We start from the raw sequence: 56396 nt of genomic DNA, 5'->3' as shown, positions 1-56396 counted from the left end.
AGTCTCACCGTTGCGCTGTGCGCCGACTGCCGCGAGGAACTGGAGACCGGCCACGACCCGCAGCGGCTGATGGTGCCCAAACGCCCCGGTTCCCGTCGCGCGATCCCGTACTTCCAACGTTCCGACGTCTACGCCCTCTCCGGTTTCGGCAGCTTTCAAGCTCTCGACGAGGCGGTGCTGGACGAGATGAGTCCGCAGCGCTCCGCCGTCGGAAGGAGCCGATGATGGCAGCCACGGGAACCCCGCGACCGATCGGGATCCTCAACTGGATCATCGCCGCCGTCGCCGTTGCCGCAGTGTCGGTCGGCGCCACCCTGCTCAGCGGGCATTTCTTCGACCAGACGAAGGCCGAACGCATCGAGATCGCCGACAGCGGCCGGATCGACGTCGACTCGATCTACACCGATCGCATCGAGGGCGCTCTCGATCCTGACTACGACCCATCCCGCTACCAAGCGATAGCGAAGTCCTTCGCCAAGGATCCCGTCTACTTCGACGGCTACCCCGGATTCGACATCAAGGACGACGAGATCGCAGCGATCAGGACTGCCATCGCAGACGCCGACACCCCGATCTACGTTGCGTTCCTCAACAATTCCGACCTCGACGACGCGGACGGCGAACTCGATCTGCTCGCGGCCCGAATCGTCACTGAGATGGACGACACCGAGGCGGCTGTGCTGGCCGTCGATGCCTCCGGACTCATGGGCGTCGCGGAGAAAGGGGTGTACCGACCCCAGATGGCCTACCTGAGCGGTGAGTTCAAAGAAACAGATTCCCGCAGTGCACTGAAGGGCGTGAAAGCGCTCAGCTCCGCGGAGACCGTCGACCTCGCTTCGAGGCACTCGTATAAGCACGACGACCACGGCAACCCCCTGGTCATCGGACGCGATACCGGCACCGATCCTCACGACCTCGAATACAGCACCGGCGGTGCCGTTGCCGGAGCCGTCTTCGGCATCCTCGTCGGAGGGGGAGCCGGAGTCGGAATCCACTTCATCCGCCGCGCCCTGAAGAAACGGACAGCGAAGCAGTGACTCAACAGGCCCAGACGATCGCCGAGGCGCTCAAGACCGACCCCGTCTACGTGACGAATGCCGCGAAGGGGGAGATCAACGACACGCTGCTGCAGAAGGCGGAGACGAAGATCGACAACCTCGACTTCGATGTCTTCGTCATCGTCACCGGAGACGAAGGTGCCGACCGGGACCTGCTCGAGCAGATCAAGGTCTTCAACGGCGGCGAAGGATCCTTCATCATGATCGACACCAGCACAGACCTCGCCGTCGACTACACCTTCGAAGACCAGCACGACCTGCAGATGCAGGTGATGGACCAGCTGGCCGTCGGCCACGACCAATGGAGCTACAGCACTCCTTCGGAGACGAAGCTGAACATGCTCCTCGACCTCTACGCGGATCCGCAGGAAGCCCCGAAGTTCGAAAGCGGGCAGGAAGCACCGGGCAGCGAAGTGCAGACGGTCGAGGGTCCGAGTTCGACCGCCACGCTGTTCCTCGGGGGAGCAGTTCTGGTTCTCGCACTCGTCGTCGCTCTCATCTGGTTCGCTCGATCTCGGCGGGAACGGGTGAAAGCTGCGCGCACCCGCCGCCGCTTCGAATTGCCGGCACGACTGCTCGATCGGGTCGATGACCTGCAGCGGAAGACCCTGCGGGAGGGACTGAGCGAGGACACGACGGAACTGGCCGCCGAGATCACGCAGCTGCAGACCCAGAACCTCAGCACCGCTGACGCCGAGGGAGCGGAACGGGCCCTCGACGCCTATCAGATGGCCAGGTCCATCGTCGACGACGCCGAAGCCGAACGCATCGACCTCGCTGGAGCCATGGTCCTGCTGCGACAAGCCGGACGTGAGATCGCCGAGGTGAAACTGCACAGAGCGACCAAGCGCGGGGCCCGGAAGTCCGGCGGTTCACGAGCCTCCGGCTCGGCGAAGTCAGCAAAGAACCGGGGCCTCCCGCAGAGCCTGTGCACGGTCAACCCTCTCCACGGAGAAGCACAGTCGAACCAGCTGGTGAGCACGGAGCGCAAGGGACACTTGGCGGGAAAGAGCGTCCGCGTCCCCGTCTGCGCCGGCTGCCTGTCCGATCTGCAATCCGGCCGAGAACTGCAGTGGATCTTCGACGGCGACCGCCCCTATGTCGAAGGCCGCAGCGTCTGGGCGCAGACCCTGTTCGGTGCCATCGGCGGCGATCTCGTCACCGCCCTGCACCGGCAGGGATCCTAGCCCCGGGCCGGTTTCTCGACTGAACCGCTCAGACCAGACGGTGCTCCCGCGGAATCGACCGATCATGGTCACCCGGCATTGAGCGGGCGGGCAGAGCCACCTCGGCGTCTCCCTGATCGACCATCAGCCCCTCGATATCGGCGAGCTGACGAGCGAGGAAACCACGATCCACCGGGACCCCGTGTCCGGGAACGAACGTCTTCGCCTCGGTGAACGACAGCAGGGTGTGCAGGCTCGAGGCCCATTGGCTCAGGGAGGCATCGGCACCGGCCTGAGGCGGAGCAGCCTCCTCGACCAGGTCACCGGCGAAGACGACGCCGAGCTCGGGCAGTCGGACGACGAGATCGGCCGTCGAATGACCACCGAGGACATGGAATTCGACAGGACAGCTGCCGAGGTCGAGGTGCCACACATTGCCGGGGGACGGATCGACGGGGGAGACATCGACGATGAGGTCGCCGGGGTTGTCGGGAAGGCTCGACCGAAAGTCATCCGGGAAGTCACCGCCGGCGACTCCGTCGAGAGCGATCCACGCCGTGGCCTCCTGATCGGCAGCGAACGACGATGATGCGTACACGGCGGTGACTCCGGCAGACACGGCAGCGGCGGCGCCGAAGAAGTGATCCCAGTGATCATGGGTGATCGCGAGTTCCATCGTGCGCGGACGCTCACCTCCGACCCCCTCGCCGAGGCGGCCCGCCCGCTCCACCAGATGTGCGGCGGCCGCGGGGCCGGGCCCCGCATCGACGAGCAGAGTGCGATCAGTGCCGACGATGACTCCGCAGTTGACGGCGGCAGGATCGAAGCTGAGAACATTCACTCGTGTCATGGTCGCAGTCTAGAATGTCTCCTACCGACTGTCAGCGCGACGATGCGCGAAACCCACACCGGGGCGCGAGACGGCGATCATCGACGATCGAGGACAGAGATGGAGATCACTCGGATCAGGGCCGGCCACGGCGATCCGGACGTCATCGAGGAACTGGTGCCGCAGGTGTTGGCCTTCGACACCGTCATCAACCGTGCCTCCGGCTTGGGGGAGGACTTCGACCCGCTGGTCGAAGAAGTCCGTCACCAGCTGATCTCGACGAGTCAGTACCGGACGACTCTGACGTGGATCGGTCGCGTGGCAGGAACGATTGTTGCCCGAGGCAGCGCCGAACTGCGACTGGCCAGCAACACCGATACCGCCGAACTCTGGTGCGGAGTGCATCCCGACCATCGGAGACGCGGGTACGGGACCGCTCTGCTCGAGGTGATGGAGGCCGATCTGGCAGCCGCAGGGAGGACAGCGCTGTCGAGCTACTGCGAGGTTCCCGAATCTGTCAGGACTGCTGATATCCGCGGTGCACACCTAGCCGCTGAAACCGGTGTCGGGACTCTGCCGGCGACACTGCCGGAGGTGGCGTTCCTTCGAAGCCGCGGATACGGACTCGCCCAGATCGAACGCTGCTCGGTCGCTCCGACCGCGACCGCAGCCGAACTCGACCTCGACGCAGACGGCGACTACGTCATCGAAACGTGGCGAGGGCCGGTCCCGGAGGAGCGGCTTGAGCACATAGCCCTGCTCAAACGCCGGATGAGCACGGACACGCCCGGAGCGGAGAAATTCGGGGGAGAGGAGAGCTGGGACGGCGAACGGGTGAGAGCCCTCGACGCAGAGAAGAAGGCGAGAGGCGAAGAGATGGCCACTGCTTTGGCCATCCTCGGCGGGGAACCGGCAGGCTTCACACAGGTCGGGCATTCGGCCGCCAGGCCGACCGTGGGCTGGCAGGGCGGAACCCTGGTGCTGATCGACCATCGCGGACACGGACTCGGAGTGCGGCTCAAGGTGGCCAACCACCGCAGTCTCGCCCAACATTCGTCGGTCGAACGCGTCTACACGTGGAACGCAGCGGAGAACTCGTGGATGCTTGAGATCAATGACCGGGCAGGATTTCAGACGTGGGCCTGGGTGGGTTTGTGGACGAAGAATCTGCGCTGAAAAAACGTCTTGCCAGACTTGACCAGATGCTATAAGCTTGATATTTGCATCGTTCTGCCTGTGATGTGCCTTCATATAGCGGTGGGCACGTCATTTCCACTCAAGTGAACCATGTCGACGCCGGGAGTCGAAATCCGACACACCCGTGAGTATCGCATGAGGGCCACTGCATCGAGTGGGCAGACGAAGTATCAGATGGTGAAGCACTCGGAAGGAACCAATTGGCCGCCGCCAACGACAACACCAGGACCGCTAATCCCCCCAAGAGAATTTCCTTCGCGAAGATTCGCGAGCCCCTCGAGGTTCCCGATCTGCTCGGTCTGCAGACGGACAGCTTCGACTGGCTGATCGGATCGGAAGCGTGGCAGGACCGCGTCGCCGAGGCCATCGAGATCGGGGACGACTCCGTCGCAACCACCTCGGGACTCGAAGACATCTTCGAAGAGATCTCGCCGATCGAAGACTTCGGCGGATCCATGTCGCTGTCGTTCCGTGAGCACCGGTTCGAAGCTCCCAAGTACTCGATCGACGAGTGCAAGGAACGCGATATGACCTACTCGGCGCCGCTGTACGTCACCGCCGAGTTCATGAACAACAACACTGGCGAGATCAAGAGCCAGACCGTGTTCATGGGTGACTTCCCCCTCATGACTGACAAGGGCACGTTCATCGTCAACGGCACCGAGCGCGTCGTCGTCTCCCAGCTCGTGCGTTCGCCCGGCGCCTACTTCGAATCCAGCGTCGACAAGACCACGGACAAGGACATCTTCACCGCGAAGATCATCCCCTCCCGTGGTGCCTGGCTGGAGTTCGAGGTCGACAAGCGCGACCAGGTCGGCGTTCGCCTCGACCGCAAGCGCAAGCAGTCCGTGACCGTTCTGCTCAAGGCCCTCGGCTGGTCCGAAGCGAAGATCCTCGAAGAGTTCGGCGAGTTCGAATCGATCCGCGAGACGATGGCCAAGGACACCGTCACCACGCAGGACGAAGCGCTGCTCGACATCTACAAGAAGCTGCGCCCGGCAGAGCCCGCGACCGCTGAGGCCGCCCGCAACCTGCTCAACAACCTGTACTTCAACCCGAAGCGCTACGACCTGGCCAAGGTCGGCCGCTACAAGGTCAACCGCAAGCTCGGCGTCGAAGCCCCGCTGTCGGACTCGGTGCTCTCCACCGAGGACGTCGTCGCCACCATCCGCTACCTCGTGTCGCTGCACGCCGGAGTGGACACGGCCAAGGGCACCCGCGACGGTGAAGAGACCGAGATCAGCGTCAAGCTCGACGATATCGATCACTTCGGCAACCGCCGCATCCGCGCCGTCGGCGAGCTCATCGAGAACCAGATCCGCACCGGTCTGTCCCGGATGGAGCGCGTCGTGCGTGAGCGCATGACCACCCAGGACGTCGAGGCGATCACCCCGCAGACCCTGATCAACATCCGCCCCGTGGTGGCTGCGATCAAGGAGTTCTTCGGCACCTCGCAGCTCTCGCAGTTCATGGATCAGAACAACCCGCTCGCGGGTCTGACTCACAAGCGCCGTCTCTCCGCACTGGGACCGGGCGGTCTCTCGCGTGACCGTGCCGCCATGGAAGTCCGTGACGTGCACCCCTCGCACTACGGCCGCATGTGCCCGATCGAGACCCCTGAAGGCCCGAACATCGGTCTGATCGGTTCGCTGGCGTCCTATGCCCGCATCAACCCCTTCGGCTTCATCGAGACGCCTTACCGCAAGGTCGTCGACGGTGTTGTCACCGATGAGACGCAGTACCTGACCGCCGATGACGAACTCGAGTTCAACATCGCCCAGGCCAACGCACCGCTGACCGAAGACCAGCGCTTCGCCGAGGTCGAGGTCCTGGCCCGTCCGAAGGGCGGCGGCGGTGAGGCCGAGCTGGTCCAGCATGACCAGATCGACTTCATGGACGTCTCCGCACGTCAGATGGTGTCTGTGGCTTCGGCTCTCATCCCGTTCCTCGAACACGACGACGCCAACCGCGCCCTCATGGGTGCGAACATGCAGCGTCAGGCCGTGCCACTGGTGATGGCCGAATCCCCGGTCGTGGGCACCGGCATGGAATACCGTGCCGCCGTCGACGCCGGCGATGTCATCACCGCTGAGAAGTCCGGTGTCATCACCGAGGTCTCGGCAGATTTCGTCACGGTGCTCGCCGACGACGGAACTCAGCTGACTTACAAGGCGTCGAAGTTCAAGCGTTCGAACCACGGCACCTCGTACAACCAGCGCATCCTCGTCGACGAAGGCGACCGCGTCGAGGCCGGAACCGTCCTCGCTGACGGACCGTCCACCGAGAACGGCGAGATGGCTCTGGGCAAGAACCTCCTCGTGGCGTTCATGTCGTGGGAAGGCTACAACTACGAGGATGCGATCATCCTCTCCCAGCGCCTCGTCCAGGACGATGTGCTCTCCTCGATCCACATCGAGGAGCACGAAGTCGATGCTCGTGACACCAAGCTCGGTGCCGAAGAGATCACTCGGGACATCCCGAACATCTCACCCGACGCTCTGGCCGACCTCGACGATCGCGGAATCATCCGCATCGGCGCAGAGGTCACCGACGGCGACATCCTCGTCGGCAAGGTCACCCCGAAGGGTGAGACCGAGCTGACTCCGGAAGAGCGCCTGCTGCGCGCGATCTTCGGTGAGAAGTCCCGTGAGGTCCGCGACACCTCGCTGCGCGTTCCCCACGGCGAGATCGGCACCGTCATCGGCGTGCGCGTCTTCGACCGTGAGGACGACGACGAGCTCTCGCCCGGTGTCAACCAGATGGTCCGCGTCTACGTGGCTCAGCGCCGCAAGATCACCATCGGTGACAAGATGGCCGGCCGTCACGGCAACAAGGGCGTCATCTCGACGATCCTGCCGGTCGAGGACATGCCGTTCCTCGCCGACGGCACTCCCGTCGACGTCATCCTCAACCCGCACGGTGTTCCCCGTCGTATGAACATCGGCCAGGTCTTCGAAGTCCACCTCGGATGGATCTCGAAGCAGGGCTGGAAGATCGAGGGCAACCCCGAGTGGGCCGCCGAGCTGCCCGAGGCCGCTCGCGAAGCGGAGGCCGGCACCAACCTGGCCACCCCGGTCTTCGACGGTGCGCACGAGCAGGAGCTGCGCGGACTGCTGGATTCGACGACCCCGAACCGCGATGGGGACCGCCTCATCGACTCCTCGGGCAAGGCTCAGCTGTTCGACGGCCGCTCCGGTGAGCCGTTCCCGTACCCGATCTCGGTCGGCTACATGTACATGCTCAAGCTCCACCACCTCGTCGACGACAAGATCCACGCGCGTTCGACCGGACCGTACTCGATGATCACCCAGCAGCCGCTCGGTGGTAAGGCACAGTTCGGTGGTCAGCGCTTCGGTGAGATGGAAGTCTGGGCCCTCGAGGCCTACGGCGCCGCCTACACCCTGCAGGAGCTTCTGACGATCAAGTCCGATGACATCCCAGGCCGTGTGAAGGTCTACGAAGCCATCGTCAAGGGTGAGAACCTGCCCGATCCCGGAATCCCGGAGTCGTTCAAGGTCCTCATCAAGGAGATGCAGTCCCTGTGCCTCAACGTCGAAGTTCTGTCTTCCGACGGAGGCCATGTCGAGATGGGCGAGTCGGAGGACGAGGTCTACCGCGCCGCCGAGGAACTCGGCATCGACCTCTCCCGCCGCGAAGCACAGACCGTAGAAGAAGTCTGAGGACTTCCACTTCAACCGACACAACTTTTTGATGAACGATTCGTTCATCGCCAGGAAAGAGGATTTACGTGCCTGACGTCAATTTCTTTGATGAACTGCGCATCGGTCTTGCCACCACGGACAACATCCGCGGCTGGTCACACGGTGAGGTGAAAAAGCCTGAGACCATCAACTACCGCACCCTGAAGCCGGAGAAGGACGGACTCTTCTGCGAGAAGATCTTCGGTCCCACCCGCGACTGGGAGTGCGCCTGCGGAAAGTACAAGCGAGTCCGCTTCAAGGGCATCATCTGCGAACGCTGCGGCGTCGAGGTGACCCGTGCCAAGGTGCGTCGCGAGCGGATGGGCCACCTCGAGCTCGCCGCTCCCGTGACCCACATCTGGTACTTCAAGGGTGTGCCCTCACGTTTGGGCTACCTGCTGGATCTGGCTCCGAAGGACCTCGAGAAGGTCATCTACTTCGCGGCCTACATGATCACCTCGGTCGACGAGGATTCCCGTCACCGTGATCTGCCCAGCCTGCAGAACAAGATCGACGTCGAGAAGCAGCAGATCGGCACCCGCCGTGACGCCGACATCGACCGTCGTGCCAAGAAGCTCGAAGAGGATCTCGCTGCACTCGAGGCCGAAGGCGGAACCGCCCAGGCCAAGAAGAAGCTGCGCGACACCGCCGAGAAGGAAATGGACAAGCTGCGCAAGAACGCCGACCGTGAGGTCGACCGTATCGAGCAGGTGTGGGACCGGTTCAAGAACCTCAAGGTCAACGACCTCGAAGGTGACGAGAGCCTGTACCGCGAGATGTTCCACCGCTTCGGCCTGTACTTCTCCGGTGCCATGGGCGCCGAGGCGATCCAGAAGCGCCTCATCGACTTCGACCTCGAAGGCGAAGCCGAGAAGCTGCGCGAACTCATCGCCACCGGCAAGGGACAGCGCAAGACCCGTGCGCTCAAGCGCCTCAAGGTCGTCAACGCGTTCCTGACCACCGACAACAACCCCGAGGGCATGGTCCTCGACGTCGTTCCGGTGATCCCGCCGGAGCTGCGCCCGATGGTGCAGCTCGATGGTGGACGCTTCGCGACCTCGGACCTCAACGACCTCTACCGTCGCGTCATCAACCGCAACAACCGCCTCAAGCGTCTGCTCGACCTCGGTGCTCCCGAGATCATCGTCAACAACGAGAAGCGGATGCTGCAGGAGGCCGTTGACTCGCTGTTCGACAACGGTCGTCGCGGACGTCCGGTGACCGGACCGGGCAACCGCCCGCTCAAGTCGCTGTCGGACATGCTCAAGGGCAAGCAGGGACGTTTCCGTCAGAACCTGCTCGGTAAGCGTGTGGACTACTCGGGCCGTTCGGTCATCGTCGTCGGTCCGCAGCTGCACCTGCACCAGTGCGGTCTGCCCAAGACCATGGCGCTGGAGCTGTTCAAGCCCTTCGTGATGAAGCGTCTGGTCGATCTCAACCACGCTCAGAACATCAAGTCGGCCAAGCGCATGGTCGAGCGTCAGCACCCGCAGGTGTGGGATGTCCTCGAAGAGGTCATCACCGAACACCCCGTGCTGCTCAACCGTGCACCGACCCTGCACCGTCTGGGCATCCAGGCGTTCGAGCCGCAGCTCATCGAGGGTAAGGCCATCCAGCTGCACCCGCTCGTCTGCTCGGCGTTCAACGCTGACTTCGACGGTGACCAGATGGCTGTGCACCTGCCGCTGAGCCCCGAGGCGCAGGCCGAGGCCCGCATCCTCATGCTCTCGGCCAACAACATCCTCAAGCCCTCGGACGGCAAGCCCGTGACCATGCCTTCGCAGGATATGATCATCGGTCTGTTCCACCTCACCTCCGAGCGCAAGGGACTGCCCGGCGAAGGACGCGCGTTCTCCGGAATGGGCGAAGCCATCATGGCCTTCGATCGCGGAGAGCTCGACCTCGGTTCGCCGATCACCATCCGCCTCGATGATGTTGTTCCCAGTGAGGGCATGGAGCTTCCCGAAGGCTGGGAGGCCGGCGATCCGCTGGACGTGCAGACCACTCTGGGTCGCGCGACGTTCAACGAGTACCTGCCTGCCGACTACGCGTTCGTGAACTCGACGATCGACAAGAAGGCCCTGAGCCGGATCGTCAACCACCTCGCCGAGGAGTACCCGAAGGTCGAGGTTGCCCACACGCTGGACAACTTCAAGGCCGGCGGCTTCTACTGGGCCACCCGTTCGGGCATCACCATCGCGATGTCGGACGTCGTCTCACCCGAGGCGAAGACCGAGATCATCGACAATGCCGAGGTCATCGACACGAAGGTTCAGCAGCAGTACGAACTGGGTGCGCTGACCGATGACGAGCGCCGCAACGAGCTCGTCAAGCTGTGGACCGAGACGACCGAGAAGGTCGACCAGATCATGCGGACGAACTTCCCCGAGGAGAACTCGGTGCTGCGTCTGGTCGAGTCCGGTGCATCCGGTAACTGGATGCAGGTGCGTCAGCTGGCCGGTATGCGCGGTCTGGTGACGAACCCGCAGGGTGAGATCATCCCGCGTCCGATCGTGTCGAACTACCGTGAGGGACTCGCAGTGCTCGAGTACTTCATCGCTTCGCACGGTGCTCGTAAGGGTCTGGCCGATACCGCTCTGCGTACCGCTGACTCCGGTTACCTGACCCGTCGTCTCGTCGACGTCTCGCAGGATGTCATCGTCCGTGCGGCAGAGGCCGAGTCGAACAAGGGCATCACCCTGCCGATCGCCGAACGCGATCACGAGGGCAACCTGGTTCCGCACGAGTACGCCGAGACCAGCGTCTACGGCCGTCTCAACGTCTCCGATGTCACCGACGCCGAGGGCAATGTGCTCCTTCCGGCCAAGTCCGATGTCACCGGTGCTGTGGTGGACATGCTCGTTGCCAACGGCATCGAAGAGCTCAAGGTCCACTCCGTGCTGACTGCCGATTCCGATGCGCAGATCTCCGCCGAGCACTACGGTCGCTCGATGGCGACCGGTCAGCTCGTCGACATCGGCGAGGCCATCGGCACCGTCGCTGCACAGTCGATCGGTGAGCCCGGTACCCAGCTGACGATGCGTACGTTCCACACCGGTGGTGCCGCCGCATCCACGGGTGATATCACGCAGGGTCTGCCGCGTGTGACCGAGCTCTTCGAAGCTCGCACACCGAAGGGCTTCGCCCCCATCGCCGAGGCGACCGGACGGGCGAAGATCGACGACAGCCGCAAGACCCGCTTCGTCATCATCACCCCCGATGACGGCAGCGACGAGATCGAGCACGCAGTGTCCAAGCGTGCCCGTCTCATGGTCGAGGACGGCCAGCACGTCAAGGCCGGTGAACAGCTCATCGTCGGTGCAGTCGATCCGAAGCAGGTGCTGCGCATCCGCGGTCGCCGTGAGGCCGAGCGCTTCCTCGTCGAGGAAGTCCAGAAGGTCTACCGTTCGCAGGGCGTGGGCATCCACGACAAGCACATCGAGGTCATCGTGCGGCAGATGCTGCGTCGCGTGACCGTGATCGAGTCGGGCGACACGAACCTGCTGCCCGGTGAGCTCGTCGACCGTGGCCGTTACCAGACGGAGAACCGTCGTGTGGTCGCCGAAGGCGGCCAGCCGGCATCGGCTCGTGACGAGCTGATGGGCATCACGAAGGCTTCGCTGGCCACCGATTCGTGGCTGTCGGCCGCATCCTTCCAGGAGACCACCCGCGTCCTCACCGAGGCGGCTATGGAAGGCAAGTCTGATACGCTCATGGGCCTCAAGGAGAACGTCATCCTCGGTAAGCTCATCCCTGCCGGCACCGGCCTGCAGACCCACCGCAATCTCGTGGTGGAGCCGACCGAAGAGGCCAAGGCCGAGATGTTCACGAACAGCTACGGCGACTTCTACGCGGGCATCGGAGCCGATTCCGGTTCTGCCATCCCGCTGGAAGACTACGACTACGGAGCGTTCAGCTGATCTGCTGATCCTTCAGCCGTAAGGCAGACAGGAGGGGCACCCACCAACTGGTGGGTGCCCCTCCTGTCATTCATCTGCGTTTCTGACATCGAGAAACGGGTGGAGTGCCGAAACACGCGGGTGCGCACACGTGTCTCGACACCCCACCCGTTTCTCGGTGAAGCCGGGCTCTCTCAGCCGAAGAGCACCTGTGCCTCTTCCCAGCGGTGCAGCGGCACCGATTTGAGACTGTGCACGGCCGAGGACATCTCCACGGAGACGATGTCCGTGCCCTTGAGGCTGGCCATCTTCCCCCAATGCCCGTGCTGAGCGAGGTCCGCGGCGGCCATGCCCAACCGGGTGGACAGCACACGGTCGTACGCGGTGGGGGAGCCGCCTCGTTGCAGGTGCCCGAGGATCGTGGCTCGGGATTCGATCCCGGTGATCTCTTCGATCTGCGGTGCGAGGTAGTTCGCGATGCCGCCGAGGCGGACCCGACCCCTGCTGTCGACTCCCTGATCGGCGACCTGGGAGTCGAAGCCTTCGGGAACGAAGCCTTCGGCGACGACGACGATCGGGGCACGCCCGCGATCCTTCGCCGAGGTCACCCATTCGGCGATCTGGTCGAAGGAGACAGGGAACTCGGGCATGAGGATCGCATGGGCGCCGGCGGCCATGCCCGCATGCAGAGCGATCCAGCCGACGTTGCGTCCCATGACCTCGATGACCATGCAGCGGTGGTGGGACTCCGCAGTGGTGCGCAGCCGGTCGATCGCTTCCGTGGCGATGGACTGCGCGGTGTCGAACCCGAAGGTGTAGTCCGTGTTGCCGAGGTCGTTGTCGATGGTCTTGGGGACGCCCACGATGTGCAGTCCCTCCTCCTGGACGAGCCTGGAGGCCCCGGCGAGGGTGCCTTCGCCGCCGATGGCGATGAGCGAATCGATGCCGTGGGCGGCCATGACTTCGCGCATGCGTTCGGGACCGCCGTCCTCATAGGGGTGAGTGCGGGAAGTGCCGAGGATGGTGCCGCCTCGTCCGGACAGACCGCGCACGTCGAGCATCGTCATATCGAACATGTCGTCTTCGAGCAGGCCCCGCCAGCCATCGCGGATGCCGACGAACGAGGCATCGTGAGTGCGGATGCCCTTGCGGACGATGCCGCGGATGACAGCATTGAGTCCCGGGCAGTCTCCGCCCGAAGTGAGTACACCGATCTTCATTCCAGTTGCCCCTGATCCTTTGCTCGGTAGCCTTTTGCCAGATGGACGTCGTGCCCGGCCATGAGTGAGAAGCCTTTGAGGACGACAGTTCCGTTCGATCCGTCACCCCGCGCGGACTGGCGGACCTCATTGCCCGCCATGATGTTGATCGTCTCGTCACGGACGCGGACGCCCGGAGGGACGTAGATGTCATTGCCGGCCCACATCGCGTAGGAGACCAATTCGACCGTCACACCGGGGCCCATGACGGCGCACAGGTCGATGTTGTCCCCGCCCATGAGCGCATAGGTGGTGACCTGCGCGGTGCCGGGCGCCACATCGATCTCACGACCGGACATGATGGCCACCGAATTCGTGGGCGGGGCAGAACCCGGTTCGACGGATGGGCTGAGCTCGGTGGCTCCTCGTCGCTGCAGGGCCGAACCCGGGCCGGTGTCCTGTCCGTGCCCGGTCTGCCGGGCGAGTCTCTGGTGCAGCTGGTGACCTTCGGGCAGGTCGTCGATGAGCGGTATGAGATCGTCGAGGAACTTCGCGGAGATGGCGTCATCCTGCCGCTGCGCGGTCTCCTCGGGGTCGAGCCGCCCGTTCGTCACCGCCTCCGTGATCACGGAGAGGACCTCGTCACGGTCCTTGTCGGAGGCACGGATCCTTCGCTGCGGGGGAGGGGAGTCATCATCGGCCATGGCCCCCAGTGTAGCGGGATTCACACGCACTGACCCGGCCCTTCGCCGAGGCGGTCGGACAGGGCAGTCTGTCATGTTCTCATGTCCACAGCCGGGCCACAGCTGAGACCGACGTGGGCCCTAAGCGGGGACGCGAATGTGAACTCCATGAGATACGAGAGCAGCGCCGGGAACCAGCCCGCAGCGCACCCAGGAGCCACGTCCCTCCGATCGACCACGACCGTCGACCTCGTCGTTCCGGTCTATAACGAGGAAGCGACTCTGGCCTCCTCCGTCGAGACGCTTGTCGCCGCCGACACCGGTCCCGGAACCGACGTCACGATCATCATCGCGGACAATGCGAGTACCGACTCGACCCCGAGGACCGCCGCAGCCCTCGCAGCCGCACACCCGAACGTCGAATATGTCCGGCTCGAGCAGAAGGGACGCGGTCGCGCACTGTCCCGGGTGTGGCAGGCCTCGACGGCGGATATCGTCGCCTACACGGATGTCGATCTCGCCACGGACATCAGAGCCCTCGAACCGATGGTCGAGGTGATCCGGTCGGGACTGGCCGATGTGGCCATCGCATCTCGACTGCAGCCGGGTCTCGAGGCCCAACGCGGAGTCAGACGCGAGATCATCTCACGCTGCTACAACCGACTGCTCAAGCTCAGCCTCGGCGTCGGATTCAGCGACGCCCAATGCGGGTTCAAGGCGATGTCGGCGCAGGCGGCACGGGAGCTGCTGCCGGTGGTGGAGGACACCGAATGGTTCTTCGACACTGAACTGCTCGCCCGGGCCGAATGGGCGGGGTACCGTATCCACGAATTCGGCACCGACTGGATCGACGATCCCGATTCCTCCGTCGACGTCCTTGCCACGGCGTGGAAGGACATCAGAGGAATCGTCCGCCTGCGCCGAGGCGGCCCGGTCCACGCCACGTCCGAACCGCCCGCACCGAACACGGGTGCACAGATCCTCCACTTCATCGACGTCGGCCTCATCAGCACCGTCCTCTACGCCACGATCTTCCTCTTCGGCTCCCAAGTCGTCTCTGCCGCAACGGCGAACATCATCGCCCTGCTTCTGTCGACTGTGGCCAACACGGCGCTCAACCGCAGCCACACCTTCGGAGTCCGGTCCCCGCATCGACGGCTGACCGCCCAGGTGAAGGGACTGGCGGCCTTCTGCCTGTGCCTGGCCTTCACCTCGGCAGGGCTGGCGGTCGCCGACGGCTTCACTGGTGCGTGGGCGAGTATCGGCACACTCGCGCTGCTCACTGCCGCGAATCTCGCCGCCACCGTGGTCCGATTCGTGCTCATGCGCACCTGGGTATTCGCTCGGGGAACGCGTCAGGAGGATGCGGCATGAAGCGAAACTGGTATCCGGCGGCGCTGACCGTCCTCACCCTCGGCACGATCGCGGCCTACCTGGTCAACCTCAGCGCCAACGGGTGGGCGAACTCCTTCTACGCGGCGGCCGTCCAAGCCGGCTCGGAGAACTGGGAGGCCTTCCTCTTCGGCTCGCTCGACTCGGCGAATGCGATCACCGTCGACAAACCCCCGGCCGCGCTGTGGCTCATGGCGCTCAGCGCCCGGGTCTTCGGGTTCTCCTCGTTCTCGATGCTCCTGCCGCAGGTTCTCCTGGCCGGAGTCAGCGTCCTGCTCATCGTCCACTCGACGAGGATGGGCTTGCGCTCCCACGTTGGAACCGGAATCGAAAAGGCGGCGGCGTTGGGCGCCGGAGCGCTGTTCGCAGTCTCACCCGTCGCAGCACTGATGTTCCGTTTCAACAATCCGGATGCGCTGCTCGTGACCCTGATGGTCGGTGCGGTCGTCGCGACCCAGCACGCACTCCGCGCGGTGAACAGTCGCCGCAGTGGGACGTCGTCCGGCACCGGCAGGTCAGGCACAGCGCCCACTACGCGCACCGTGGCATTGTGGCTGGTTCTCGCCGGAGTCTGCCTCGGTCTGGGATTTCTGACCAAGCAGTTCCAAGTGCTGCTCATCGTCCCCGGACTCGCCCTGGCGTGGGTGCTCTTCGCCCGCACCTCGTGGCCGAGACGCCTGCTGTGGCTTCTCGTTCCCATCGCATCGATGGTGCTCAGCGCCGGATGGTGGATCGCACTCGTCGAACTCACTCCCGCGGACTCCCGCCCCTACGTCGGAGGCTCGCAGACGAACTCGTTCCTCGAACTCACCTTCGGCTACAACGGGTTCGGTCGCCTCACCGGCAATGAGACCGGTTCCGTCGGCGGCGGTGGCGGAGGGGGCTGGGGTGAGACCGGGCTGACGCGCCTGTTCACCGGCAGCTTCGGCCAACAGGTGTCGTGGTTCCTGCCCACCGCGCTCTTCCTCCTCGTCGTCACCGCAGTTCTGCTCATCCTCGCCGAGGCGGCCCGACGCAGAGCCGTCCCCGCCGTCACCGACGGTGATGGTTCGGACACCATCGACAGGGGCAGCCTTGGTGCCGCTGTGCTCATCTGGGGCGGCTGGCTCATCGTCACGGGCCTCGTCCTGTCGATGATGAACGGAATCGTGCACGAGTACTACACTGTCGCCCTCATCCCCGCGATCGCCGTCGTCATCGCGCTGGGCATCGGCATCCTGCTCAGCCGGTCCGGCATCGTTTCGCGACTTCTGCTCGCGGTGGCGTGGGCGCTGACCGGAGCGTGGCAGTTCGTCGTCAGCTCGGAGATGACCGGGATCCCGGAGGCCCTGCGGTGGAGCGTGCTCGTTATTTCGGTGATCGGAGCGGTGATCCTCATTGCCACGGCCCATCGGCGATTCGGTACGGCGATCACCTCGGCGCTCGTCGCGGTCGCCATCATCGCCGGTGCGGCGATTCCGGCGCAGCTGAGCGTGCGCACGATCGCTGGAACGACTCAGGGCTCGATTGTGACGATCGCCGGCACAGGATCCGGTATGGGCGGAGGCCCCGGCGGTGGAGGCATGCCGCGCGGCGGTGGAGGCATGGGCGGTCTGCTGAGCGGCTCGGAACCCTCGGACGAACTGACCAGCCTCCTCGCAGAGGATACGTCGGCCTATACATGGGTCGCAGCTACAACGGGGGCGAACCAGGCCGCCGGATATCAGCTCGCGCTCGAAGAGCCGGTGATGGCGATCGGCGGCTTCAACGGCACCGATCCGTCACCGACCCTCGAAGAGTTCCAACAGCTCGTGGCCGAAGGCCGGATCCACTACTACATCGGATCGAGCTCGGGCGGCGGACAAGGCCCTGGCGGGACGGACTCCGGTTCCTCCTCGGCGCAGATCGCCGCCTGGGTGGAAGCGAACTTCGAATCGACGACGCTCGACTCCGTCACGCTCTACGATCTCAGCGCCGCTTGAGGGGGATAATCGTTCTATGATTCCGACCGAGAACCCGCCGGCACGCATCCTCATCGTCGATGACGAAGCAAATCTCGCCGAACTCCTCGTCATGGCTTGCCGAGTGCGCGGATGGGACGCCGAGGGAGTCGGCACCGGTCGAGAAGCGGTGGCTCTGGCCAGAAGCGAACACTTCGACGCGATCGTCCTCGATGTCATGCTGCCCGACCTCGACGGTTTCGCCGTCATCGAAAAGATCAGGGGCGAGGGCATCGACACCCCGGTCGTCTTCCTCTCCGCCCGCGACGAGGTCGATGATCGGCTCACGGGGCTGCGCCTCGGCGGGGATGACTATGTGACGAAGCCGTTCAACCTCGATGAGGTCATTGCCCGGATCGAGGCCCGACTGCGCCGCAGCGGACCGGTGGGGTCGACCGACGACGAGGATGTGCTGCGGGTCGGCGACCTCGAACTCGACGAACGCTCCCACGAAGTCACGCGTGCCGGTCAGCAGATCGAACTCACGGCTCGCGAATTCGAAGTGCTGCTGCTGTTCATGCGCAACCCGCGGGCAGTCCTGTCGAAGGCGCAGATCCTCGACCGGGTCTGGGACTACGATTTCGGCGGCAACGGAAACATCGTCGAACTCTACGTCTCCTACCTGCGGAAGAAGATCGACGCACCGTTCCCGGACCTGCCGAATCTCTTCCATACGAAGCGCGGGGCCGGCTACATCCTGCGGGCGGAGCAGTGAGACTGCGACGGTGGCGGCTGCAGACGAGGCTCATCGTCCTCGCCGGTCTCGTTCTGCTGCTCGTCGGCACGGGAATCGGAGCAGCCTCGTGGTTGAGCGTACGCACCTCTCTGATGTCCGACCTCGACGCGCAGCTGACGTCGATGACGTCGCATGCGCGGTCCGGCGGACCCGGCTCCGGCCCCGGTGCGGGACCGCGCACCGACTCGGCGTCGGCGGTCGATTCGGCTCTGCGGTTCCTCTTCCAGCCGGGAGTCGGTGACGGTGCGCTCGCCGTCGTCGACTCCGGCGGCGGGGGAGAAGGGCTCATCGCCGAGGCGGGGCTGAACCGTCCCCGGGCCCTGTCCTCGGACGCGATCGAGGCTCTGCTGGCGGTCGAACCCGGGGTCAGTGAGACCAGCCACGAATCCGTGCGCGTGCCCGGGTTCGGCGCCTACCGGGTCGTGGCCTTCGACGACGACGGAACGACGACCGTCTACGGGGTTCCGCAGGGCAGCGTCGACGCTGCCTTGGATCGCACAGCTTGGACGACCGCATTCGTCGTTCTCATCGGGGTACTCATCACCGCCGGCCTCATGGCTGTCATCATCCACCGCCAGCTGCGCGATCTCAGGGACGTCGCCCACACCGCGCGCGAGGTCGCTGACCTCGAGCTCAGCGCCGGAAAACCTGAGCTCGCGCTGCGTGTGCCGTCGGAACTTGCGGTGCCCGGGACCGAGGTCGGCGATGTCGGCTCCGCGGTCAATCGGATGCTCGACCACGTCGGGACCGCCCTCGACGAGCGCTACCGGGGCACCGAGCAGATGCGCCGGTTCGTCGCCGATGCCTCCCATGAGCTGCGCACGCCGATCGCGACGATCCGCGGCTGGGCCGACCTCACCCGGCCGTACCGCGATGATCTGCCCGCCGAGGTGACCACCTCCTTGGCGAAGATCGATTCTGGAGCGATGCGGATGTCCTCACTGGTCGATGACCTGCTGCTCCTGGCCCGTCTGGAGGCCGGTCGGCAGCCGACGAAGGAGGACACTGTCGATGTGTCATCGATGCTGGTCGAACTCGTCGAAGACGCCCACGTGGTCAACCCCGACCATTCGCTCATCCTCGATGTGCCCCCGGAACCTCTTGAGGTCCGCGGAGCCCTCGACCATGTGCGACGTGTCGTATCGATCGTGCTGACGAACGCCTGCGTGCACACTCCTCCTGGCACGCAGGTAAGCGTCTCGGCCGCGAGTGTGCGGAAGCCGGTGGCAGGGAAGACCCCCAGCGATGTCGTGGCCATCCGCATCGGCGACGACGGTCCCGGCATCCCGCCGGAGATTCGGGACACGGTGTTCGACCGCTTCGTTCGCGGAGACCCCTCACGGACACGCCGATCGGGAGTCGAAGGCGGGTCATCGGGTCTGGGCCTGGCAATCGCCTCAGGCCTCGTCGAACTCATGCACGGCAGCATCACGATGTCGAGCTCAGACGACGGCGCGACCTTCGAACTGCGGCTGCCGACCGCCTGAAGACGACAGCGGGCCCCGAGCGGGTTCTCGAAGGCACAGTTCGGACACAGCCTCGGCTGGGGCCGACGACAGCGCAGGTAGCGAGTATGGAATCACCGTCAACAAAAGGAGATTCCATGAACGAGAACCAACAGCCCGACTCGAATTCAAAACCGAAGCGACGAGTGCCTCTCGTCCCCGCGATCCTTGCCGGTTCGGCGCTGTTCGTCGTCGGGGGACTGGCCGGCGGAGCGGTCGGGGCATCGGCCGTCATGGTCGCAGGTGATTCCAGCACCAGCCAGGGACCGGGCGGACAGAACGGCCCCGGACGGATGGGAGGCGGGCAGAACGGCGGCCAGCCCGACGGCGGCGGAATGCCCGGCGGACAAACGAACGGCGAGCAAGCGAACGGTGCGCAAGCGGACGGTGCGCAAGCGGACGGTGGTCAAACGAACGGCGATGGGACGTCGGGAGGTCAGTCGAACGGTATGCCGGATACGCAGGACGGAAGCAACGGGGACGAGTGACCACGCTGTCCGCACGGAACGAGGCGGATCGGATATGACGATGCCCCCATCGAAATCGATGGGGGCATCGTCGGCAATCAGCGCTGTGCCGCGTCGGCGGGGGAGCACCGAAGTGTCACCTCGGTGAAGCGACCATTCGGATCAGCGCTTGAGATCGTACCGATCGGCCTCGACGAGCTTCGTCCAGACCTTGACGAAGTCGGCGACGAACTTCGCACCGGCGTCATCGGATCCGTAGACCTCGGCGAGGGCGCGCAGTTCGGAGTTCGCACCGAAGAGCAGGTCCACACGGCTGCCGGACCACAGCTTCTCACCGGAGGGCGAGAAGCATTCGTATTCTTCGGCGGTCTCGGAGTCGCCGACCGGCTTCCACGCGTTGCCGAGTTCGAGGAGGTTGACGAAGAAGTCATTCGTCAGCTCGCCCGGACGATCGGTGAGGACGCCGAGTTCGGAGTCTCCGTGGTTCACGCCGAGAACGCGCAGTCCGCCGATGAGGACGGTCAGCTCGGGCGGAGTCAGCCCGAGCAGGCTGGCCTTGTCGAGCAGCAGGTACTCGGCCTTGAGCGGAAGGCCTTCGCTGAGGTAGTTGCGGAAGCCGTCGTGCGTCGGCTCGAGGAAGCCGAAGGAATGCACATCGGTCTGCTCCTGGGTGGCATCTCCACGACCGGTGGACACCGGCACGGTGACATCGTGCCCGGCGGCCTTCGCAGCGGTCTCGACTCCGACGGCACCGGCGATGGCCAGCACGTCGGCGAACGATGCTCCGGTCGACTCGGCGATGCCTTCGAGGACGGGCAGAACCTGCTCCAGCTTCGCGGGCTCGTTGGCTTCCCAGCTGCGCTGCGGCTCGAGGCGGAGACGTCCGCCGTTGATGCCGCCGCGCATGTCCGAGACACGGTGCGACGAGGCTGCGGCCCAGGTCGTCGACACGAGCTGCGAGACGGTCAGCCCGGACTCACGGACAGCAGCCTTGACGGCTTCGAGACCGGACTCGTCGAGCGGGGTTCCAGCCGGGACCGGATCCTGCCAGATGAGCTCCTCGGTCGGAGCTTCGGGACCGAGGTAGCGAGTAGCCGGACCCATGTCACGGTGGGTGAGCTTGAACCAAGCGCGAGCGAAGGCGTCCTCGAAGGCCTTCTGGTCGTCCTTGAAACGACGCGAGATCTCACCGTAGATCGGGTCGAAGCGCAGCGCCAGGTCGGTGGTGAGCATGCGGGGCTCACGACGTTCCGTGCCCTGGGCCATCGGCACCATATCGTCACCGCCGCCGTCCTTGGGACGCCACTGCAGGTGACCGCCTTCGTTCTCGAAGACCTCCCACTCGTAGGCGAAGAGGATGTGGAAGAACTCGTTGTCCCAGCGGGTCGGGTGGTAGGTCCAGGTGACCTCGATGCCGCTGCCGACGGTGTCGTTGCCCTGTCCGGAACCGAAGTCGCTGCGCCAGCCCAGACCCTGCTCTTCGAGAGGAGCAGCCTCGGGATCGGCGCCCTTGTGGGATTCGGGAGCCGCACCGTGGGTCTTGCCGAAGGTGTGTCCGCCGGCGATGAGGGCGACGGTCTCCTCATCGTTCATCGCCATCCGGGCGAAGGTCTCACGGATCTCGAGTGCCGACTTCAGCGGATCGGGCTCGCCCTCGGGGCCTTCCGGGTTGACGTAGATGAGGCCCATGGTCGTCGCGGCCAGCGGCTTCTGCAGCTCGCCGTTGCCCACGTAGCGCTTGTCGGTGCCGAGCCATTCGTTCTCCGAACCCCAGTACACGTCGTTGTCCGGCTCCCACACATCGGCGCGGCCGCCGGCGAAGCCGAAGGGCTTGAAGCCCATCTGCTCGAGGGCGACGTTTCCGGCGAGGATGAACAAGTCGGCCCAGGAGATCTTCTTGCCGTACTTCTTCTTCACCGGCCACAGCAGACGGCGGGCTTTGTCGAGCAGGACGTTGTCGGGCCAGGAGTTCAGCGGAGCGAAGCGCTGCTGTCCCTCGCCTCCGCCGCCTCGGCCGTCCTGCACACGGTAGGTGCCGGCCGAGTGCCAGGCCATGCGGACCATGAATGGACCGTAGTTGCCGAAGTCAGCTGTCCACCATTCCTGGTTCTCCTTCTGCAGCGCTTCGATATCGGCCTTGAGCGCGAAGTAGTCGAGGCTGTTGAATTCGGCTTCGTAGTCGAAATCCGGATCCATGGGATCGCGCGCAGGCTGACCCTTGGCGAGGATCTTGAGGTTGAGGCGGTTGGGCCACCACTGTGCGTTGGCATCGCCCTGGACTGGGTTGACCAGCTGGCCGGAATCCGGCGCCGTCGCCGGCTCCGTGGTGGTGTGGCTGACGGGGCAGCCGCCGGTGGTCGGGTTGGTCATTGTGTTCCTTTCACAGTCGAGCCGCGGTCGACGACTCGGATGACGGGATGGGCCACCCTCTTGAAAAGGGCATAGTCGTGTCCTCGGAAGAAGACGGGTGGTGGTGAACGAAAGCCTGGAGTCACACGGCCGAGAGCTGACCGCCGTCGGTCGACTGAGCACCGGCAGCAGCGCAGTCGGGGCACAGGCCCCAGAACGTCACTTCGGCCTGTTCGATGATGAACCCTGCATCGTGAGACGGAGTCAGGCACGGAGCCTGACCGACCGTGCAGTCGACATCGACGATGAGATTGCACGAGCGGCACACCAGATGATGGTGGTTGTCCCCGATACGACGTTCATAACGAGCCACAGAGCCAGAAGGCTGGATGCAGCGGACGAGCCCCACCTCGGTGAGAGTGTGGAGCGAATCGTAGACGGCCTGGTGGGAGACCGACGGCAGCGATTCGCGGACGGAGCGGATGACGGTCTCGGTGTCCGCATGCGGATGGTCCCGCACGGCATCGAGAACTGCGACCCGCTGTTTCGTCACGCGCAGCGACGTCTGCCGCAGAGCCGCGGCAGCGTCTTCGTCGTGGTCATGCTTCGTCCCGTTCACAGCACCAGAATGCCTGCTTCTTTTGAATGAGTCAAGGAAAGCATCGATGGACGCTCGTCGAGGCGGCCGACCGTGGCCGTTGTCGGTGCGGCTGCGAGTCCGGTGTGGTTCTTCGACAGGTCAGGCATATGTCTCGGATCAGTGTCTTGCGAGGGGGAGGATCTGTGTCTTGAGAGGGGAGGGGCAGTGTCTTCCGAGGTGAGGAGCGTGATCTCAGTGGATATGGCGTTGCTGCGTGATTTCAGCAGTGCGGCGCGATAGAATGGATGATCGCCATTTTGACCAGATGTGCTCGAGAGAGATATTCTGGTAGGCGACTGATTGTGTTATCTGCGTCGTCGATTGATCCTGCCGGGTGTTCTGTGAGGCCCGGAATCCCTGAGAGAAGTCTTCGATGCAGGCCGCCGAGAAGTCGCTGCTGCGCTTCCGTGTCCTTGCGACACACCCGGGCGCAGGGGTCGACGACTCGCGTGGTTACTGGCATCGGGAGCCAAGCTTCACCCGGTGTTCAGTCGGATATGTCCCACGGTTCACAGAGACGACTGCGGTCGTGGCCGGAATTGGGAATTAGGTCTATCGAGAAGCAAATGGAGAACGCTTAGTGCCGACAATCCAACAGCTCGTCCGCAAGGGACGGCATGTCAATACAGCAGGATCAGACGCTCCTGCCCTCAAGGGCAGCCCGCAGCGTCGTGGAGTGTGCACCCGTGTGTACACCACTACCCCCAAGAAGCCGAACTCGGCTCTTCGCAAGGTCGCTCGTGTCAAGCTTTCGAGCCAGATCGAGGTGACCGCCTACATCCCGGGCGAGGGACACAACCTGCAGGAGCACTCGATCGTGCTCGTGCGCGGTGGCCGCGTCAAGGATCTGCCCGGTGTTCGCTACCGGATCGTCCGCGGTTCGCTCGACACCCAGGGCGTCAAGGGTCGCCAGCAGGCCCGCAGCAAGTACGGTGCGAAGAGGGAGAAGAAGTAATGCCACGTAAAGGTCCTGCACCCAAGCGACCGATCGTCGTTGACCCGGTCTTCAGTTCACCGCTCGTCACGCAGCTGATCAACAAGATCCTGCTCGACGGCAAGCGCTCGACCGCAGAGCGGATCGTCTACGGTGCCCTCGAAGGCACCCGCGAGAAGAACGGCAACGATCCCGTTGTCAACCTGAAGAAGGCTCTCGACAACATCCGTCCGTCCCTCGAGGTCCGCTCCCGCCGCGTCGGCGGCGCGACCTACCAGGTGCCGATTGATGTTCGTCCGGCTCGTTCGACCACCCTGGCTCTGCGGTGGCTCGTGGGATACTCCCGCCAGCGTCGTGAGAAGACCATGACCGAACGACTCATGAATGAGATCCTCGACGCCGGCAACGGCCTCGGCGCAGCAGTCAAGCGTCGCGAGGACACTCACAAGATGGCCGAGTCCAACAAGGCCTTCGCCCACTACCGCTGGTAATCGTCTGCTCTGTGCGCCGGTCGGCGGACCTCGTCCGCGAGAGCTGCCGGCCGGCTGTGCAGGGGAGTCGAGCAAATCATCGATTGAGAGAGAGACACCGTGGCACTTGACGTGCTCAGCGACCTGAACAAGGTCCGTAATATCGGCATCATGGCCCACATCGATGCCGGTAAGACAACTACGACCGAACGCATCCTCTTCTACACCGGCGTGAACTACAAGATGGGCGAGACCCACGACGGCGCCGGCACCATGGACTGGATGGACCAGGAGAAGGAACGCGGCATCACGATCACGTCGGCCGCGACGACCTGCTACTGGAACGACAACCAGATCAACATCATCGACACCCCCGGTCACGTTGACTTCACGGTCGAGGTCGAGCGTTCGCTGCGCGTCCTCGACGGTGCCGTCGCAGTGTTCGACGGCAAGGAGGGCGTTGAGCCCCAGTCGGAGACCGTGTGGCGTCAGGCCGACAAGTACGACGTCCCGCGCGTCTGCTTCGTCAACAAGATGGACAAGCTCGGTGCTGACTTCTACTTCACCGTCGACACCATCAAGGAGCGCCTCGGCGCGAAGCCGCTGGTCATCCAGCTGCCGATCGGTGCCGAAAGCGAATTCGCCGGTGTCGTCGACCTGCTTGAGATGACGGCCTATGTCTGGCCCGACGAGACCAAGATGGGTCAGGACATCACCGAGATCGAGATCCCCGAGGATCTCAAGGAAAAGGCTGTTCAGTACCGTGCGCAGCTCGTCGAGGACGTTGCCGAGAGCTCGGAAGAGCTCATGGACAAGTACCTCGAAGGCGAAGAGCTCACGACCGCTGACATCAAGGCCGGCATCCGTGAACTCGTCATCAAGTCCGAGGCCTTCCCGGTCATGTGCGGTTCCGCGTACAAGAACAAGGGCGTGCAGCCCATGCTCAACGCGGTCATCGACTACCTCCCCTCGCCGCTCGACGTGCCTCCGATGATCGGACACAACCCGAGCAACGAAGAAGAGGATCTGACCCGCAAGCCCTCGACGGACGAGCCGTTCTCGGCTCTGGCCTTCAAGGTCGCCTCTCACCCGTTCTTCGGATCGCTGACCTACGTGCGTGTGTACTCCGGTCACGTGAAGTCCGGCGACCAGGTGCTCAACACCACCTCGGGCAAGAAGGAACGCGTCGGCAAGCTCTTCCAGATGCACTCCAACAAGGAGAACCCTGTCGAAGAGGCATTCGCTGGTCACATCTACGCCTTCATCGGTCTCAAGGAGACCACGACGGGCGATACGCTGAGCGACCCGGCCAACCCGATCGCACTCGAATCGATGACCTTCCCGGAGCCTGTGATCTCCGTGGCCATCGAGCCCAAGACCAAGAGCGACCAGGAGAAGCTGTCCTCGGCCATCCAGAAGTTCGTCAAGGAAGACCCGACCTACCAGGTCGAGCTTGACGAGGAGACCGGCCAGACGGTCATCCGCGGAATGGGCGAGCTGCACCTCGACATCCTCGTCGACCGCATGCGTCGCGAGTTCAAGGTCGAGGCGAACGTCGGCAAGCCGCAGGTCGCCTACCGTGAGACCATCCGTCGCACTGTCGAGAAGTACGATTACACCCACAAGAAGCAGACGGGTGGATCGGGACAGTTCGCGAAGGTCCAGGTCACCTTCGAGCCCCTCGAGGTCGAAGGCGATACGATTTACGAGTTCGAGAATGCCATCACGGGCGGACGCGTTCCGCGCGAGTACATTCCGAGCGTCGACGCCGGCATCCAGGACGCCATGCAGTTCGGTGCCCTCGCCGGTTACCCCATGGTCGGTGTCAAGGCCACTCTGGTCGATGGCGCCTACCACGATGTCGACTCTTCGGAGATGGCATTCAAGATCGCCGGTTCGATGGTCTTCAAGGAGGCCGTCCAGCGGGCGAACCCGGTTCTTCTCGAACCGGTCATGGACGTCGAGGTGCGTACCCCTGAGGAATACATGGGTGACGTCATCGGCGACCTGAATTCCCGGCGTGGACAGATTCAGTCGATGGACGATGCTTCCGGTGTGAAGGTCGTCAAGGCTGTGGTCCCGCTCTCGGAGATGTTCGGTTACATCGGTGATCTGCGGTCGAAGACCCAGGGCCGTGCGGTGTACTCGATGACTTTCTCCAGCTATGCGGAGGTCCCGAAGGCTGTTGCCGAGGAGATCATCCAGAAGGTGCGCGGCGGAGAGTAATCTCCGAATTCCGGTCGCCCCGGTGATCAAGAACATGTTCGCCGGAATGAAAGATAACCAACAAAAGGTCTAAGATATGAACCGCATATCTTTTGACAACCACGAGGAGGAACCCAGTGGCAAAGGCTAGTTTCGAACGGACTAAGCCGCACGTCAACATCGGCACCATCGGCCACGTTGACCACGGAAAGACCACCCTGACCGCCGCGATCACCAAGGTCCTGGCGGATCAGTACCCGGATCTCAACGAGGCTCGCGCCTTCGACCAGGTCGACAACGCACCTGAGGAGAAGGAGCGCGGCATCACCATCAACGTCTCGCACGTTGAGTACCAGACGGAGAAGCGTCACTACGCTCACGTCGATGCCCCGGGCCACGCCGACTACGTGAAGAACATGATCACCGGTGCCGCTCAGATGGACGGTGCGATCCTCGTCGTCGCCGCCACCGACGGTCCGATGCCCCAGACCCGTGAGCACGTGCTGCTCGCGCGTCAGGTCGGCGTTCCCTACATCGTGTGCGCGCTGAACAAGTCCGACATGGTCGACGACGAAGAGCTCCTCGAGCTCGTCGAATTCGAGGTTCGCGACCTGCTCTCGAGCCAGGACTTCGACGGAGACAACGCTCCGGTCATCCCGGTGTCCGCTCTCAAGGCGCTGGAAGGCGACGAGAAGTGGGTCAAGAGCGTCCAGGATCTCATGGCTGCCGTCGACGAGAACGTTCCGGAGCCGGAGCGCGACGTTGACAAGCCGTTCCTCATGCCCGTCGAGGACGTCTTCACGATCACCGGTCGTGGAACCGTCGTCACCGGTCGTGTCGAGCGCGGCGTCCTCCTGCCGAACGACGAAATCGAAATCGTCGGCATCAAGGAGAAGTCGTCCAAGACGACCGTCACCGCAATCGAGATGTTCCGCAAGACCCTGCCGGATGCCCGTGCAGGTGAAAACGTCGGTCTGCTCCTCCGCGGCACCAAGCGCGAGGACGTGGAGCGCGGTCAGGTCATCGTGAAGCCGGGTTCGATCACCCCGCACACCAAGTTCGAAGCACAGGTCTACATCCTGAGCAAGGACGAGGGCGGACGTCACAACCCGTTCTACTCGAACTACCGTCCGCAGTTCTACTTCCGGACCACGGACGTCACCGGCGTCATCACGCTGCCCGAGGGCACCGAGATGGTCATGCCCGGCGACAACACCGACATGTCGGTCGAGCTCATCCAGCCGATCGCCATGGAAGACGGCCTCCGCTTCGCTATCCGCGAGGGTGGACGCACCGTCGGCGCCGGTCGAGTCACCAAGATCAACGCCTGATCTGACTCACTGAGTACCACAGGCAAGGGGCCGCAGCTCTTCGGAGCTGCGGCCCCTTCCGCATGCCCGGGCAGAATTCGTCAGTGCCAGGTCGGATGATGCAGGTGGGGGAGTTGCCGAGGGTCGCAGAGTGGAAATTGGCGCAATTGCGGCCGCTGTGATCCTTGAGAGTTCCCTCACAGGCACGGCTCCCGGAATTGCGCGGGTGAAGTGCTATGTGACAAGATAGTGAAGTTGCGTTTTGGGCGTTGACCCCTGCACTGCGGTAGTGATACCGCGAACAGCCCGAAACACTATCGGATCGATGAATCTGCATCATGCGGGTTCGGACCGAGCAGCCAATGAGTAGAAGCGCCGTCGGTGCTTGGGGGAGAAGTGAGAATTTCTCCGTCAGGATTAGCCGACACGCCCGACCTCGGGGGTCGGTCATGGTCAGCCGGCACAGACGGCAGAGTGACTCAAAGCCTCTGCGAGTTGATGGCCGGAAGCAACTAAAGAAAGAGACGACGCCATGGCGGGACAGAAGATCCGCATTCGGCTCAAGTCGTACGACCACGCTGTGATTGACAGTGCTGCGCGAAAGATCGTGGACACCGTCACTCGCGCAGGTGCGACTGTTGTGGGCCCCGTGCCGTTGCCAACGGAGAAGAACGTGTACTGCGTCATCCGTTCGCCGCACAAGTACAAGGACAGCCGTGAGCATTTCGAAATGCGCACGCACAAGCGTCTGATCGACATCGTCGACCCGACGCCGAAGGCAGTCGACTCGCTCATGCGTCTCGACCTCGCTGACGACGTCAACATCGAGATCAAGCTCTAAGGGAGGCAGCAATGGCGAACACTCGTTCATCCGCTCTCCCGACCACCAGCAAGGTCAAGGGCCTGCTGGGAACCAAGCTGGGCATGACCCAGGTCTGGGATGAGCAGAACAACCTCGTGCCGGTGACCGTTGTGGCCACCGGAAACAACGTCGTAACTCAGGTCCGCAACGAGGAAACCGATGGTTACCCCGCTGTGCAGATCGCGTTCGGCGAGATCGATCCTCGCAAGGTCAACAAGCCGACCGCAGGCCACTTCGAGAAGGCCGGTGTGACCCCACGCCGTCACCTCGTCGAACTGCGCACTGCAGATGCTGCTGACTACGAGCTCGGCCAGGAACTCGGCGTCGACACGTTCGAAGCCGGAATCAAGGTCGATGTGACCGCGAAGACCAAGGGCAAGGGCACCGCCGGTGTTATGAAGCGTCACGGCTTCGCCGGCGTCGGCGCCTCCCACGGTCAGCACCGCAACCACCGCAAGCCAGGTTCGATCGGCGGAGCCGCTACACCTGGTCGCGTGTTCAAGGGTATGCGCATGGCCGGCCGTATGGGCGCTGTCAAGCACACCACCCAGAACCTCACGATCCACGCCGTGGACAACGAGAACAACTTCCTGCTCATCAAGGGTGCCGTTCCCGGCCCCAAGGGTGGAGTCGTCCTCGTTCGCTCGGCCGTGAAGGAGGCCTGAACGTAATGACTGATGTCAAGACAGTCGACGTCATCGATGCCGCTGGTGCCAAGGCCGGCTCTGTTGATCTGCCCGCCGAGGTCTTCGGCGTGCCGACCAACGTGCCCCTGATCCACCAGGTCGTCGTGGCACAGCTGGCTGCTGCCCGTCAGGGTACGCACAAGACGAAGACCCGCTCCGAAGTTCGCGGTGGCGGTCGCAAGCCCTACCGCCAGAAGGGAACCGGCAACGCCCGTCAGGGTTCGATCCGCGCTCCTCAGTACAACGGCGGCGGAATCGTGCACGGACCGGTCCCGCGCGACTACTCGCAGCGGACCCCCAAGAAGATGAAGGCCGCCGCTCTGCGCGGAGCCCTGTCTGATCGTGCACGCCTCGATCAGGTCTTCGTGATGAAGAACCTGGTCACCGGCGACGCCCCGTCGACCAAGCAGGCGAAGGCCGCACTGGCCGGCCTGTCCGAGCGCAAGAACACCCTCGTGGTGCTCGACCGTGACGACGAGCTCACCTACCTGAGCGTGCGCAACCTGCCCCACGTCCACGTGCTCACCTCCGATCAGCTCAACACCTATGATGTGCTGCTCGCCGATGACATCGTGTTCACCGAGGCAGCTCTTGCCGCGTTCCTGAGCGGAAACCGCAAATCGGAGGACGCATCATGAGTCTGAACTTCAAGGACCCGCGCGACATCATCGTCGCTCCGGTCGTCTCGGAGAAGACCTACAGCCTGATGGACGAAGGCAAGTACACCTTCCTCGTCGACCAGGACTCGAACAAGACCGAGATCAAGCAAGCCATTGAAACGATCTTCGATGTGCAGGTCGCCAAGGTGAACACCCTGAATCGTCAGGGCAAGCGCCGCCGCACCCGCACCGGTTGGGGAAAGCGCAAGGACACCAAGCGTGCCATTGTCGCCCTCAAGGACGGATCGATCGACATCTTCGGTGGATCGCTCTAAGCGATCCTTCGTCAAAGAAGGACAAGACTCATGGGAATCCGTAAGCACAAGCCGACGACCCCGGGCCGCCGTGGCTCGTCGGTCGCCGACTTCGTCGAAGTGACCCGGTCTACACCGGAGAAGTCGCTTCTGCGCCCGCTGCCCAAGCGCGGCGGCCGCAACAGCCAGGGACGCGTGACCACCCGCCACCAGGGCGGCGGTCACAAGCGTCAGTACCGTGTCATCGACTTCCGCCGCCATGACAAAGATGGCGTTCCGGCGAAGGTCGCACACATCGAATATGACCCGAACCGTACGGCTCGCATCGCTCTGCTGCACTATGCAGACGGAGAGAAGCGCTACATCATCGCCCCGCAGAACCTCAAGCAGGGCGCTCAGGTGGAAGCCGGTCCGGGTGCAGACATCAAGCCGGGCAACAACCTTGCCCTGCGCAACATCCCAGTCGGCACCGTGGTGCACGCAGTTGAAATGCGTCCCGGCGGCGGTGCCAAGATCGCTCGTTCTGCAGGTTCGTCCGTGCAGCTCGTGGCGAAGTACGGACGTTTCGCACAGCTGCGGATGCCTTCGGGCGAAATCCGCAACGTCGATGCGCGCTGCCGTGCGACGGTCGGCGAGGTCGGCAATGCCGAGCAGTCGAACATCAGCTGGGGCAAAGCAGGCCGCATGCGTTGGAAGGGCAAGCGCCCGTCCGTGCGCGGTGTCGTGATGAACCCGATCGACCACCCGCATGGTGGTGGCGAGGGCCGTACTTCGGGTGGTCGTCACCCAGTCAGCCCGTGGGGTCAGTTGGAGGGCCGCACACGCCGGCCGAACAAAGAGAGCGACAAGTACATCGTGCGCCGTCGCCGGACCGGCAAGAAGCGCTGATTGGAGTACTGACTTATGCCTCGTAGCCTCAAAAAGGGTCCTTTCGTCGACGAACACCTCTTCCAGAAGGTGGCTCGTCAGAACGAGAAGAACACCAAAAATGTCATCAAAACATGGTCTCGTCGCTCGATGATCGTCCCGGACTTCCTGGGACACACCATCGCAGTACATGACGGACGCAAGCATGTCCCCGTCTTCATCACTGAGTCGATGGTCGGACACAAGCTCGGCGAGTTCGCACCGACACGGACGTTCCGTGGCCACGAAAAGGACGATCGCAAGGGGCGCCGCCGCTGAGGCGGGGCACTCTTTCGATCCTAGAGAAGAGAGAAGGAAGCGATGGAAGCCAAGGCTAAGGCGCGGTACCTGCGCGTTACGCCTCGCAAGGCTCGGCGCGTCATCGACCTCATTCGTGGTCAGCAGGCGACCGAAGCACTTGCAGTGTTGAAGTTTGCAGAACAGTCGGCATCAGATCCGATTTACAAGCTCGTGGCCTCCGGCATCGCCAATGCGCGTGTCCGGGCCGACGAGGAAGGCGTTGCGTTCGACGAGAACGAACTGGTCATCTCCGAAGCCTTCGTGGACGAGGGGCCGACCATGAAGCGGTTCCGTCCGCGTGCCCAGGGTCGCGCATTTCGCATCGAAAAGCGCACCAGCCACGTGACAGTGGTCCTGGCCAGCGGTGACGACCTGCCTCAGCGCAAGAGCCGGAAGGGGAACCGCTAATGGGCCAGAAGATCAATCCGAATGGATTCCGACTCGGAATCACCACGGATCACAAGTCGAAGTGGTTCGCTGACTCGACCAAGCCGGGGCAGCGCTACAAGGACTACGTGCTCGAAGATGTCAAGATCCGCCAGATGATGAACACCGGCCTCGAACGGGCCGGCATCTCGAAGGTCAACATCGAGCGCACGCGTGACCGTGTCCGCGTCGACATCCACACCGCACGTCCGGGCATCGTCATCGGCCGTCGCGGAGCCGAAGCGGACCGCATCCGCGGTCAGCTCGAGAAGCTCACCGGCAAGCAGATTCAGCTCAACATCCTTGAGGTGAAGAACCCCGAGGTCGACGCACAGCTCGTCGCCCAGGGTGTTGCCGAGCAGCTCGCCAGTCGTGTGGCGTTCCGCCGCGCGATGCGCAAGGCGATCCAGAGCGCCCAGCGCGCAGGTGCCAAGGGCATCCGCGTGCAGTGCTCCGGCCGCCTGGGCGGTGCTGAGATGAGCCGTTCCGAGTTCTACCGCGAAGGACGTGTGCCGCTGCACACCCTGCGCGCGAACATCGACTTCGGCGTTCACGAAGCCCACACCACTTTCGGACGCATCGGCGTCAAGGTGTGGATCTACAAGGGCGACATGACCGACAAGGAGCTTGCCGCTGAGCAGGCCAAGGCTCCTGCTGCTCGTGGCCCGCGTGGCCGTGGGCGCGGTCGTGGAGGCCGCGGACGTGGTCAGGAAGGCGCACCGCGCCGTGGCGACCAGGCCCGTAATACTGAGAACAGTGCCGAAGCCCCCGCGGCTGAGGCCGGATCGGAGGGCTGAGAAATGCTGATCCCTCGTCGAGTGAAATTCCGCAAGCAGCACCACCCCAACCGGGGCGGCGCCGCCAAGGGAGGCACGACGGTGTCCTTCGGTGACTACGGCATCCAGGCTCTCGAGCCGGCCTACATCACCAACCGTCAGATCGAGGCCGCACGTATTGCCATGACGCGCTACATCAAGCGTGGCGGCAAGGTGTGGATCAACATCTACCCTGATCACCCGCTGACGAAGAAGCCTGCCGAAACCCGCATGGGTTCCGGTAAGGGTTCGCCGGAGTGGTGGATCGCCAATGTCAAACCCGGTCGAGTCATGTTCGAACTCGGCGGTGTGTCCGAGGAAGTTGCTCGCGAGGCCCTGCGCCTGGCGATCCACAAGCTTCCGCTGAAGGCCCGTATCGTGGCCCGCGAAGGTGGTGAGTGAGAATGGCTATCGGTTCGAAGAACCTTTCCATCGACGCGCTTGACGGTTACGACAACGAGCGTCTGCAGGAAGAGCTCAAGAAGGCCAAGGCCGAGCTGTTCAACCTGCGTTTCCAGTCGGCCACCGGTCAGCTGGAGAGCCACGGTCGCCTCAAGGCCGTGCGTCGCGACATCGCTCGTATCTACACCGTGCTCAACGAACGGGAGCTGGACATCCGTCCGAACCCCGCTGATGCCAAGGAAGAGAGCAAGTGATGGCGGAGACCACGAATACTGAGGCCACTGCTGCGGAACGCAACTCCCGCAAGACCGCACGTGGTTACGTCGTATCCGACAAGATGGACAAGACTATCGTCGTCGAGGTTGAGGAGCGCATGAAGCACCGCCTCTACGGCAAGGTCCTGCGCAAGTCGGTCAAGTACAAGGTTCACGACGAAGAGAACACCGCCGGCATCGGCGACCTCGTCCTCGTGGCCGAGACGCGGCCGATTTCGGCCGCGAAGCGTTGGCGGCTCGTCGAGATCATCGAACGCGCCAAGTAGTCAACGCCACCCCACCCACCCGGTCCCGCCCGCGGTCTCAACCAGGCCGCGGGCGGCTACCGGGAACGGGGTGAAATGTCAATGAATCCGTTCCGCAAGGCTCGCGCTCAGGCGTGAGAACCAGCGCGACGACAGGAGAAAATAGTGATTCAGCAAGAGTCGCGACTCAAAGTCGCCGACAACACTGGCGCCAAGCAGATCCTGGCAATCAGGATCCTGGGTGGCTCCGGTCGGCGCTACGCCTCGATCGGTGACACCATCGTGGCAACCGTCAAGGATGCAATCCCGGGCGGAAACGTGAAGAAGGGTGACGTCGTCAAGGCTGTCATCGTTCGCACTGCCAAGGAACGTCGCCGTCCCGACGGTTCCTACATCAAGTTCGATGAGAATGCAGCTGTCATCCTCAAGAATGATGAGGAACCACGCGGAACCCGTATCTTCGGACCCGTGGGACGCGAACTCCGCGACAAGAAGTTCATGAAGATCGTCTCCCTGGCACCGGAGGTGTTGTGAGCATGGCGAACAAGCTCAAGATCAAGAAGGGCGACCTCGTCCAGGTCATCGCCGGCGCTCGGCAGTCCCGTGGTGGCGATCGTGGGAAGCAGGGCAAGGTCCTTGCCGTCTACCCCGAACGCAACCGCGTCCTCGTTGAGGGTGTCAACCGCGTGATCAAGCACAAGAAGGCTACGCAGACTCAGGCCGGCGGCACCGCTGGTGGCCGTGAGACCCACGAAGCCCCCATCCACGTGTCCAACGTGGCGCTTGTTGATCCCAAGGACAACAAGCCCACCCGCGTCGGATACCGCGAGGAGAGCGTCGAGCGCGACGGTCGCACCAAGACCATTCGGGTTCGCTTCTCGCGTCGCACCGGGGAGGAGATCTGATGACGGAAACAACCACCAGCCGTCCCGCACCGCGTCTCAAGCAGATTTACCGCGAAGAGATCGTTGCGAAGCTGCAGGAAGAGTTCAACTACGCCAACCCCATGCAGGTTCCCGGACTGACCAAGGTCGTCGTGAACATGGGTGTGGGTGACGCAGCACGCGATTCCAAGATGATCGAAGGCGCGATCAACGACCTGACTCTGATCACCGGTCAGAAGCCCGTCGTGACCCGTGCCCGCAAGTCCATCGCACAGTTCAAGCTGCGCGAGGGACAGCCCATCGGCGCCCACGTCACCATGCGTGGAGCTCGGATGTGGGAGTTCATCGACCGCGTCATCACTCTGGCACTGCCGCGTATCCGCGACTTCCGCGGACTCTCGGATCGTCAGTTCGACGGAAACGGTAACTACACCTTCGGCCTCACGGAGCAGTCCATGTTCCACGAGATCGACCAGGACCGGATCGACCGTGTCCGCGGTATGGATATCACCGTCGTCACCACCGCGGCAACCGACGACGAGGGACGTGCACTGCTGCGTCACCTCGGGTTCCCGTTCAAGCAAAAATAATCGCTACGTTGCAGGTCCAAGCACAGTACGTGGGCGGAAACCGTAACGAGGAAGGGCAAGTGCCCAAATGACAATGACTGATCCAGTCGCAGATATGCTTACGCGTCTGCGCAACGCCAACTCGGCTTATCACGAGGACGTCAGCATGCCGTTCTCGAAGCTCAAGTCGAACATCGCCGAGATCCTCAAGACCGAGGGCTACATCACTGGCTGGAGCGTCGAAGACGCCGAAGTCGGCAAGACGCTGCTCCTGGACCTGAAGTTCGGACCCAACCGGGAACGTTCGATCGCCGGCCTGCGCCGTGTGTCTAAGCCGGGACTGCGCGTGTACGCGAAGTCCACGAACCTGCCCAAGGTTCTCGGCGGACTCGGCATCGCCATCCTGTCGACCTCGTCAGGTCTCCTGACGGACCGTCAGGCCGCCAAGAAGGGTGTGGGTGGGGAAGTCCTCGCCTACGTCTGGTAAAGGAAGGAGAGAAGAACATGTCACGTATTGGCAAGAACCCGATCTCCGTTCCCAGCGGCGTCGAGGTCAAGGTCGACGGCCAGGATGTCGCCGTCAAGGGACCTAAGGGCGAACTGTCCGTCACCATCGCCGAGCCGATCACCGTATCGCTCGAAGACGGTGTCGTCACAGTGGCCCGTCCGGACGAAGAGCGCGAATCGCGTTCGCTGCACGGACTGTCCCGCACGCTCATCAACAACATGATCGTCGGTGTGACCGAAGGCTACTCCAAGGCCCTCGAGATCGTCGGAACCGGTTACCGTGTCCTGGCCAAGGGATCGAACCTCGAGTTCGCCCTCGGCTACAGCCACCCGATCGTCGTCGAACCGCCGGAGGGCATCTCCTTCAGCGTCGACGGTCAGACCAAGGTCGCTGTCCACGGAATCGACAAGCAGCTCGTCGGTGAGACCGCTGCGAACATCCGGAAGCTGCGCAAGCCCGAGCCTTACAAGGGCAAGGGCGTGCGCTACGCCGGCGAAATCGTCCGTCGCAAGGTCGGAAAGGCTGGTAAGTAACGATGGCCTTTGGCAAGAAGGAAAGCTACGGCAAGGGCAGGGCAGCTGCTCGCAAGCGTCGTCACGCTCGTCTGCGCAAGCATGTCAGCGGTACGTCCGAGCGCCCTCGCCTGTCAGTGACTCGCTCCACGCGCCACGTCTTCGTCCAGGTCATCGACGACACCGTCGGCAAGACCCTGGTCTCGGCCTCCACCATGGAAGCCGACCTGCGGACATTCGAAGGCGATAAGACCGGCAAGGCCCGCAAGGTGGGCGAGCTGGTTGCTCAGCGCGCCAAGGACGCCGGAATCGACTCCGTCGTCTTCGACCGTGGAGGCAATGCCTACCACGGCCGTGTGCAGGCAATCGCCGAAGGTGCCCGTGAAGGAGGATTGGCCCTATGAGCACTGAAGAGAACAAGGAACAGCAGGCAACTGCTGAGACCCGCACCGACAACAGCGGTGACCGTTCCTCCCGTGGCCGCGGCCAGGGTGGACAGGGCGGTCAGGGTCGCGGACGCGGCGAAGGCCGTGGACGCGGCGGTCGCAACGACCGTGACGACAAGAACCAGTTCATCGAACACGTCATCACGATCAACCGCGTGTCGAAGGTCGTCAAGGGTGGACGTCGGTTCTCCTTCACGGCTCTCGTCGTGGTCGGAGACGGCGACGGCATGGTCGGCATGGGCTACGGCAAGGCGAAGGAAGTTCCTGCCGCCATCGCCAAGGGTGTCGAGGAAGCGAAGAAGAACTTCTTCCGCGTTCCCCGCATCCAGAAGACCATTCCGCACCCGATCCAGGGCGAGGAAGCCGCAGGCGTCGTCCTGCTGCGTCCGGCCGCTCCTGGTACCGGTGTCATCGCTGGTGGACCCGTTCGTGCGGTCCTCGATGCGGCAGGCGTCCAGGACGTCCTGTCCAAGTCGCTGGGCTCGGCGAACGCGATCAACATCGTGCATGCTGCGATCACCGCACTGAAGGGCCTTGAGCGTCCGGAAGAGGTTGCGGCTCGCCGTGGCCTGCCCGTCGACGAAGTTGCTCCGCACGCACTGCTGCGAGCAGCTGCTGAAAGTGGGGCGAAGTCCTGATGGCAAAGCTCAAGATTACTCAGCGCAAATCCGCAATCGGATACCGTCAGAACCAGCGCGACACGCTGCGTTCGCTCGGTCTCAAGCGGACCAACGACGTTGTGGTGCAGGAAGATCGCCCCGAGATCCGGGGAATGATCAACACTGTCCGCCACATCGTGACTGTGGAAGAGGTCGATTGATATGTCGAACAACGACTCGCTGAAGCTGCACGATCTGCGCCCTGCCCCCGGAGCCAAGACCGCCAAGACCCGCGTCGGTCGTGGTGAGGCTTCGAAGGGTAAGACCGCCGGACGCGGAACCAAGGGCACGAAGGCCCGTTACCAGGTTCCGCACGGCTTCGAGGGCGGCCAGACCCCGATGCACATGCGTCTGCCCAAGCTGCGTGGATTCAAGAACCCCGCCAAGGTGGAGTTCCAGGTTGTCAACCTCGACAAGCTGTCCAGCCTGTTCCCTGAGGGCGGAGACGTCACCGTCTCCGATCTCGTGGAGAAGGGCGCAGTGCGCGCGAACCAGCCCGTCAAGGTTCTCGGCACCGGTGAGATAACCGTGGCTCTGAACATCACTGCAGACAAGTTCTCCGGCTCCGCAGCCGAGAAGATCAAGGCTGCAGGCGGAAGCACCAACGAGGCCTGATCCGTTCCACTGGAACGGGATCCCGGCTTCGACGCTGGTGAGGGGGCGGTCACTTCGGTGACCGCCCCCTTCTGCATCCCCAGGAGGCATACCCCGGGGGAGGGGCGGACAGCGACTGAGACCGCGCCGTTGCCTTCTGGAACACAGCCTGAGAGGAGTCCGCACAGAGCTCCTCCGGTTTCAGCCTGGAGGGCATACCCTGGTAGTCTTTTGCAGGTATTTGTCTCAATCGCCAGGTCGCGACCACGACTCTGACTTTTCATCCCCCAACGAGGAGGACGCTTGATCGGCGCAATCCGGAGGGCCTTCAGAACGCCCGACTTGAGGAACAAACTCCTCTTCACCATGGGCATTCTTGTCATCTTCCGACTCGGCTCGTTCATTCCTTCGCCTGGCATCGATTACACCAAGGTTCAGGAATGCGTGGCCTCGCCTCAGCTCAATGAGGGCGGATTCGCCATGATCAACCTCTTCAGCGGCGGCGCGCTGCTGCAGCTGTCGATCTTCGCCCTGGGCATCATGCCCTATATCACCGCGAGCATCATCGTCCAGCTCCTGCGTGTGGTCATTCCCCGCTTCGAAGCCCTCCACAAGGAAGGCGCCTCAGGTCAGGCGAAGCTGACTCAGTACACCCGCTACCTCACTATCGGCCTTGCGGTCCTCAACTCGACGACCCTCGTGGCGACCGTCCGCTCGGGCGCACTCTTCGGCGACGTCGAGAACTGTCAGGACCTCATCGCCAACGACACCTGGTGGGGCATCGCAGTCCTCGTTCTCACCCTGACCGCAGGCACCGGCCTGATCATGTGGCTGGGCGAGCAGATCACCGAGCACGGAGTGGGCAACGGAATGTCGCTGCTCATCTTCACCTCGGTCGCCTCCGCCTTCCCGTCCTCGCTGGGCGCGATCCTCCGCGAGCAGGGCGTCGACATCTTCCTCATCGTCATGGCCGTCGGCCTCGTCCTCGTCGCCCTCGTCGTCTTCGTCGAGCAGTCGCAGCGCCGTGTCCCCGTCCAGTACGCCAAGCGCATGGTGGGCCGTCGGATGTTCGGCGGAACCTCGACCTACATTCCGATCAAGGTGAATATGGCCGGCGTCATCCCCGTCATCTTCGCCTCCTCCGTGCTCTACCTGCCGAGCCTGATCTCGCAGTTCTTCGATCCCGAGTCGAAGTGGGTCGAATGGATCAACACCTACTTCACTCGCGGCGATCACCCGATCTACATCACCGTGTACGCACTGCTGACGATCTTCTTCGCCTACTTCTACGTGGCCATCACCTTCAACCCGGAAGAAGTCGCGGACAACATGAAGAAGTACGGCGGCTTCATCCCCGGTATCCGTGCCGGCCGCCCGACCGCGGAATACCTGAGCTACGTGCTCAGCCGCATCAACTTCCCCGGCTCGCTCTACCTTGCCTTCGTCGCCCTCATCCCGCTGATCGCACTGGTGCTCATCAACGCCAACCAGAACTTCCCGTTCGGCGGCACCTCCCTGCTGATCGTCGTCGGCGTCGGCCTCGAAACTGTCAAGCAGATCGACGCGCAGATGCAGCAGCGCCACTACGAGGGCCTGCTGCGCTGATTCGACCGGACGCTGACGTACAGCGGACATCCCATTGGAAGGACACCTTATGAGTTCACGCATCATCCTGATCGGCCCTCCCGGCGCCGGCAAGGGCACCCAGGCCGCACGTCTGTCCGAGGCGCTCGGCGTCCCGGCCATCTCGACCGGAGACATCTTCCGGGCGAACGTGAAGGGCGAGACCGAGCTGGGCAAGCTGGCCAAGCGCTACATGGACGCCGGAGAGTACGTGCCCGACGAGGTCACGAACTCCATGGTCGCCGATCGTCTGGCACAGGATGATGCTGCCGAGGGCTTCCTTCTCGACGGATACCCCCGCACCAGCGCACAGGTCGATGAGCTCGACCGTATCCTCGCGGCCGAGGACAAGGCCATCGAACACGTCGTCGAACTCACGGCCGACACCGACGAGGTCGTCGCCCGTCTGCTCGCCCGTGCTCAGACCGAGGGCCGCAGCGATGACAGCGAAGACGTCATCCGCCACCGACTCGATGTCTACGAAGAGCAGACTCAGCCGCTGACCGACATCTACCGCAGCCGCGGTCTGCTGCGCCAGGTCGACGGACTGGGCGAGGTCGAGGACATCACCGAACGCATTCTGTCGACCATTCGATGATCTTCGGACCACGTATCGAGCTGAAGTCTCCCGTAGAGCTTGAGCTCATGCATCGGGCCGGGCAGCTGACACGCCAAGTGCTGTCAGCGGCCCGGTCCGCGGCCGTTCCCGGGGCCACCACCGCCGAGGTGGACGCCGCCGCCGAAGCCGTCATCGACTCCGCTGGCGCCCGCTCGAATTTCAAGGGCTATCAGGGATTCCCTGCTGTCGTGTGCATCTCCGTGAACGAGGAGATCGTCCACGGCATCCCGGGATCTCGTGTCCTGCAAGCCGGAGATATCGTCTCGATCGACGGCGGCGCCATCGTCGAAGGCTTCCACGGGGATTCAGCGCTGACGATGATCGTCGGAGGCGACGAAGCGGGCACCGCCGCCGATCGTGAGCTGTCATCCGCCACCGAGGCGGCCATGTGGGCAGGCATCGCAGCATTTGCGACCGGCACGAAGGTCAGCGACATCGGCGACGCGATCGATGATTTCGTCTCCGAATCCTTCCCACATCTGGGACTCGTCGAAGAGTTCACTGGCCACGGCATCGGCACCTCGATGCACATGGCTCCCGAGGTGCTCAACTACCGTGCACGCTCGAACGGCCCGAAGATCAAGCCCGGAATGTGCCTGGCGATCGAACCGATGCTCACCACCGGCGGTGCGGACACGCGTACGCTCGCCGACGACTGGACCGTCGTCACGGCGGATGGTTCACGAGCAAGCCACTGGGAGCACAGTGTGGCTCGCCATGATGGGGGAGTCTGGGTACTCACCGCCGACGATGGGGGAGCGGCCGGGCTGGCGCCGTTCGGAATCACTCCCGTGCCTCCGAAGGGCGTCTGAGGGGAGAACTCCGGGGACGCGCCCGAGGGGAGAACTCAGGTGACAGGCATCTGTCGTCTCAGGGAAGATCTGCCGACGAAGTAAACTGCGGCGAACGTTCCCGATGCTGCCATCAGCGCGAGGGCGAACATCCACGTCGCGGTCTCGGCAATGGTGAATCCGAAGATCTGGAATGCGCAGAAGGCGATGAAAGCCGTGATGGCTCCCGCCAGCAGTCCGGATGTGCGGGACATCTGGTATGCGCGTTGATCGATTGTGTACTTCTCGTCATCCATGTCGTGGCTCCTCGTCGCTTCGCTGCGATCTCGGTCCTGTCGGCACCGATCCTTGTGTTTTCACGGTAGGATCTGGCCATGACGAGTGTCCACGATGTCCCGAAACGTCGGACAGATGTGGGTGATCGGTATCGGATGACACGGATCGCCTTCGACGTGATCTCTGCTTTCGGGTGTCTGCAGGCAAGCGGACTGCCTGGTCCTGTCATTGTCAATGTGCTGGGTGAACACGGGTATTCGACCTCGAGCGTGCACAATCAACTCGTGCGGATGGTCCAAAGAGGTATCATCAGCAGCGAACGGTTCGGACGAGTCTCCGTCTACCGCTTGAGCGAACATGTCCTCTCGGATTTCGGCGACATCGCAGGCGATCATGTCTTTCCGGACTATGAGGGTCGGTTCCACACCATTGTGTATTCAGTTCCGGAAGCCGAGCGTGGTCTGCGGGATCGCCTGCAGTACATCGCCCGGAGTCTGGGGTACAGGCAGCTGCGACCGGGGATCCTCATCGGCTTCGCTGACCGAAGCTCTCAGCTCATGGCGCGGCTGCCCGAGATGCCCGGTCCCAGCTGGTCCGAGGCGGGCGAGCTGTCACCCGACTCCATCGCGGCGGCCCGCAGGATGACGACTCGGGCCTTCGAACTCGACGCCGCTCTTGACCAGCTGCCTCCACTGGAGCAGCGCATGAGCGCACTGAGCTCTGGTGGTTCAGCACCGGGTACCGGGTGTCCAGAGCTGAGCCTGGGAGCCTTCTTCGACCTCTATTTTGACGTCGCCCGTGCAGTGATGACCCACCCGCTGCTGCCCGAGATCCTCGTCGACGGCAATCAGCCGGCTCTGCGGTTCCGTGCTCTCATGCAGAAGTGCAACCTCGAATACTACCTGCGCTATGACCAGCAGATCCGCGAGTGCGCGGCAGCCAGCTCGTCCTTCGATCTGATCGAGTGGCTGCCGGAGCACTGAGCCGCCGAACTCAGGTGAGGCCCGGACGGAAGGTCAGAGGATCCGGGCGATCCTCTCGACCGCCTCGGTGAGCAGCGGACGGGGGAGGCCGAAGTTGAACCGGATATGACCGGCCCCGACCTCACCGCACAGTCGACCCTCGGTCACGGCCACCTCGGCGCGGGACCTGATGTGATCGGACAGTCCCGACTCCAACCCGTAGCCGCGCAGATCCAACCACGCCAAGTAGGTGCCTTCCGGTTCGATATAGGCGGCATTGGGCAGAAGCGAGCCGACGAGATCGGTGAAGTGGTCGCGGTTGCCCTTGAGATATCCGTTGACCTCGCTCAGCCAGTCGCCTGCACGGGTATATGCCGAAGTGGTCGCGAGGATTCCCGGGTTCGACGCCGCCCCGGAGACGAACTGTCCCTTCTTCGCCCAGACTTCACGATCGTCGGGGGACGTGAGGATGAGCTGTGCGCATTTGAGGCCGGGGATGTTGAAGGCCTTCGACGCAGCCGTCGCTGTCGCGGTGTGGGAGGCGGTCGCCTCGGTGAGCGTGGCATAGGGGATGTGCCGAGCGGGGGCATAGACGACGGGAGCGTGGATCTCATCGGAGAACACCCGGGCGCCGGCCGCCTCGACGACATCGGCGAGGGCCAGCAGCTCGGCCTCGGTGTAGACCTTGCCGATCGGATTGTGCGGATTGCACAGGACGAACGTGGCTCCGGGCGTCAGAGCAGATGCAATGGCGTCGAGGTCGAGGGACCAGCCGGTCTCCGACCGCAGCATCGGGACTTCGATGAGTTCGCGTCCGGTCACGCGCGCGACGTCGAAGAACGGCATATAAGCCGGCGTCGGCAGCACGATCGGAGTGTTATACGGGGTGAGATGGGTGAGCACGCCGAGGAACGCCGCGAGCACATCACTGGCAGGTTCGATGTGCCCGACGGGAATCCGCCAGCCGAACTGCTCGGAGCAGAAGTTCGAGGTGGCTGTCTTGAGGTCGGCGACCAGATCGGCGGGAGCGTAGCCGTAGAGGTCTCGGTCATCGATGGTCTGCAGCGACTGGCGGACGGCGGGAGCGACCCCGAAGTCCATCTCGGCGATGAAGGCGCCGATGGAGCCGGGGAAGGAGGACCACTTGCGGCCGCCCTTCCTGACCAGGGATTCCTCGGTGATGGCATCGAAATCGGACATCTTCGTACTCCTCTTCGGGGACTGCGTCGGGTGCGGTTCTCACGCTAGCAGTCGGGGCGGCGAAGGTGGGGTCCATCCGTCGTCGGAGGTCATCGGAGGTCACGGGAGGGGTGGGCCGCCTCGGCGAAGAAGGGATTGTAAGGGACTTCACGCGCAGAAGCGAACACCGTGTGGAAGATTCTTTCTTCATAGTGTAGGGTTGATGATTGGTCTGTTCTCATTCAACTCACCCTTTTTCAGATGTGGGCGGCTTCTGCCATCCACTTCTTTTCATGTGGTGACGAGGACTGCAGGCCGAGGGGTCACCGACATTGAGTCGGTGATACACGATTACGTCGAACGCGAAGGTTTCGCGGGAATACGAGGTTAGCGAACGATATGGCCAAAAAAGAAGGGGTCATTGAGATCGAAGGCACCGTTGTCGAGGCTCTGCCGAACGCATCGTTCCGGGTTGAGCTGAGCAACGGGCACAAGGTGCTCGCACATATCTCCGGAAAGATGCGTCAGCACTACATCCGCATCCTTCCCGAGGACCGGGTCATCGTGGAGCTGTCTCCATACGATCTCTCGCGCGGACGAATCGTTTACCGCTACAAGTAAGGATCTTCGATCATTCGCGTCCTGTCCTGACGGGCAGGGACCGAAAGAAGGAAAAACGATGAAGGTTAAGCCCAGCGTCAAGAAGATCTGCGAGAACTGCCAGATTACCCGCCGTCACGGCCGGGTCATCGTCATCTGCTCCAACCCGCGCCACAAGCAGCGCCAGGGCTGAGCAGCTCGTTCTGAGCAGATCGAGGCTCCTCTGACAGGAGCCTCAGCAGCACCACACCCGCGCAAACCTCGCCATCTGCGTTCGGCGCCATGAGAAGTGAGAACTTCAGTGGAACAGACGCAGGACGATACCTCCGGTCGGGGGCCGGAGACCTTGGGAGACCAAGGACAGGTTTGCATCAGCACCTCCGAGACAACAACAGGAGACAGTACCCATGGCACGACTTGCCGGAGTCGACATCCCGCGTGAAAAGCGCGTGGAAGTCGCCTTGACTTACATCTATGGTGTGGGCCGCACCCGTGCGCGCCAGACCCTGACCGAAACGGGAATCAGCCCTGATACCCGTGTGAAGGACTTGAGCGACGCAGAGCTCGTCCAGCTGCGTGACTACATCGAGGGCACATTCCAGGTTGAGGGTGACCTCCGTCGTGAGGTGGCCGCCGATATCCGCCGCAAGGTCGAAATCGGAAGCTATGAAGGCCTGCGTCACCGCCGCGGTCTGCCGGTTCGCGGTCAGCGGACCAAGACGAATGCGCGTACCCGCAAGGGACCCAAGCGCACCGTGGCCGGTAAGAAGAAGTAACTCGCTCACCCGGTTGGCTGAGGCCAACCACCTCGATCAGGAGTAGGACAATATGCCTCCCAAGTCACGCGCCGCTACAGTGCGCAAGCCTCGCCGCAAGCTGAAGAAGAATATCGTTGCCGGCCAGGCTCACATCAAATCAACCTTCAACAACACCATCGTGTCGATCACTGATCCGACCGGTGCTGTCATCTCCTGGGCCTCCTCAGGTGAGATCGGCTTCAAGGGTTCGCGCAAGTCGACCCCGTACGCCGCTCAGATGGCTGCTGAATCGGCTGCTCGCCGGGCACAGGAACACGGCCTGAAGAAGGTCGACGTGTTCGTCAAGGGACCGGGCTCGGGCCGCGAGACGGCTATCCGTTCGCTGCAGGCCGCCGGCCTGGAACTGGGAACCATCCAGGATGTCACCCCCGTTCCGTTCAACGGCTGCCGTCCCCCCAAGCGCCGCCGCGGCTGATCCTTCCGTGGAACTGCAACGGATGACGGGTGCAAACCCGCTATCGGTCGCAGAACGGATTCCCAGATAACCCGAACCGTTCTTCATGGCTTTGAAGCCATGACGTGCAGTGCGAACGTCATATAGCGGATGTTCGCTGAAAGGAAGCCCACGTGCTCATTGCACAGCGCCCAACGCTCACGGAAGAAGTCGTCTCCGATAACCGCTCACGGTTCGCCATCGAACCGCTCGAGCCAGGATTCGGCTACACCCTCGGCAACTCGCTTCGCCGGACCCTGCTGTCCTCGATCCCTGGTGCCGCCGTCACGTCCATCCGGATCGACGGAGTGCTCCACGAGTTCAGCACCGTGCCGGGAGTCAAAGAGGATGTCACTGAGTTCATCCTCAACCTGAAGTCCCTGGTCGTATCGTCCGAATTCGACGAACCGGTCGTCGCCTACCTGCGCAAGCAGGGACCTGGCACCGTGACCGCTGCCGATGTCTCTGCTCCTGCTGGGGTCGAGATCCACAATCCGGACCTGCACATCGCCACGCTGAATGGTGAGGGTCGTCTGGACATGGAACTGACCATCGAACGTGGACGCGGATACGTTTCGAGCGCTCAGAACAAGAACGCGGATGCAGAGATCGGCCGTATCCCGGTCGATTCGATCTACTCTCCGGTTCTTAAGGTCACCTACAAGGTCGAAGCCACGCGTGTCGAACAGCGCACTGACTTCGATCGTCTGGTCCTCGACGTCGAAACCAAGCCCTCGATGACCCCGCGCGATGCCATCGCATCTGCGGGTAAGACCCTGGTCGAACTCTTCGGCCTGGCTCGAGAGCTCAACGTCGAAGCCGAAGGCATCGAGATCGGACCCTCGCCTGTGGACGCGGCACTGGCCGCCGACCTGGCGCTGGCGATCGAAGATCTCGACCTGACCGTGCGCTCCTACAACTGCCTCAAGCGCGAAGGCATCCACACCGTCGGTGAGCTCGTTGCTCGCAGCGAAGCCGACCTGATGGATATCCGCAACTTTGGTTCGAAGTCGATCGACGAGGTCAAGGCAAAGCTCAACGAGCTCGGCCTGAGCCTCAAGGACAGTCCTGCCGGGTTCGAAGCCGGTCTCGTTGATGAGGACCAGTCCTACGTCGAAGACGAACAGTACTGATTAAGACCTAGGAGTAACTGACAATGCCAACCCCAACCAAGGGTCCCCGCCTCGGCGGATCGCCCACACACGAGCGCATGATGCTCAACAACCTGGCAGCCCAGCTGTTCGAGCACAAGCAGATCAAGACGACCGTGACGAAGGCCAAGCGCCTGCGTCCGGTTGCCGAGCGCATGATCACGAACGCCAAGAAGGGTGACCTGGCCGCACGTCGTCGCGTGCTCGGCCAGATCTCCGACAAGTCGATCGTGCACGAGCTCTTCACCTCGATCGCCGAAACGATGGCCGAGCGTCCTGGCGGATACACCCGTATCACCAAGATCGGTCCTCGCCCCGGCGACAACGCCCCGATGGCCGTCATCGAACTGGTCCTCGAGCCCTACTCGCCGAAGCAGGCAACCGTGAAGGAAGCCGAGCAGGCTACCGCCGCTGCTGCCGCCCCGGCAGAAGAGGCACCGGTTGAGGCCGAGGTCGTCGACGAGGCTCCGGCCGAAGACGCCGCAGTCGAGGCAGACGCTGTTGAGGCAGACGCCGAGACCGCCGAAGAGTCCTCTGAGGCTGCCGAGGAGAAGTAAGCTCCTCGACTGACGTCCGGCTCGGATCTCCGAGGCTGGAAGTCACACACTTCAGGCGGGCACCCGAGTGGGTGCCCGCCTGAAGTGTATTCATCGCCGGTGTGGGGGCCGGTGGGACGCATGCACCGCGCTGGTGTACGGACCGCCTGGAACGCCTCGGCGGCGCTGGCCACATTTGGTTCCATTCATCAGGTTCGAAACTGATGAATGGAACGAAATGTGGCCGTTAGCGTACGAAACCTGATGCTTGGGACGAAATGTGGTTACTACGGGGCCGGAACGCGAAGAAGGCCGGGGCACTGTCATGCCCCGGCCTTCGTTCAGCTTGCGCTGGCGGCTATTTCACGCCTTGCCTCTCACTTCACTCGGGAGAGTGCCACCGATTCATCGAACTCGACGTCAGAGGCCTCATCGTGCTTGTACGTGAAGCGGCTGACGACGACGGCGACGATGAGGTTGACTGCGAAGCCGGGAATGATCTCGTAGATCGCGTCCGTCATCGGGGTGCTCACCTGGCCCCAGACGAAGGCCACGACCGCACCGGAGAGCAGACCGAACAGGGCACCCCAGTTGCTCAGACGCTTCCAGAACAGCGTGAGCAGAACGATCGGTCCGAACGAGGCACCGAAGCCTGCCCATGCGAAGGCGACGAGATCGAGGATGCTGTTCGACGGCGAAATGGCGAGCACTACCGCGATGATGGCGACGACGAGCACGCCGAGGCGGCCGAGCAGCACATAGGTCTTGTCCTGCAGTGTGCGCGTGGATCCGGCACGCAGGGCGACGATCTTGAACAGGTCCTCGATGAGAGCCGACGAGGTGACGACGAGCTGCGAGGAGATCGTCGACATGATCGCAGCCAGCACCGCGGCCAGCACGAGGCCGGCGATGAACGGGTGGAAGAGGATCTGTGCGAGGTCGAGGAAGACGGTTTCCGCGTCGGCGGGCTCCATGTCCGCGTGCTGCGAGAAGTAGGAGATGCCGACGATGGCGGTGGCGACGGCGCCGAGAGCAGAGATCGCCATCCAGCCGACTCCGATGCGTCGGGCGACGGTGGCGTCGGCAGGAGTGCGCAGAGCCATGAAGCGCACGATGATGTGCGGCTGTCCGAAGTAGCCGAGACCCCAGGCCAGGGCGGAGACGACGGAAGTGATGGTCGCGAAGGTCCAGAAGCCCTCAGAGCCGAAGAGGTTGAGCAGTCCGGGGTCGATCTCCGAGACATTGTTGATCACGGTCGACGGTCCGCCGGCGTTGATGACGGCGACGATCGGCACGGCCACAAGTGCGGCGAACATCAGCAGTCCCTGGGCGACGTCGGTGAGGGTCGCACCGAGGAAGCCGCCGAAGAGGGTGTAGATCATCGTGATCGCGGCGACGAGGAGCATTCCGCCGAGGTAGTTGAACCCGAAGCTCGACTCGAAGAATTTGCCGGCAGCCACCATTCCCGAAGAGACGTAGAAGGTGAAGAAGACGAGGATGATGATGCCGCAGACGATGCGCAGCAGACGGGTCCGATCCTTCAGCCGCTGTTCGAAGAAGCTGGGGATCGTGATCGAATCGCCGGCCTTCTCCGTGAACGCACGCAGTCGAGGAGCGACGATCTTCCAGTTGATCCACGCGCCGATCGTCAGGCCGATGGCGATCCAGGCTTCGATGAGACCGGAGACGTAGATGGCGCCGGGCAGACCCATCAGCAGCCAGCCGGACATGTCCGATGCGCCGGCGCTCAATGCCGCAACGCTGGGCCGGAGTCCACGTCCCGCGAGCATGTAGTCGTCGAGGTTGTTCTTCGTCTTACGATAGGCGAACCAGCCGATGGCCAGCATGCCGATGAAGTAGAGGACGATCGCAATCGTGCGGAAAGTGGTTTCCGTCATCTGAGCTCAGCTCCTTTGATAGGCCGAGCCGACCTTACAGCACAAGAGGTCGAAGGTGTGAATTCCCTGAGCGCCTATCTGCCGTGAGAATACACCGCGGGTCGTCGCCGACGGAAGAGCTAGAACGGTGACAATCGCGGTGCTCGGGGGACCGGAGTCGTGGAGGATCCGACGGTGAATGCGGCGATCGGACGGTCGAACTCCTGACAGTCGGTGTGGCCCCGTGCTCGACCACGGAGGAAGGTCGCCACTTCGTCTCGGACGGTCGGGCTGTCCTTGAGTTCCGAATGGACATCGACGCGCAGCCCGTGCCGGTCGAACGTCAGCCAGGTCCGAAGTAAGACCCGTCCTATCTCTACCTCATCCGCGGCTGTCAGCGCCGGCTGATCGGGGACGGCAAGGACCAGATGATGAGGATGACTTCGCTTCGTACGCGGAAGCACCGCAATTCGTGAACCTCGACCTGAGCTCGCGTACTTGCTTATCGCAGCTCTTGCCAAAGCCACCGGTGCGAGGCTCGCCGATGCCAGGCCGGTGATCCAGGAATGCAGCCATGGGCGATCGAGAGCTGCCGCTGCTCGAGCACCGAGCGCGGGGATGCGCAGACACTCGGCGGTGAGTCCGTCCTGATCGTAAGCCGGGTCGTCGGTGTCGAAGCGCAGCCAGCGCAGAGTCTCGGTGAACACCGATCGGTTGCCATAGGAATGCAGTGCGGCACGACGCAGCCATCCGCGCCAGGCATCGTCGGGGACTTCCACGAGGCGGACCGCTGTCTCGGCCATGGCGTTGCGGCAGATTTCAGTGGCCTCGGCGAATCGGGGGTCCGACCGCTTCAAGGGGCCGCGGTCGACCTGCCGATGGTGCAGATCGGCCACCCCGAACCTCGGCCATGCGCTCCCGTCCGTCAACGCCGATTCCACCCGGGTGGGGCCCGCCGTGGATTCCACGGATGCCATGGATTCCGTGGCGGTCAGGCGCAGCCGGATGTCCAAGGTGGGACCGCGTCCTCGAACGGTGACCGATTCGGTGCGCACCCCCGCCTCGGCGGCGGCGATCATCAGCGACTCCACCCAGCAGCCCATGCCCAGGTGAAGGTCCTCACTGCGCGGGTCCCCGTGCGGCAGCAGGCGAGCGGGGTCGACGCCGACCCGCACCTGCGCGACCTCGGCCGTGCAGTCTGTGATTTCGGGGACCCACGGCTGCGTGTTGTGGGCCGATGGAGCGGAGGCGGCTTCGGTGAGGAGCGACTCGATGAGAGCCGGGGTCAGTGTCAATGGTGCTCCTTGGGTGAGGACGGCGGCAGCTTGCGGTCGACGAACACGAGCCGGTGCATCTCGCTGCCGCCGGAACGGGCGAAGACCGCCGCCGAGGCGGGATTGTCCTCGGCGATGAATGTGACCCGCAGCCGTCGATATCCGTTGGCGACCAGCGCGGAGTTGAGCTCGCGGATGGCGAGGCTGAGCAGGCCCGTTCCCTGATGGCGGGGGTCGGTGCCCTGGATGATGAGCACGGCGTCTCGCAGCGTGCGGCGGTGCCGGAGCAGATCGAGAACGGTGCGAACACCGAGGTGGCCGCCGTGGCGGCGCAGAATCGGCACTGGGTCGGGGATGACGAGTGCGAAGCACCGAGGCGGGGCGTCGTCGGGATCATGCGCACCGGCGATATCGATGATGAGATCCGGATCCATCAGGGCGGACAGGCCCTGCATCTGTGAGCGCAGCTGCGCGGGGGAGATGTCTGTGTAATAGGGCAGAGAGGAGAAAGCCGCGTTGAGCGTCGGCAGCAGCCGGTCGGCGAAGCGACGGAGACCGATTCGAGAGACATGACGGCGACGCAGGCCCAGGCGATGCCATTCGGCGGCGGTGACCGTGGTGGCTCGGTCTGCAGGAATGGACCCGACGGGCACTTCCCACGTGTGTGCGGGACCCCAGGCGTCGAACCCCGCCTCGGCGAATGCTGGCCAAAAGAAGGCGGGATTCCACGCGGTGTCGAAGAAGCCGGGACGATCGACGCCGTCGGTGAGCAGACCGCCGGTGACGTTCGGCAGAGGCGAGACCGGGCCGAAGATCCGTGAGGCTCCCACCTGCTCGGCCCGTTCGACGAGGAATGCAATTAGCTCTTTGAGCGCTTCTGCGTCCACGGCTTCTGCGGCGCCGAAGAACAGAGGCGGAGCAGAAGCGTGAGCGGAGTCCAATTCCGCGGCCAAGGCCGCTGACCGGTGGCACATGACTCTGGCCGCCGCTTCTCCCTGATCGGTGTCGAACAGCCACAGCTCGACGGGTTCGTCGAACCATCCTCGGCCGGCGAACCAGTCGCGGATATCGGCGGCGAAGAGAGGAACATAATGGTCCTCCTCGCCGCGCGCTCGCGCCAGGCGTGGGTCCAGGTCGATGAACTCAGCGAGATCGGCCCGGGAGCTCACCCGCCGCGGTCTCATTCGGAGCTGAGCTTCGTGAATTCGTCGATCATGCCCAATCGGCCGTCCTCGGCCCGGTACTCTCCATTCGTGTATCCCCATTCCTCGGCCGTGAGGATCCGGATGAAGCCGCCTCGGGCCGGAGAGTCCTTGCCGCCGCCGACCAGCCACTTCATGATCTCCCGGTGCTCGGGGGTGCGCGCATAGGCCAGAAGGTCGTCATAGGTGGCGAAAGCGACCATCAGCCCGATCCGGTCGGGGAACTCATAGTAGCTGCGGTGCCACAGGTATCCGGCTGAGGCCTTCAGCCCTTTGGCCACTCGTGGCCACCGTCGCAGCTGGCCGACCATCGCCAGCGGGTTGCGGTAGCGGTTCGCGCCGAGGAAGAACACCTCGCCTCGGGCCTGGGGCGGAGCCTGGGAGAAATCATTCGATCGCATCGTCACCCTCCTGGGTTCTCTGAACGTAGACGTTCTTGATCTTTTTAGTTGCAGTTTCGAACGGCCCGGTGGCGTGGTCGTGGATCTCGACGTGGATCTCCGCGGTGGTAGGGTCCTCCTCCAGACTCTGCGCGAAGTCCCTCGACACCGACGCCAGGTGCCCGAGCACCCCCGCCTGGATCGTCTCGGCCAACTCCTGCCGTGAGGCATCGTCCATGGTCGGGGCCTCTTCCCGCAGCTGGATGTGCAGGGCCGGGCGCTGTTCATGACCGGCGATCTCGCGCAGTTCGATGCGGAAGGATTCGATGAGGTGGGCCTGGGGATTGTCTCGGTAGAGCCCGTTCTCGATGTCGAGGGGATAGATATTGGCTCCCATATACGAGATCGTCGAATCCGCGCGTCCGAACAGCAGCACGAAAGGCAGCTTCATCCCGTTTCCGGCAAACGCCTCTGAACATGCTCGCGCCAGATCCGGATGGCGGCGAGTGAGCGCGACCATGGTGGGGAAGTCGATGAGAGCGGCCTCGTCGCCGATGTTGTAGCGCAACCGCGGACTCATCACCGCAGACGAGTTGATCGTGGCAACCAGTTCACCGTCGTCGGTGGTCTCCAGAAAGGTCTCCAAGGGGTTGTACTGGAAGACCATCGGCACACGCGACTCGTCAGGACCGAGGACATCGGCACGGAAGTCCAGATCATGGGCCAGCGCCCGGCGGATGACGACCGAGAGATCGGATTCGCCGGCCATCCCGATCGTCAGGTCGCTGGCGCCGTACCCGGAGTACACACGGTCGAAACGCACCTCGAGGTAGTCGCGCAGACCTTCGGTCATCGCCTCTCCGCCGACGAACCCGTTGAGTCGGAAGTCGGCCCACTTCTCCGGTTCGGAGTCCATCCGGTCGACGAGATGTTTGAGGAATGGGGGATAGGCGCTGATGAGGTACGTGTGATTCGGTCCGAAGTGCTCCATCGTGTCGAGGATCTTCTCGAGATCCGGGCCCGTGTTCTTCACCATCGCCACTTTGGCCATGGCCAGTCCCGTATTCGTTCCCGTTGCCCAGGCCCCCATCGAGAAGGCGTTGATGCAGAACAGGTCCTTGTGGTCGAAGAGCATCGTGACATAGCCGGCGACGTTCTTATGGACGGTGTCGAGTTCCTTCTTCGACCGCATCCAGTTGAACGGGGTGCCCGAGGATCCCGAGGACTCGTCGACGACGGTGCCGATGCGGTCGATCCGACCGTCCCAGCAGCGATGCTCCTCGCTGTAGCGGCGAACGAACTCGTCCTTCGACGTCGGCGTATAGGCCTCGAGATCCCACCACCGGAATTCGAATCCGGAGCGCGCCAGATAGTCCTGATACGCAGGCACATCGAGGGAAGCCTGCTGGCAGATCATCCACGCATTGAGCTTCGCGAAGGGTTCGAGTCTCGGGCTGTAGTGGCGGGCAGTGAAACGCCAGATCGCGGGGTGTGCCCGGTAGGCGCCGTAGGCGGCGGTGAGCCCGACGTTCGCCAGACGCAACACGGCCTGACGGGCCAGATTCACGGGTCCGCGGGGGATCGGCAGACGTCGGAGCTCGGCTTCCGGTGTGAAGTGGGTCTCTCTCATGCTTTGAGGCTAACCCAGCCTTTGGTCCGGGGATACGGAAAATCGGATGTTGTGTCAGAACTGCATCACACGGTGATGCGAGCCCCGACCATCGCCGAGGCGGCCCACCGTTCGGTAGGCCGCCTCGGTGAGGTGGTGGTTCAGTCGAAGACGACCGTGCGGTGGCCGTCCATAAGGACCCGGCCCTCCGCATGCCAGGCAACGGCCCGGGCGAGCACGGCCGCTTCGACGTCCTGGCCCTGTCGGACGAAGTCGGCGATCGCCTGATTGTGATCGACGCGAGCGACATCCTGTTCGATGATCGGCCCCTCGTCGAGGTCGCTGGTGACATAGTGCGCGGTCGCGCCGATGATCTTCACGCCCCGCGCGTGCGCCTGGTGGTAGGGCTTCGCGCCCTTGAAGCTCGGCAGGAACGAATGGTGGATGTTGATGACCCGACCTTCGAGGCGGTCGCAGAGTTCGGGGGAGAGGATCTGCATGTACCGGGCCAAGACGATGAGTTCGACATCGAGCTCATCGACGAGAGCGGAGAGTCTCGCCTCGGCTTCGGCCTTCGTGTCCTTGGTGATCGGAATATGGTGGAAATCGTGTCCGTGGAATTCGGAGAGCGGACGCAGATCGTCGTGGTTGCCGGCGATGCCGACGATGTCGATGGGCAGCTGACCGGCCGAATGCCGGAACAGCAGAGTGTTGAGGCAGTGCGCGGCCTTGGACACCATGATCAGGGTGCGGGTCTTCTTCTCCACCGGCTGCAGGCTCACGGTCATCGCGAACTGGGGAGCCACCTCGGCGAGGGCGTCCTCCACGGTCCGGACCGTGGTCTGGTCGGACGTCGAGAACTGCAGGCGCAGGAAGAACTGACGGGAATCGGGGGAGGAGAACTGCTGCGATTCGGTGATGTTGCCGCCGAGCCCTGCGAGCACTCCGGTCACGGCATGGACGATGCCGGTCGAATCGGGGCAGGTGACTCTCAGAATCCATTCGCAGTTCATGGTCTTGATCCTAATCGGTGGCTGCGGATTCCACCCATCCGGTGTCGGCATCCGGATGGCGGTCGCGGCCCCGGAGCCAGGCGGCGTCGCTGTTAGCATGGTGGCGGGTGACGGCCGCATTCTGCGTGCTGCCTCGCTCCCATCATCGGATGCCACAGGAGAGTACTCATGACCGAAAATTCGATGCAGGCTTCGCTTGCCGACATCGACCCGCAGATTGCGGAAGTCCTCGACCTCGAGCTGGGTCGCCAGCGTTCGACGCTCGAGATGATCGCCTCGGAGAATTTCGTCCCCCGCGCCGTGCTGGAAGCACAGGGGTCGGTGCTGACGAACAAGTACGCCGAGGGCTATCCCGGCAAGCGCTACTACGGCGGCTGCGAATACGTCGACGTGGCAGAGAACCTCGCCATCGACCGCGCCAAGAGCCTCTTCGGCGCCGACTACGCGAACGTCCAGCCTCATTCCGGCGCCTCGGCCAACGCCGCAGTCATGCACGCCCTGGCTCGTCAGGGTGACAAGATGCTCGGTCTGTCCCTGGCCCACGGCGGTCACCTCACCCACGGCATGAAGATCAACTTCTCCGGTCGCCTCTACGATGTCGCCTCCTATGAGGTCGACCCCGACACCTACCGCATCGATATGGACAAGGTGCGCGAGAAGGCCCTCGAACACCGCCCCGAGGTCATCGTCGCCGGCTGGTCGGCCTACCCCCGTCAGCTGGACTTCCAGGCCTTCCGCGATATCTCGGACGAGGTCGGTGCGAAGCTGTGGGTCGATATGGCCCACTTCGCCGGACTCGTCGCCGCCGGCCTGCACCCGAACCCCGTGCCCTTCGCCGATGTCGTGTCCTCGACGGTCCACAAGACCATCGGCGGGCCTCGCTCCGGCTTCATCCTCGGCAAGGAGGAGTACGCGAAGAAGCTCAACTCCGCAGTCTTCCCCGGCCAGCAGGGCGGACCGCTCATGCACGTCATCGCGGCGAAGGCCGTGGCCTTCAAGCTCGCCGCCTCTGCCGAGTTCAAGGAACGTCAGGAACGCACCGTGCGCGGTGCTCAGATCCTGGCCGAACGCCTCCTGGCCTCCGACGTCGCCGAAGCCGGAGCCACCGTGCTCACCGGCGGCACCGATGTCCACCTCGTCCTCGTCGACCTGCGCAATTCCGCCCTCGACGGACAGCAGGCCGAGGATCTCCTCCACAATGTCGGAATCACCGTCAACCGCAATGCCGTTCCCTTCGACCCGCGCCCGCCGATGGTCACCTCCGGACTGCGCATCGGCACCCCGGCCCTGGCCACCCGCGGATTCGGCGACGAGGAATTCACCGTGGTCGCCGACGTCATCGCCGAGGCGCTCAAGCCGGGCGCCGACGTGGAAGCGCTCGCGGCTCGCGTGAAGAAGCTCAGCGACGAATTCCCCCTCTACGAAGGTCTGGAACAGTACTGATGAGTGCACAGATCCTCGACGGCAGAGCCTGCGCGAAGCAGATCAAAGCCGAACTCACCGAGGCAGTGGCGACCCTGGCGGAGTCCGGGGTCGTCCCGGGCCTCGGCACCGTCCTGGTGGGGGAGGACCCCGGATCGAAGTGGTACGTCGCGGGCAAGCACCGTGACTGCGCCGAGGTCGGGATCCATTCGATCCGCCATGACCTTCCGGAGTCGGTGAGCCAGGATGAGCTGTTGGCCGTCATCGACGAGCTCAACAACAATGACGCCTGCACCGGATACATCGTGCAGCTTCCTCTTCCGGACCATATCGACACGGACACGATCCTCGAGGCCATCGATCCGGCCAAGGACGCCGATGGTCTGCATCCGACGAACCTCGGACGGCTCGTGCTCAACGTCAATTCGGAGATCACGACTCCGCTTCCGTGCACTCCGCGCGGTGTCATCGAACTGATGAACCGCAACGGCATCGAGCTCAACGGCAAGCACGTCGTGGTCATCGGCCGCGGTGTCACCGTGGGCCGGTCCATCGGCGCGCTGCTGACTCGGCGCGAGCACAATGCGACAGTGACGCTGACGCACACCGGCACACGGAACCTCGATGAGCTGCTGGCTCAGGCCGATGTCATCGTTGCGGCCGCCGGTGCGGCACACATCGTGAAGCCCGAGGCGGTCAAGCCCGGAGCGATCGTCCTCGACGTGGGCGTCTCGCGTGAGACGGACCCGGAGACGGGGAAGTCGAAGATCGTCGGCGATGTGGATCCCGGTGTCGCCGAGGTGGCGTCCTGGGTCTCACCGAACCCGGGAGGCGTTGGTCCGATGACCCGAGCCCTGCTGCTCAAGAACGTCGTCGACACCGCTCAACGCTCAGCAGCCAACTGACCCCT

60 protein-coding genes (1 of these 60 running past the window's edge) are annotated in these 56396 nt (G+C 63.5%); 47 read left to right on the top strand and 13 right to left on the bottom strand.

Annotation, left to right across the window (positions count from 1 at the left end; all coding sequences use genetic code 11):
- The 3 genes in view from BEP01S_RS14185 to BEP01S_RS14175 are tightly spaced (each overlapping or abutting the next) and all read left to right on the top strand, a layout consistent with a single transcriptional unit that may run on beyond the window.
- Window positions 1-225 carry the 3' portion of a hypothetical protein gene (locus BEP01S_RS14185; protein WP_062244487.1) on the top strand. It extends 1008 nt beyond the left edge of the window, so only the last 225 of its 1233 coding nucleotides appear in the window; the start codon falls outside the window, past its left edge; its stop codon occupies window positions 223-225.
- Window positions 222-1037 (top strand): hypothetical protein, encoded by an 816-nt coding sequence (locus BEP01S_RS14180; protein ID WP_167348286.1) that lies wholly within the window; start codon window positions 222-224, stop codon window positions 1035-1037. The genes BEP01S_RS14185 and BEP01S_RS14180 overlap by 4 nt, the downstream gene beginning before the upstream one ends.
- On the top strand, window positions 1034-2245 hold the full coding sequence (locus tag BEP01S_RS14175) for a hypothetical protein (protein ID WP_062244480.1): 1212 nt from the start codon (window positions 1034-1036) through the stop codon (window positions 2243-2245). Before BEP01S_RS14180 ends, BEP01S_RS14175 begins: the two co-directional genes overlap by 4 nt.
- A 28-nt stretch (window positions 2246-2273) precedes the next feature.
- On the opposite strand, the gene BEP01S_RS14170 is transcribed toward BEP01S_RS14175, so the two are convergent.
- Window positions 2274-3074 (bottom strand): MBL fold metallo-hydrolase, encoded by an 801-nt coding sequence (locus tag BEP01S_RS14170; protein WP_062244477.1) that lies wholly within the window; start codon window positions 3072-3074, stop codon window positions 2274-2276.
- A 99-nt stretch (window positions 3075-3173) separates the two neighbouring features.
- On the opposite strand from BEP01S_RS14170, the gene BEP01S_RS14165 reads away from it, so the two are divergent.
- The 3 genes from BEP01S_RS14165 (at window position 3174) to BEP01S_RS14155 (ending at window position 11871) form a co-directional block, all read left to right on the top strand.
- Window positions 3174-4229 (top strand): GNAT family N-acetyltransferase, encoded by a 1056-nt coding sequence (locus tag BEP01S_RS14165; RefSeq protein ID WP_062244473.1) that lies wholly within the window; start codon window positions 3174-3176, stop codon window positions 4227-4229.
- Window positions 4230-4450: 221 nt separating this feature from the next.
- Complete coding sequence (gene rpoB / locus BEP01S_RS14160; protein ID WP_062244470.1) at window positions 4451-7930, top strand: DNA-directed RNA polymerase subunit beta; 3480 nt, start codon at window positions 4451-4453, stop codon at window positions 7928-7930.
- A 68-nt stretch (window positions 7931-7998) separates the two neighbouring features.
- Complete coding sequence (locus tag BEP01S_RS14155) at window positions 7999-11871, top strand: DNA-directed RNA polymerase subunit beta' (protein WP_039206352.1); 3873 nt, start codon at window positions 7999-8001, stop codon at window positions 11869-11871.
- Window positions 11872-12044: 173 nt separating this feature from the next.
- Here BEP01S_RS14155 and BEP01S_RS14150 read toward each other — a convergent pair whose 3' ends face one another.
- Complete coding sequence (locus tag BEP01S_RS14150; RefSeq protein WP_039206350.1) at window positions 12045-13070, bottom strand: ATP-dependent 6-phosphofructokinase; 1026 nt, start codon at window positions 13068-13070, stop codon at window positions 12045-12047.
- Window positions 13067-13753 carry a DUF1707 SHOCT-like domain-containing protein gene (locus BEP01S_RS14145; RefSeq protein ID WP_039206349.1) on the bottom strand — a complete coding sequence of 229 codons (687 nt, stop codon included), beginning with the start codon at window positions 13751-13753 and terminating at the stop codon, window positions 13067-13069. Before BEP01S_RS14145 ends, BEP01S_RS14150 begins: the two co-directional genes overlap by 4 nt.
- Before the next feature lie 147 nt (window positions 13754-13900).
- On the opposite strand from BEP01S_RS14145, the gene BEP01S_RS14140 reads away from it, so the two are divergent.
- The 5 genes from BEP01S_RS14140 (at window position 13901) to BEP01S_RS14120 (ending at window position 19832) form a co-directional block, all read left to right on the top strand.
- A complete protein-coding gene (locus tag BEP01S_RS14140) occupies window positions 13901-15106 on the top strand; it encodes a glycosyltransferase (protein ID WP_083532747.1) in 1206 nt (401 codons plus the stop codon).
- Window positions 15103-17085, top strand: coding sequence for an ArnT family glycosyltransferase (locus BEP01S_RS14135; protein WP_062244466.1), 1983 nt, complete (start codon window positions 15103-15105; stop codon window positions 17083-17085). Before BEP01S_RS14140 ends, BEP01S_RS14135 begins: the two co-directional genes overlap by 4 nt.
- A gap of 16 nt (window positions 17086-17101) precedes the next feature.
- Complete coding sequence (locus tag BEP01S_RS14130) at window positions 17102-17818, top strand: response regulator transcription factor (RefSeq protein ID WP_062244463.1); 717 nt, start codon at window positions 17102-17104, stop codon at window positions 17816-17818.
- Window positions 17815-19326 carry a sensor histidine kinase gene (locus BEP01S_RS14125; protein WP_062244460.1) on the top strand — a complete coding sequence of 504 codons (1512 nt, stop codon included), beginning with the start codon at window positions 17815-17817 and terminating at the stop codon, window positions 19324-19326. Before BEP01S_RS14130 ends, BEP01S_RS14125 begins: the two co-directional genes overlap by 4 nt.
- Before the next feature lie 116 nt (window positions 19327-19442).
- On the top strand, window positions 19443-19832 hold the full coding sequence (locus tag BEP01S_RS14120) for a hypothetical protein (protein ID WP_062244458.1): 390 nt from the start codon (window positions 19443-19445) through the stop codon (window positions 19830-19832).
- Between the two features lie 141 nt (window positions 19833-19973).
- On the opposite strand, the gene katG is transcribed toward BEP01S_RS14120, so the two are convergent.
- Window positions 19974-22181 (bottom strand): catalase/peroxidase HPI, encoded by a 2208-nt coding sequence (katG, locus tag BEP01S_RS14115; protein ID WP_062244455.1) that lies wholly within the window; start codon window positions 22179-22181, stop codon window positions 19974-19976.
- A gap of 121 nt (window positions 22182-22302) precedes the next feature.
- Complete coding sequence (locus tag BEP01S_RS14110) at window positions 22303-22779, bottom strand: Fur family transcriptional regulator (RefSeq protein WP_062244452.1); 477 nt, start codon at window positions 22777-22779, stop codon at window positions 22303-22305.
- Between the two features lie 601 nt (window positions 22780-23380).
- Between BEP01S_RS14110 and rpsL the strand changes: the two genes are divergently transcribed.
- The 27 genes from rpsL to map all read left to right on the top strand — a co-directional run bounded on the left by rpsL (window position 23381) and on the right by map (window position 40775).
- Window positions 23381-23755: a 30S ribosomal protein S12 gene (rpsL, locus tag BEP01S_RS14105; protein ID WP_025777935.1), complete on the top strand. Its 375-nt coding sequence runs from the start codon at window positions 23381-23383 to the stop codon at window positions 23753-23755.
- The gene (gene rpsG / locus BEP01S_RS14100; protein ID WP_039206341.1) at window positions 23755-24225 is read left to right on the top strand and encodes a 30S ribosomal protein S7; all 471 of its coding nucleotides are present in this window, start codon (window positions 23755-23757) and stop codon (window positions 24223-24225) included. Before rpsL ends, rpsG begins: the two co-directional genes overlap by 1 nt.
- A 99-nt stretch (window positions 24226-24324) precedes the next feature.
- Window positions 24325-26430: an elongation factor G gene (gene fusA / locus BEP01S_RS14095; protein WP_062244449.1), complete on the top strand. Its 2106-nt coding sequence runs from the start codon at window positions 24325-24327 to the stop codon at window positions 26428-26430.
- Between the two features lie 116 nt (window positions 26431-26546).
- Window positions 26547-27740: an elongation factor Tu gene (tuf, locus tag BEP01S_RS14090; RefSeq protein ID WP_062244446.1), complete on the top strand. Its 1194-nt coding sequence runs from the start codon at window positions 26547-26549 to the stop codon at window positions 27738-27740.
- A gap of 511 nt (window positions 27741-28251) precedes the next feature.
- Window positions 28252-28560, top strand: coding sequence for a 30S ribosomal protein S10 (gene rpsJ / locus BEP01S_RS14085; protein ID WP_009379191.1), 309 nt, complete (start codon window positions 28252-28254; stop codon window positions 28558-28560).
- Window positions 28561-28571: 11 nt separating this feature from the next.
- Window positions 28572-29246, top strand: coding sequence for a 50S ribosomal protein L3 (gene rplC / locus BEP01S_RS14080; RefSeq protein WP_025777931.1), 675 nt, complete (start codon window positions 28572-28574; stop codon window positions 29244-29246).
- A gap of 5 nt (window positions 29247-29251) precedes the next feature.
- A complete protein-coding gene (rplD, locus tag BEP01S_RS14075) occupies window positions 29252-29905 on the top strand; it encodes a 50S ribosomal protein L4 (RefSeq protein WP_039206337.1) in 654 nt (217 codons plus the stop codon).
- Window positions 29902-30201: a 50S ribosomal protein L23 gene (gene rplW / locus BEP01S_RS14070; RefSeq protein WP_025777929.1), complete on the top strand. Its 300-nt coding sequence runs from the start codon at window positions 29902-29904 to the stop codon at window positions 30199-30201. Before rplD ends, rplW begins: the two co-directional genes overlap by 4 nt.
- Window positions 30202-30231: 30 nt before the next feature.
- Window positions 30232-31068: a 50S ribosomal protein L2 gene (gene rplB / locus BEP01S_RS14065; RefSeq protein WP_039206335.1), complete on the top strand. Its 837-nt coding sequence runs from the start codon at window positions 30232-30234 to the stop codon at window positions 31066-31068.
- 15 nt (window positions 31069-31083) lie between these two features.
- Complete coding sequence (rpsS, locus tag BEP01S_RS14060) at window positions 31084-31365, top strand: 30S ribosomal protein S19 (RefSeq protein ID WP_039206333.1); 282 nt, start codon at window positions 31084-31086, stop codon at window positions 31363-31365.
- A 42-nt stretch (window positions 31366-31407) separates the two neighbouring features.
- Window positions 31408-31794, top strand: coding sequence for a 50S ribosomal protein L22 (gene rplV / locus BEP01S_RS14055; protein ID WP_025777926.1), 387 nt, complete (start codon window positions 31408-31410; stop codon window positions 31792-31794).
- On the top strand, window positions 31794-32609 hold the full coding sequence (gene rpsC, locus BEP01S_RS14050; protein WP_039206332.1) for a 30S ribosomal protein S3: 816 nt from the start codon (window positions 31794-31796) through the stop codon (window positions 32607-32609). Before rplV ends, rpsC begins: the two co-directional genes overlap by 1 nt.
- 3 nt (window positions 32610-32612) lie before the next feature.
- Window positions 32613-33029, top strand: a complete 417-nt coding sequence (gene rplP, locus BEP01S_RS14045; RefSeq protein WP_039206330.1) for a 50S ribosomal protein L16 — start codon at window positions 32613-32615, stop codon at window positions 33027-33029.
- 2 nt (window positions 33030-33031) lie between these two features.
- Window positions 33032-33283 (top strand): 50S ribosomal protein L29, encoded by a 252-nt coding sequence (gene rpmC / locus BEP01S_RS14040; RefSeq protein ID WP_025777923.1) that lies wholly within the window; start codon window positions 33032-33034, stop codon window positions 33281-33283.
- Window positions 33283-33570 carry a 30S ribosomal protein S17 gene (gene rpsQ, locus BEP01S_RS14035; RefSeq protein ID WP_039206328.1) on the top strand — a complete coding sequence of 96 codons (288 nt, stop codon included), beginning with the start codon at window positions 33283-33285 and terminating at the stop codon, window positions 33568-33570. The genes rpmC and rpsQ overlap by 1 nt, the downstream gene beginning before the upstream one ends.
- Before the next feature lie 144 nt (window positions 33571-33714).
- Window positions 33715-34083 (top strand): 50S ribosomal protein L14, encoded by a 369-nt coding sequence (rplN, locus tag BEP01S_RS14030; protein ID WP_025777921.1) that lies wholly within the window; start codon window positions 33715-33717, stop codon window positions 34081-34083.
- 2 nt (window positions 34084-34085) lie between these two features.
- Entirely contained in the window at window positions 34086-34454 is a 369-nt protein-coding gene (rplX, locus tag BEP01S_RS14025) for a 50S ribosomal protein L24 (RefSeq protein WP_039206327.1), read from the top strand.
- A complete protein-coding gene (gene rplE / locus BEP01S_RS14020; protein ID WP_039206325.1) occupies window positions 34454-35023 on the top strand; it encodes a 50S ribosomal protein L5 in 570 nt (189 codons plus the stop codon). Before rplX ends, rplE begins: the two co-directional genes overlap by 1 nt.
- A gap of 67 nt (window positions 35024-35090) precedes the next feature.
- Window positions 35091-35489 (top strand): 30S ribosomal protein S8, encoded by a 399-nt coding sequence (rpsH, locus tag BEP01S_RS14015; RefSeq protein WP_025777918.1) that lies wholly within the window; start codon window positions 35091-35093, stop codon window positions 35487-35489.
- Between the two features lie 17 nt (window positions 35490-35506).
- On the top strand, window positions 35507-36043 hold the full coding sequence (gene rplF, locus BEP01S_RS14010; protein ID WP_062244442.1) for a 50S ribosomal protein L6: 537 nt from the start codon (window positions 35507-35509) through the stop codon (window positions 36041-36043).
- 2 nt (window positions 36044-36045) lie between these two features.
- Window positions 36046-36426, top strand: coding sequence for a 50S ribosomal protein L18 (rplR, locus tag BEP01S_RS14005; RefSeq protein WP_039206323.1), 381 nt, complete (start codon window positions 36046-36048; stop codon window positions 36424-36426).
- Complete coding sequence (gene rpsE / locus BEP01S_RS14000) at window positions 36423-37106, top strand: 30S ribosomal protein S5 (RefSeq protein ID WP_039206321.1); 684 nt, start codon at window positions 36423-36425, stop codon at window positions 37104-37106. The genes rplR and rpsE overlap by 4 nt, the downstream gene beginning before the upstream one ends.
- Window positions 37106-37288: a 50S ribosomal protein L30 gene (gene rpmD / locus BEP01S_RS13995; RefSeq protein ID WP_039206320.1), complete on the top strand. Its 183-nt coding sequence runs from the start codon at window positions 37106-37108 to the stop codon at window positions 37286-37288. The genes rpsE and rpmD overlap by 1 nt, the downstream gene beginning before the upstream one ends.
- Before the next feature lies 1 nt (window position 37289).
- On the top strand, window positions 37290-37742 hold the full coding sequence (rplO, locus tag BEP01S_RS13990) for a 50S ribosomal protein L15 (RefSeq protein WP_039206319.1): 453 nt from the start codon (window positions 37290-37292) through the stop codon (window positions 37740-37742).
- 282 nt (window positions 37743-38024) lie between these two features.
- Entirely contained in the window at window positions 38025-39326 is a 1302-nt protein-coding gene (gene secY, locus BEP01S_RS13985) for a preprotein translocase subunit SecY (RefSeq protein WP_039206318.1), read from the top strand.
- 49 nt (window positions 39327-39375) lie between these two features.
- Window positions 39376-39942, top strand: a complete 567-nt coding sequence (locus BEP01S_RS13980) for an adenylate kinase (protein ID WP_039206316.1) — start codon at window positions 39376-39378, stop codon at window positions 39940-39942.
- Entirely contained in the window at window positions 39939-40775 is an 837-nt protein-coding gene (gene map, locus BEP01S_RS13975; RefSeq protein ID WP_062244439.1) for a type I methionyl aminopeptidase, read from the top strand. Before BEP01S_RS13980 ends, map begins: the two co-directional genes overlap by 4 nt.
- 35 nt (window positions 40776-40810) lie before the next feature.
- On the opposite strand, the gene BEP01S_RS13970 is transcribed toward map, so the two are convergent.
- Window positions 40811-41050: a hypothetical protein gene (locus tag BEP01S_RS13970; RefSeq protein WP_039206313.1), complete on the bottom strand. Its 240-nt coding sequence runs from the start codon at window positions 41048-41050 to the stop codon at window positions 40811-40813.
- A gap of 78 nt (window positions 41051-41128) precedes the next feature.
- On the opposite strand from BEP01S_RS13970, the gene BEP01S_RS13965 reads away from it, so the two are divergent.
- Window positions 41129-42013, top strand: a complete 885-nt coding sequence (locus BEP01S_RS13965) for a PaaX family transcriptional regulator (protein WP_062244436.1) — start codon at window positions 41129-41131, stop codon at window positions 42011-42013.
- Window positions 42014-42046: 33 nt separating this feature from the next.
- Here BEP01S_RS13965 and BEP01S_RS13960 read toward each other — a convergent pair whose 3' ends face one another.
- Complete coding sequence (locus BEP01S_RS13960) at window positions 42047-43192, bottom strand: MalY/PatB family protein (RefSeq protein WP_062244433.1); 1146 nt, start codon at window positions 43190-43192, stop codon at window positions 42047-42049.
- Window positions 43193-43570: 378 nt separating this feature from the next.
- Here BEP01S_RS13960 and infA point away from each other — a divergent pair, with 378 nt between their 5' ends.
- From infA to rplQ, 6 genes are all read left to right on the top strand, one after another.
- Window positions 43571-43792 carry a translation initiation factor IF-1 gene (gene infA, locus BEP01S_RS13955; RefSeq protein ID WP_009379245.1) on the top strand — a complete coding sequence of 74 codons (222 nt, stop codon included), beginning with the start codon at window positions 43571-43573 and terminating at the stop codon, window positions 43790-43792.
- Between the two features lie 58 nt (window positions 43793-43850).
- The gene (gene rpmJ, locus BEP01S_RS13950) at window positions 43851-43964 is read left to right on the top strand and encodes a 50S ribosomal protein L36 (RefSeq protein WP_009884960.1); all 114 of its coding nucleotides are present in this window, start codon (window positions 43851-43853) and stop codon (window positions 43962-43964) included.
- A 214-nt stretch (window positions 43965-44178) separates the two neighbouring features.
- Window positions 44179-44547: a 30S ribosomal protein S13 gene (gene rpsM, locus BEP01S_RS13945; RefSeq protein WP_025777905.1), complete on the top strand. Its 369-nt coding sequence runs from the start codon at window positions 44179-44181 to the stop codon at window positions 44545-44547.
- Between the two features lie 52 nt (window positions 44548-44599).
- Window positions 44600-45004 carry a 30S ribosomal protein S11 gene (gene rpsK, locus BEP01S_RS13940; RefSeq protein WP_025777904.1) on the top strand — a complete coding sequence of 135 codons (405 nt, stop codon included), beginning with the start codon at window positions 44600-44602 and terminating at the stop codon, window positions 45002-45004.
- A 152-nt stretch (window positions 45005-45156) separates the two neighbouring features.
- Complete coding sequence (locus BEP01S_RS13935) at window positions 45157-46155, top strand: DNA-directed RNA polymerase subunit alpha (RefSeq protein WP_025777903.1); 999 nt, start codon at window positions 45157-45159, stop codon at window positions 46153-46155.
- Window positions 46156-46178: 23 nt separating this feature from the next.
- Window positions 46179-46730 carry a 50S ribosomal protein L17 gene (gene rplQ, locus BEP01S_RS13930; protein WP_062244430.1) on the top strand — a complete coding sequence of 184 codons (552 nt, stop codon included), beginning with the start codon at window positions 46179-46181 and terminating at the stop codon, window positions 46728-46730.
- A gap of 356 nt (window positions 46731-47086) precedes the next feature.
- Here the strand turns inward: rplQ and putP are convergent, their stop codons facing one another.
- The 6 genes from putP to purU form a co-directional block, all read right to left on the bottom strand.
- Window positions 47087-48607 (bottom strand): sodium/proline symporter PutP, encoded by a 1521-nt coding sequence (gene putP / locus BEP01S_RS13925; protein WP_062244428.1) that lies wholly within the window; start codon window positions 48605-48607, stop codon window positions 47087-47089.
- Between the two features lie 119 nt (window positions 48608-48726).
- The gene (locus BEP01S_RS13920) at window positions 48727-49881 is read right to left on the bottom strand and encodes a nitroreductase family protein (protein ID WP_062244425.1); all 1155 of its coding nucleotides are present in this window, start codon (window positions 49879-49881) and stop codon (window positions 48727-48729) included.
- On the bottom strand, window positions 49878-51029 hold the full coding sequence (locus BEP01S_RS13915) for a GNAT family N-acetyltransferase (protein ID WP_062244422.1): 1152 nt from the start codon (window positions 51027-51029) through the stop codon (window positions 49878-49880). The genes BEP01S_RS13920 and BEP01S_RS13915 overlap by 4 nt, the downstream gene beginning before the upstream one ends.
- 11 nt (window positions 51030-51040) lie before the next feature.
- The gene (locus BEP01S_RS13910; protein WP_039206293.1) at window positions 51041-51463 is read right to left on the bottom strand and encodes a hypothetical protein; all 423 of its coding nucleotides are present in this window, start codon (window positions 51461-51463) and stop codon (window positions 51041-51043) included.
- The gene (locus BEP01S_RS13905) at window positions 51450-53072 is read right to left on the bottom strand and encodes a phenylacetate--CoA ligase family protein (RefSeq protein WP_062244419.1); all 1623 of its coding nucleotides are present in this window, start codon (window positions 53070-53072) and stop codon (window positions 51450-51452) included. Before BEP01S_RS13905 ends, BEP01S_RS13910 begins: the two co-directional genes overlap by 14 nt.
- Before the next feature lie 140 nt (window positions 53073-53212).
- Window positions 53213-54064 carry a formyltetrahydrofolate deformylase gene (purU, locus tag BEP01S_RS13900; protein ID WP_039206290.1) on the bottom strand — a complete coding sequence of 284 codons (852 nt, stop codon included), beginning with the start codon at window positions 54062-54064 and terminating at the stop codon, window positions 53213-53215.
- A gap of 168 nt (window positions 54065-54232) precedes the next feature.
- Between purU and glyA the strand changes: the two genes are divergently transcribed.
- Entirely contained in the window at window positions 54233-55507 is a 1275-nt protein-coding gene (gene glyA, locus BEP01S_RS13895; protein WP_062244416.1) for a serine hydroxymethyltransferase, read from the top strand.
- Window positions 55507-56391, top strand: coding sequence for a bifunctional methylenetetrahydrofolate dehydrogenase/methenyltetrahydrofolate cyclohydrolase (locus BEP01S_RS13890; protein ID WP_062244413.1), 885 nt, complete (start codon window positions 55507-55509; stop codon window positions 56389-56391). Before glyA ends, BEP01S_RS13890 begins: the two co-directional genes overlap by 1 nt.
- Window positions 56392-56396: the final 5 nt, after the last annotated feature.

Source organism: Brevibacterium epidermidis NBRC 14811 (genome assembly GCF_001570805.1).
Lineage (GTDB): Bacteria > Actinomycetota > Actinomycetes > Actinomycetales > Brevibacteriaceae > Brevibacterium > Brevibacterium epidermidis.
The sequence above is the reverse complement of the archived record's forward strand: the minus strand, read 5'-3'. Positions and strand labels throughout refer to the sequence as shown.

Excerpts from the sequence above, each read along its gene's own strand:
- BEP01S_RS14180 (WP_167348286.1), top strand. The coding sequence starts at position 222 with ATGATGGCAGCCACGGGAACCCCGCGACCGATCGGGATCCTCAACTGG.
- BEP01S_RS14170 (WP_062244477.1), bottom strand. The coding sequence starts at position 3,074 with ATGACACGAGTGAATGTTCTCAGCTTCGATCCTGCCGCCGTCAACTGC.
- BEP01S_RS14165 (WP_062244473.1), top strand. The coding sequence starts at position 3,174 with ATGGAGATCACTCGGATCAGGGCCGGCCACGGCGATCCGGACGTCATC.
- BEP01S_RS14150 (WP_039206350.1), bottom strand. The coding sequence starts at position 13,070 with ATGAAGATCGGTGTACTCACTTCGGGCGGAGACTGCCCGGGACTCAAT.
- BEP01S_RS14145 (WP_039206349.1), bottom strand. The coding sequence starts at position 13,753 with ATGGCCGATGATGACTCCCCTCCCCCGCAGCGAAGGATCCGTGCCTCC.
- BEP01S_RS14140 (WP_083532747.1), top strand. The coding sequence starts at position 13,901 with ATGAGATACGAGAGCAGCGCCGGGAACCAGCCCGCAGCGCACCCAGGA.
- BEP01S_RS14135 (WP_062244466.1), top strand. The coding sequence starts at position 15,103 with ATGAAGCGAAACTGGTATCCGGCGGCGCTGACCGTCCTCACCCTCGGC.
- BEP01S_RS14130 (WP_062244463.1), top strand. The coding sequence starts at position 17,102 with ATGATTCCGACCGAGAACCCGCCGGCACGCATCCTCATCGTCGATGAC.
- BEP01S_RS14120 (WP_062244458.1), top strand. The coding sequence starts at position 19,443 with ATGAACGAGAACCAACAGCCCGACTCGAATTCAAAACCGAAGCGACGA.
- katG (WP_062244455.1), bottom strand. The coding sequence starts at position 22,181 with ATGACCAACCCGACCACCGGCGGCTGCCCCGTCAGCCACACCACCACG.
- rpsG (WP_039206341.1), top strand. The coding sequence starts at position 23,755 with ATGCCACGTAAAGGTCCTGCACCCAAGCGACCGATCGTCGTTGACCCG.
- rpsJ (WP_009379191.1), top strand. The coding sequence starts at position 28,252 with ATGGCGGGACAGAAGATCCGCATTCGGCTCAAGTCGTACGACCACGCT.
- rplC (WP_025777931.1), top strand. The coding sequence starts at position 28,572 with ATGGCGAACACTCGTTCATCCGCTCTCCCGACCACCAGCAAGGTCAAG.
- rplD (WP_039206337.1), top strand. The coding sequence starts at position 29,252 with ATGACTGATGTCAAGACAGTCGACGTCATCGATGCCGCTGGTGCCAAG.
- rplW (WP_025777929.1), top strand. The coding sequence starts at position 29,902 with ATGAGTCTGAACTTCAAGGACCCGCGCGACATCATCGTCGCTCCGGTC.
- rplB (WP_039206335.1), top strand. The coding sequence starts at position 30,232 with ATGGGAATCCGTAAGCACAAGCCGACGACCCCGGGCCGCCGTGGCTCG.
- rpsS (WP_039206333.1), top strand. The coding sequence starts at position 31,084 with ATGCCTCGTAGCCTCAAAAAGGGTCCTTTCGTCGACGAACACCTCTTC.
- rplV (WP_025777926.1), top strand. The coding sequence starts at position 31,408 with ATGGAAGCCAAGGCTAAGGCGCGGTACCTGCGCGTTACGCCTCGCAAG.
- rpsC (WP_039206332.1), top strand. The coding sequence starts at position 31,794 with ATGGGCCAGAAGATCAATCCGAATGGATTCCGACTCGGAATCACCACG.
- rplP (WP_039206330.1), top strand. The coding sequence starts at position 32,613 with ATGCTGATCCCTCGTCGAGTGAAATTCCGCAAGCAGCACCACCCCAAC.
- rpmC (WP_025777923.1), top strand. The coding sequence starts at position 33,032 with ATGGCTATCGGTTCGAAGAACCTTTCCATCGACGCGCTTGACGGTTAC.
- rpsQ (WP_039206328.1), top strand. The coding sequence starts at position 33,283 with ATGGCGGAGACCACGAATACTGAGGCCACTGCTGCGGAACGCAACTCC.
- rplX (WP_039206327.1), top strand. The coding sequence starts at position 34,086 with ATGGCGAACAAGCTCAAGATCAAGAAGGGCGACCTCGTCCAGGTCATC.
- rplE (WP_039206325.1), top strand. The coding sequence starts at position 34,454 with ATGACGGAAACAACCACCAGCCGTCCCGCACCGCGTCTCAAGCAGATT.
- rpsH (WP_025777918.1), top strand. The coding sequence starts at position 35,091 with ATGACAATGACTGATCCAGTCGCAGATATGCTTACGCGTCTGCGCAAC.
- rplF (WP_062244442.1), top strand. The coding sequence starts at position 35,507 with ATGTCACGTATTGGCAAGAACCCGATCTCCGTTCCCAGCGGCGTCGAG.
- rplR (WP_039206323.1), top strand. The coding sequence starts at position 36,046 with ATGGCCTTTGGCAAGAAGGAAAGCTACGGCAAGGGCAGGGCAGCTGCT.
- rpsE (WP_039206321.1), top strand. The coding sequence starts at position 36,423 with ATGAGCACTGAAGAGAACAAGGAACAGCAGGCAACTGCTGAGACCCGC.
- rpmD (WP_039206320.1), top strand. The coding sequence starts at position 37,106 with ATGGCAAAGCTCAAGATTACTCAGCGCAAATCCGCAATCGGATACCGT.
- rplO (WP_039206319.1), top strand. The coding sequence starts at position 37,290 with ATGTCGAACAACGACTCGCTGAAGCTGCACGATCTGCGCCCTGCCCCC.
- BEP01S_RS13980 (WP_039206316.1), top strand. The coding sequence starts at position 39,376 with ATGAGTTCACGCATCATCCTGATCGGCCCTCCCGGCGCCGGCAAGGGC.
- map (WP_062244439.1), top strand. The coding sequence starts at position 39,939 with ATGATCTTCGGACCACGTATCGAGCTGAAGTCTCCCGTAGAGCTTGAG.
- BEP01S_RS13970 (WP_039206313.1), bottom strand. The coding sequence starts at position 41,050 with ATGGATGACGAGAAGTACACAATCGATCAACGCGCATACCAGATGTCC.
- BEP01S_RS13965 (WP_062244436.1), top strand. The coding sequence starts at position 41,129 with ATGACGAGTGTCCACGATGTCCCGAAACGTCGGACAGATGTGGGTGAT.
- BEP01S_RS13960 (WP_062244433.1), bottom strand. The coding sequence starts at position 43,192 with ATGTCCGATTTCGATGCCATCACCGAGGAATCCCTGGTCAGGAAGGGC.
- infA (WP_009379245.1), top strand. The coding sequence starts at position 43,571 with ATGGCCAAAAAAGAAGGGGTCATTGAGATCGAAGGCACCGTTGTCGAG.
- rpmJ (WP_009884960.1), top strand. The coding sequence starts at position 43,851 with ATGAAGGTTAAGCCCAGCGTCAAGAAGATCTGCGAGAACTGCCAGATT.
- rpsM (WP_025777905.1), top strand. The coding sequence starts at position 44,179 with ATGGCACGACTTGCCGGAGTCGACATCCCGCGTGAAAAGCGCGTGGAA.
- rpsK (WP_025777904.1), top strand. The coding sequence starts at position 44,600 with ATGCCTCCCAAGTCACGCGCCGCTACAGTGCGCAAGCCTCGCCGCAAG.
- rplQ (WP_062244430.1), top strand. The coding sequence starts at position 46,179 with ATGCCAACCCCAACCAAGGGTCCCCGCCTCGGCGGATCGCCCACACAC.
- putP (WP_062244428.1), bottom strand. The coding sequence starts at position 48,607 with ATGACGGAAACCACTTTCCGCACGATTGCGATCGTCCTCTACTTCATC.
- BEP01S_RS13910 (WP_039206293.1), bottom strand. The coding sequence starts at position 51,463 with ATGCGATCGAATGATTTCTCCCAGGCTCCGCCCCAGGCCCGAGGCGAG.
- BEP01S_RS13905 (WP_062244419.1), bottom strand. The coding sequence starts at position 53,072 with ATGAGAGAGACCCACTTCACACCGGAAGCCGAGCTCCGACGTCTGCCG.
- purU (WP_039206290.1), bottom strand. The coding sequence starts at position 54,064 with ATGAACTGCGAATGGATTCTGAGAGTCACCTGCCCCGATTCGACCGGC.
- glyA (WP_062244416.1), top strand. The coding sequence starts at position 54,233 with ATGACCGAAAATTCGATGCAGGCTTCGCTTGCCGACATCGACCCGCAG.
- BEP01S_RS13890 (WP_062244413.1), top strand. The coding sequence starts at position 55,507 with ATGAGTGCACAGATCCTCGACGGCAGAGCCTGCGCGAAGCAGATCAAA.